The organism is Pseudomonas cichorii, assembly GCF_015471405.1.
In the GTDB taxonomy this organism is placed as follows: domain Bacteria; phylum Pseudomonadota; class Gammaproteobacteria; order Pseudomonadales; family Pseudomonadaceae; genus Aquipseudomonas; species Aquipseudomonas serbiensis.
Genome location: NZ_BLVZ01000010.1, coordinates 1 through 56,459, shown reverse-complemented (window position 1 = coordinate 56,459; position 56,459 = coordinate 1). Strand labels below are relative to the sequence as shown.

Below are 56,459 nucleotides of genomic sequence, written 5' to 3'. Positions count from 1 at the left end.
TCCGATCAGGTGGGGCTGGCCTGGAAAATGGATAACGGCGAGTATCAGCCGCTGGGCGAGGGCGGAACGATCACCGCCACTGAGGACAATGTCTATCGCCTGATCCTGATTCATCAGCCTGATCCGGGCGTGATCAATAAAGGGCTCACTTACCAGATTGGCCTGACCATCGACTACAGCGCCGTCGATACCACGCCCACTTATCACGGCACTTACACGGCCAGCGATGCCCATGGCGGCAGTGATGTCGCGCCGGTCAGCATCAGTTATCAGCAAGGGCATTCTCTGGTCGGTACTGATGGCGATGATGTGTTGCTGGCAGGCGGAGGAAATGACTGTCTGTATGGCGGCGATGGCAACGATCTGCTGATTGGCGGGGCTGGCAATGACACGCTGACCGGCGGTGCAGGTCAGGACACCTTCATGTGGCTGGCCGGCGATACCGGGCATGACCGGGTTGTCGATTTCACGTTTGGTGCCGACAAGCTCGACCTGTCTCAGCTATTGCAGGGCGCAGGCGTGCAGGGTGATTCGCTGGATGACTATCTGCACTTCAAGGTTTCGGGCAGTGGTACAAACCTGGTATCGAGCATTGAGGTCGGTGCCAGCGGCAGCGCGGCAAGCCAGACCATCGATCTGGCGGGCGTTGATCTGGCCGGGCATTACGGTGTGACGACAGGCGCGGGCGGCTGGGTCGCCAGTGGTACGGACACGGCTTCGATCATCAACGGCATGCTGGGCGATCATTCCCTGAAGGTCGATACGGTGTGATGTTCAAGCCTTGTGCAGGGTTTTCTGGCGAAGGATATAGATCGTCACCAGCACTGCACTGGCCAGCATGAAGCCGCGAGCCCAGGGTTGTGCTACCAGATAGCAGGACAGGCTGATGCTGGCCCACATCAGGGCAATGGCGTAGACCTTGCCCTTCAGGGGAATGCCGTTGCCGGCCAGATAATCACGAATCCACGGCCCGAGCCGTTTGTGATTGACCAGCCAGTTGTAGAAGCGTGGTGAGCTGCGTGCGAAGCAGGCGGCGGCCAGCAGCAGAAAAGGCGTGGTGGGCAACACCGGCAGGAATATCCCGATGACACCCAGGCCTACGCTTGCCCAGCCGACAGCCACCAGCAGATAGCGCACTAGCCGGTGACGGCTGGTGCGCGGCAAGTCCTGCGCCATAGGCGCCGACTCAGTGGTGACGGGGCTTGAGGATCGCCGGTTTTTCGTCCGGGGCCTGGCACAGCAGGTACAGGGCGGTGAGGGCTTCGGGGATCTGGACGATCATGTCGTCCATCAGGTTGGCATCCGAGGCAATGTCGGAGAACTCCGGCTGTTCGTCGAACAGGCCCGAACCGACCATGATCGGCAACAGCATTTCGCTGACTTCTTCCTCGGCGCTCTCGAACCAGGCGTTTTCACGCAGGAACACGCCTTCCATGAAGCCGATGCACCAGCCACGCAGGTCGGAGTCGTCCGGTTCGTCGCCCAGGTCCAAGTCGCATGGCAGCTCGAATTCTTCGTCGGAAGCCAGCTGGCGGGCGATATGCGCCTGCAGCAGGCTCAGGGTGGTTTCGATTTCTGCGCGCTGGGCTTCGCTGGAGTAGTGCGGTGGCTCGGAGAACAGAGCGTCGATCCACTCACGCTCCGGAACCTGCTCGGAACAGATGGAAATGGCGGTCAGATAACCATGAGCGGCCACGTAGTCCAGCGCCTCTTCGTGCAGTTCATCTGCATCGAGGAAGACTTGCAGGCGGGTAAGTTGCTCAGCGAAGGACATGGACGGACTACCTTGGAAAGAAAACAATGCTGAATTCTAGGCCCTGCGCGTCCGGGGCGCCAGCGCAGAGGTCGATCACAGTTAATTTTGACCACTCATGTCCCGGTCATCCTTTGCCTTTGATCGCTCGGGTATACTGCCGCGCTTTGCAGTGCAGCAGGACAATCTGGGGTTTTTATGCTCGAACAGGCACAACACGTACTTAAAGACATCTTCGGCTACGACAGTTTTCGTGGTCGTCAGGGTGCCATTATTGAGCGCGTGGCCAGCGGTGGCGATGCATTGGTTCTGATGCCTACCGGTGGTGGCAAGTCCTTGTGTTTTCAGGTCCCTGGCCTGTTGCGCGATGGTTTGTGCGTGGTGGTCTCGCCACTGATTGCCCTGATGGAAGATCAGGTCTCGACGCTGGACGAACTGGGGGTTTCGGCCGCCTCGCTGAACTCGACCCTGAGCCCCGAGCAGCAGCGCGAGTTGGCCAACCGGATTCGCCAGGGCGAGGTCAAGATGCTCTATCTCGCGCCTGAACGTCTTGTTCAGCCGCGCATGCTGGCTTTTCTGCAAAACCTGAAAATCGCCTTGTTCGCCATCGACGAGGCGCACTGCGTTTCGCAATGGGGTCACGACTTCCGGCCTGAATACCTGCAACTGGGGCAACTGGCCGAGCTGTTCCCGGATGTACCGCGCATCGCCCTGACCGCCACCGCCGACAAGCGGACCCGGGAAGAAATCGTCACGCGCCTGCATCTGCAGAACGCTGAGCGCTTCCTGTCCAGCTTCGACCGTCCGAACATTTTCTACCGCATCGTGCCCAAGGAGCAGCCACGCAAGCAGTTGCTGGCGTTTCTGTCCGAGCGGCGCAGCGATGCCGGTATCGTCTACTGCCTGTCGCGCAAGAAAGTCGACGAAGTAGCGGTCTTTCTCAGTGACAACGGCTACCCGGCGTTGCCTTACCATGCCGGTCTGCCTGCCGAGACTCGCGCCCACAACCAGAAGCGCTTCCTTAATGAGGAAGGCTTGATCATGGTTGCCACCATTGCTTTCGGCATGGGCATCGACAAACCCAACGTACGTTTTGTCGCGCACATGGACCTGCCCAAGTCTCTTGAGGCGTATTACCAGGAAACCGGTCGCGCTGGACGTGACGGCCTGCCCGCCGATGCCTGGATGGCTTACGGCCTGCAAGATGTGCTGATGCTCAAGCAGATGTTGCAGAACTCCGAAGGCGATGAGCGTCACAAGCGTCTGGAGCATCACAAGCTCGATGCGATGCTGGCGCTGTGTGAGGAAACCCGCTGCCGTCGTCAGACGCTGCTGGCCTATTTCGACGAAGACATGCCCAATCCGTGCGGTCATTGCGACAACTGTGTCGATGGCGTGCAGACCTGGGATGCCACCGAGCCTGCACGTCAGGCCCTGTCGGCGATCTACCGCACCGGGCAGCGTTATGGCGTGGGCCATCTGGTGGACGTTCTGCTGGGCAAGTCCAACGACAAGGTCGAGAGTTTCGGCCATCAGCATCTTTCGGTGTTCGGCGTCGGCAAGGCGCGCTCCGAAGGCGAGTGGCGCTCATTGTTCCGGCAGCTGGTGGCCCGCGGGCTGGCGGATATCGATCTGGAGGGTTACGGCGGTCTGCGTCTGAGCGACACCTGCCGCCCGCTGCTGCGAGGCGAGGTCACGCTGGAACTGCGTCGTGACCTGAAACCGCAAACCACCTCCAAGGGCAGTTCCGGCAGCCCGGCCAGTCAACTGGTGCGTGGCGAAGAGCGCGAGCAATGGGAAGCCTTGCGTGCCTTGCGTCGCAAGCTGGCCGAAGAACATGGCGTGCCGCCTTATGTCATCTTCCCCGATTCGACCTTGCTGGAAATGCTGCGCAGCAAGCCTGAAACCATGTCGCAGATGGCTCGGGTCAGCGGCGTCGGTGCGCGCAAGCTTGAGCGTTATGGCGAGGCGTTCCTTGAGGTGCTGGGCGGTGCGGCAGAAGCGCCTCGCGTGGTGGCCGATGTGCGTCACGAACTGATCAGCCTGGCTCGCGCCGGCATGACGCCCGCGCAGATCGCCGGGCAATTGCAGTGCTCTGAAAAGAACGTTTACACCATGCTTGCCGAAGCCATCGGCAAGCAGCAGTTGTCACTGGAGCAGGCTCTGGATCTGCCCGAAGACTTGCTGGGTGAAGTTCAGGATGCCTTCCTCGATGGCGAAGGCGAACTGCCCGCCGTTGCGGAAATCGCCGGGATGTTCACCGGGCGAGTCCCCGAAGGTGTCCTTTATTGTGTTCGGGCGGCCTTGCAGTCCGAGTTCGAGATGTAAGCCGGACGCGACGAAACATCAGGGTGTCAGGCTTGCCTGAATACTGTGGGCATGATTAGCTCGCTAATAATTAGTTTCAACCATGAGTTTTCTATGCCATTGACTGATGAACACCGTTTCGGGTTGCAACTTGCGCATCTCACCCGAGGCTGGCGAGCCGAGCTGGACCGCCGTCTGGCCGGTCTGGGCCTTTCCCAGGCCCGCTGGCTGGTCCTGTTGCATCTGGCGCGCTACGAAGAGCCGCCGACCCAGCGTGAACTGGCCCAGAGCATCGGCGTTGAAGGCCCGACCCTGGCGCGTCTGCTCGACAGCCTTGAAGCTCAGGAACTGGTGCAGCGTCAGGCTGTTGTCGAAGACCGGCGCGCCAAGAAAATTGTCCTCAGTGAAGCGGCACGTCCCCTGATCGAGAAGATCGAAACCATCGCCAATGCGTTGCGCGTCGAACTGTTCGAAGGGCTGAGCGAAGAAGATCTGCGAGTGTGCATGAATGTACACGCACGGATTCTGGCCAATCTGGAAAGATCCTGAGGCGAGGCCACGGGTTCTCGCTCATACTGCTGACGGACAGTGAAGTCCATGACTGATTACGCCAAGATTTCCATAAGGGTTCGCATGCTCAAGAGTTCTCAGGCTGCTGTCGAGAGTGACGGTCGCACGCAGCGCAAGGTTGTAACCAGTGTTCACAAGAGTGTGGTGGCAGCCTCTTTCGTGCTGTCATCGCTGTTTTATTCGACACTGGCGTCAGCCCTGGGGCTGGGCGATATCACCCTGCATTCGGCCTTGAACCAGCCATTCGACGCCGAGATCGCGCTGCTGGAAACCGGCGGTCTGGGCCCGGAGGATGTCATCGCCAAGCTGGCCTCGCCCGAGGCTTTCGCCAGGGCGGATATCGAACGTTCGTTCTTCCTCAATGACCTGCGCTTTACCCCGATCATTAACGGTAATCGCGGCGTGATCCGCGTGGTTTCGAGCAAGCCTGTCACTGAGCCCTACTTGAATTTCATGGTGCAACTGACCCGGCCCAACGGCGACCAGTTGCGCACCTATACCCTGTTGCTCGACCCGGCCACCACCCCGGAAGGGCAGGCTGCGATACGTAACAGAAAACAGGAACGTGCAGCCCAGCCAGCGGCCGAGAGGCGCATGCCGGTTGCACCGCCTGCGGCTCAGGAGGGCAAGCGTTACACCGTTGTCGAGGGCGATACGCTCAACGCGCTTGCCCAGCGTCTGCAAGGGCAAGGCAAAACGTCTGCCAGCCAGTTGGCCGAGGGCATTCGCGCACTCAACCCACAGGCTTTTGCCAGTGGCGCCAACTCCTCCCTGAAAGTCGGTCAGGTATTGCTGTTGCCTGATGCGGCGGTATTGCCGAGTGGCTCACCTGCTCCGGCTGCAAAGACCGCCGCGACCGAGACCCAGGCCGCTGAGGCGCAGCGGACTGCCGATCAACTGGCTGCCGCCGCCATTGAGAGCCAGCAGTTGATCAGGGCAGTGGAAGACCTCAAGGTCACGACCCAGGAATTGCAGGAACAGTTGGCGGGCAAGGACAAACAGATTATTGCCTTGCGCACCGAACTGGCTCAGGTCCAGGCCAACCCTGCGGTCAACCCGGCTGTTGCTCCTGCTGCACCTGCCCCTGTGGCAGCGCAACCGGTGCAGAGCGATTCTTTCATCAGCTGGCCCGTTTTGCTGGGCGCGGTACTGATCGTCTTGCTCCTGCTGGCGTTTGCTTATTCAAGACGTCGTCATCAGCCGCGCAAAAACCTGGAGCCTATCGTTGCGTCGGAAGAGCCGCTGATCAAACCTGCCCAGTCGACAATCCTCCCGGTTTTCGAGGTGCCTGCCGTGGCCGAGCCGCAACCGGTCGCCGCCGCTGCTGCCCCGTCCCCGGTCAGGGCGCCCGTTGCGCAACGTCTGGCTGGCGCGGCCCCGGATGCACTTGATGGCGTAAGCATCTATATCGCCTATGGCCGGTTCAGCGAGGCATTGGGGATCTTGCGCGGTGCTCTGGAAAAACAGCCTGAGCGTGAAGATATTCGTATCAGAATGCTTGAACTGCTGGCCGAGCAGGGCGATGTCGCCGGCTTTGCCAAGGAAGAAGAGGCTGCACTGGAATATGGCGTCGATGCCGGGAAAATCCAGGAGATCCGCGCACGTTATCCGCAGATGAACGTTTCCGTGCAGGCACCTGCCGCGGCCGCGGTTGTGGCAGCAGTGGCGACATCCCCGAGCCTTGAAAAAGCGTCGCCGCCCGAACCCGCTGCTCAGCTCGACGAAACGGCCGCCGCTGCGCTCAACCCTGAGCATATCGACGAGTTCCAGTTGAATCTGGACGACCTGTCGATGGATGCCAACTGGGATCTGGTCGATCCTTTCGACTCTCCGCCGACCCGCAGCAAACCGGCGGCTCCAGCAGTACCGGCCGTCCCGGAAGTGGACCCTGCGTTCTCCTCGAACCTTACCCAGTTGCCTGAAGTATTCGAGCTGCCCGACGATCAGTTCCTCAGCGATTTTTCCGAACCTGAAGTCATCGAGCCGGTTGAAGTCATTGAACCGGTCGATAGCGACTCGTTGAGCGACGACTTTCTCGACAGCTTCATGGATGACGATTCGGAATTCGACCTGCTGGATCTGGACGAAGCACCTCTGACCCGCATCAACGAGGCTCAGGTCCTGATCGATGACGGCGAGATCGAAGCAGCACGGGAAATCTTGCTGCAAGTGATCGAAGAGTCCGACGAGCAGCACAAACAGATGGCGCGGGAGTTGTTGGCGGGGATCAGCTGATCGTTATATGAATTCGCTCCTACGGTAGGAGCGAATTCATTCGCGAAAAGCACTCAATGCTTGCTGCTTTGCTCCGACATGGCCAGCAGTTGTTTTTCCTGGTTCCAGTCAAAAGGCTCGTCATTCTGTTCGGCTTCGTAACGGCGCTCTTCGAGTGCCTGATACATGTCGATTTCGTCGTCCGGCATGAAATGCAGGCAGTCACCGGCAAAGAACCAGAGCAGGTCGCGAGGTACCAGGTGGGCGATTTGCGGGTAGCGCTGGATCACCTGGCAGATGATGTCCTGGCCCAGGTACTGGCTTTCGATAGGGTCTTGCGGCAGAAGCGTGATCAGTTCGTCGAAGCGCTCCAGGAACAGCGCATGGCTTTCCTCGGGAACCTGATCGGCCTCGCCCAGCGCGACCAGAATGCTGCGCAGGTGCGTCAGCAGGCTGAGATGGTGGTCGAGAGTGGCGTCGGCCATGGTGTGATCCTCAAAGACAAAAACGAGCGCGAGAGTATAAGGCTCTGCGCGCTCGCTGTGCTAATGCACTGACAGTTATCGAGTCTTGCCCGGTGTCAGGGTCAATTGCTCCTTGTCGAAATCATCCACGTCGATCACCTTGCGACGTGCCGCTTCTGCCGTTTTCAGGTTTTGCGCTTCAGTAGGCATCAGGACCCCGAGACGCAGAGCGGCATCGATGACGTGTTCGCCCGGCGTGGGCTGGACCTGTCCGCTCTTGAGCACCTGTTGCAGTTTCTTGTGCAGTGGCTGGGCTTCGCTCAGCAAGTCGCAGGCCTTCTGCAGTGCGGCGACCGGATCTCCTTCCGCTTGCGGGCGGTAGCAACCGGCCAGGAGTTCTTCCAGCGTCGGGTCACCTTTGGCGCGGCCCAGCACTTGCGCCACTTCGGCCCCCAGTTTGTCCGACGGGCCTTTATGGCGACGGCCAAACGGGAAGACCACCACTCGCAACAAACCACCCAGCAGGCGGTTGGGGAAGTTGCTCAGCAACTCGTCCAGCGCTCGCTCGGATTGCCCCAGACTTTCTTCCATGGCCCAGCGCAGCAGCGGTCGCAGATGCTCGGGGGAGTTGAGGTCGTGATAGCGCTTGAGCGCCGCCGAGCCCAGATACAGATGGCTCAGGACATCTCCCAGCCTTGCCGACAGGCGCTCGCGGCGTTTCAGCTCGCCGCCCAGCAGCATCATGCTCAAGTCGGCCAGCAGGGCGAAGGCTGCTGCCTGACGATTCAATGCCCGGAAATAGCCTTGGCTCAAGCTGTCGCCCGGTGCCCGCTCGAAATGGCCCAGGCCAAGGTTGAGCACCAGGGTGCTGGCCGCGTTGCTCACTGCAAAACCAATGTGCTTGAGCAGCAGGGTGTCGAACTCGGCAACGGCGTTGTCCTTGTCTTCACGTCCGGCCAGAGCCATTTCCTTGAGGACGAACGGGTGGCAGCGAATCGCGCCCTGGCCGAAGATCATCAGGTTGCGGGAAAGAATGTTGGCGCCTTCCACGGTGATGAAAATCGGCGCGCCTTGCCAGTTGCGTCCCAGGTAGTTGTTCGGCCCCATGATGATGCCCTTGCCACCATGGACATCCATGGCGTGGCTGATGCATTCGCGGCCGCGTTCGGTCAGGTGGTACTTGAGGATCGCCGAGAGTACTGAAGGTTTTTCCCCCAGATCCACGGCATTGGCGGTCAGTATCCGTGCGCTGTCCATCAGCCATGCATTGCCGCCGATACGCGCCAGCGCTTCCTGAATACCCTCGAAGGCTGACAACGGAACATTGAACTGTTCACGAACCTGCGCGTACTGGCCTGTTACCAGGCTGGTGTATTTGGCTGCACCCGTGCCGACAGCGGGCAACGAGATCGAGCGGCCCACCGACAGGCAGTTCATCAGCATCATCCAGCCTTTGCCGAGCATTTCCTGGCCGCCGATCAGGTAACTCAGGGGAATGAACACATCCTTGCCGGAGTTGGGGCCGTTCATGAAGGCGGCGCCCAGTGGCAAGTGACGACGACCGATTTCCACGCCGGGCGTGTCGGTCGGAATCAGCGCCAGGCTGATGCCCAGGTCCTCTTCCTCACCCAGCAGGTGTTCCGGGTCATGGGCCTTGAAGGCCAGACCCAGCAGGGTCGCCACCGGGCCGAGCGTGATGTAGCGCTTTTCCCAGTTCAGGCGCAGGCCGATCACTTCTTCACCTTGCCACTGGCCTTTGCAGATGATGCCGGTGTCGGGCATCGCGCCTGCATCGGAACCCGCCAGCGGGCCGGTCAGGGCGAAGCAGGGGATATCGTCGCCACGGGCCAGACGTGGCAGGTAATGATTGCGCTGTTCGTCGGTGCCGTAGTGCAGCAGCAATTCAGCCGGGCCGAGTGAGTTGGGCACCATGACCGTGGAAGCCAGGTCGCCGCTGCGGGTGGCCAGTTTCATTGCGACTTGCGAGTGGGCATAGGCCGAGAAGCCCTTGCCGCCGTATTCCTTGGGGATAATCAGCGCGAAGAAACCGTGTTCCTTTATATGCGCCCAGGCTTCTGGCGGCAGGTCCATGGCCTGGCCGATTTCCCAGTCGCTGACCATTGCACACAGCTCTTCGGCAGGGCCGTCGAGAAAGGCTTGTTCTTCTTCGGTCAGGCTGGCTTTCGGGTAGGCCAGCAGTTTGTCCCAGTCCGGGCGACCGCTGAACAGTTCGCCGTCCCACCAGACGGTCCCGGCGTCGATGGCATCGCGCTCGGTATCGGACATGGGTGGCAATACTTTCTGGAACCAGGCGAACATCGGTGCCGTGAAGAACCTGCGACGCAGGTCCGGCAGAGCCAATGGCAGGAGAACCGCCAGCCAGAGTACCCAGAAAACTGTCAGCAACCAGCCCGGAGCGTGGCTGAAAATGCCCATCGCCAGCAGGTAGACCGCAATAATGCCCAATGCAGGCAGCGGGTCGGTACGTCGATGGGCCAGCCAGGCAATGCCGACCACCAGAACAACAATCCACAACAACAGCATAAACTTTCCTCCGTGGTGACATTGGCCTCTGACAAGGACTGTTTGCCCGACAGATCTGCGCCGACATCGTTAGTGACCCTTCATGGTCAAGGAAGTTGCGGTGTTCTCAGGTTAGACTGGCATGCGAACATTTTTCAGAACAATTGCCGAGGGAATGCAATGCTCAAGATCTGGGGCCGCAAGAATTCCAGCAACGTGCGCAAGGCACTGTGGATTGCCGAAGAAGTGGGTGTGCCCTATGAAACCCGGGATGCCGGTGGTGCGTTCGGGTTGGTGGACGGGGCTGAATATCGGGCCAAGAACCCCAACGGCCGTATCCCCATGATCGAAGACGGCGACTTCGTGCTCTGGGAGTCCAACGTCATCGTGCGCTACCTGGCTGCACTGCATGCGCCAGATACCCCTTTGTATCCTGCCGACCCGAAAGCCCGCGCTCAGGCCGATAAATGGATGGACTGGACCACGTCGACCATTGCAGCACCTTTCAGTCTGGTGTTCTGGGGTGTCGTTCGCACGCCTGCCGAAAAGCAGGACTGGGTCAAGATCAACGAGGGTATCCAGACCCTGCACGGCTTGTTGCGAGTGGCTGACGAAGCGTTGTCCCGCCAGCCTTATCTGTCTGGCGAAGTGTTCGGCATGGGCGATATCCCGTTGGGCTGTTTTGCCTATGGCTGGTTTGAAATGCCGATTGAACGTCCCGAGTTGCCCCATCTCAAAGCCTGGTATGAGCGCCTGAAGACGCGCCCGGCTTATCAGAAGGCGGTCATGACGCCTTTGACCTGAGTATCTGGCCCCGCCGTTAATACTTACTATCAATAGATGTATCTGTACTTGTGTGACGCAGCCAAGCAACATGGCCGGGCTGCGTTAACTTGTAAGTAGCTATTTCAAACTACAATCATTTTCTTTTTTCCCCAGATTGGTGTGTTTTTCGATATGAGTTCTGCTCTGTCCATCCGGCAGCTAACCAAAACCTACGGCAACGGTTTCCAGGCCCTGAGTGGTATTGATCTGGACGTCGCCGAAGGTGATTTCTTCGCCTTGCTCGGCCCCAACGGTGCTGGCAAATCCACAACCATCGGGATCATCTCGACCCTGGTCAACAAGACCAGCGGCACCGTGAATATTTTCGGTCATGATCTGGATCGCGAGCCTGCCGCTCTCAAGCGCTCCATCGGTGTGGTGCCTCAGGAATTCAACTTCAATCAGTTTGAAAAGACTTTCGATATCGTCGTGACCCAGGCCGGTTATTACGGCATCCCGATGAAAGTTGCCAAGGAGCGTGCCGAGCAATACCTGACTCAGTTGGGGTTGTGGGACAAGCGTGATGTGCCTTCGCGCTCGCTCTCCGGTGGCATGAAACGCCGCCTGATGATTGCCCGTGCGCTGATTCACGAGCCGCGTCTGTTGATCCTCGACGAGCCGACGGCTGGTGTGGATATCGAGCTGCGCCGTTCGATGTGGAGCTTTCTGACTGAGCTGAACCAGAAAGGCATCACCATCATCCTCACCACTCACTATCTGGAAGAGGCTGAGCAACTGTGCCGCAACATCGGCATCATCGACCATGGAGTGATTGTCCAGAACATGGGCATGAAGCAATTGCTCAACACCCTGACCGTCGAGACGTTCGTGCTGGACCTGAAAAACGCCTACCAGAGCGCGCCGAAACTGATCGGTTATCCCTGCAAGCTGCTGGACAGCCACACCCTGGAAGTCCAGGTGGACAAGAGCGTTGGCATCACCGCCTTGTTCAGCCAATTGGCTCTGCAGAACATTGAAGTGCTGAGCCTGCGTAACAAATCCAACCGACTTGAGGAGCTGTTTGTGTCCCTGGTGGAAAAAAATCTGGCGAAGGTGGCTCTATGACCGGCCAGAGCGGTGAATTCCGTCCCAACATGGTTGCACTGAACACCATCGTCTATCGCGAAGTCCGGCGCTTCATGCGGATCTGGCCGCAGACGTTGCTGCCGCCAGCGATCACCATGGTTCTGTACTTCGTGATCTTCGGTAACCTGATCGGCCGGCAGATCGGCGATATGGGCGGTTTCACGTACATGCAGTACATCGTGCCGGGTTTGATCATGATGTCGGTGATCACCAACTCTTATGGCAACGTGGTATCGAGCTTCTTTGGTGCCAAGTTCCAGCATTCCATCGAAGAGCTGATGGTCTCGCCGGTTTCGCCGCATACGATTCTGGTGGGTTACACACTCGGCGGTGTATTACGCGGCCTGATGGTCGGGCTGATCGTGACGCTGCTGTCGATGTTCTTTACCGACCTGCAAGTGCATCACCTGGGCGTGACGATTGTTGTGGTGGTACTGACAGCGACCATTTTCTCGCTGCTGGGCTTCATCAACGCGGTTTTTGCACGTAACTTCGACGATATCTCGATTATCCCGACTTTCGTGCTGACGCCTTTGACCTATCTGGGCGGGGTGTTCTACTCCATCAGCCTGCTGCCGCCGTTCTGGCAGACGGTGTCCCTGGCCAACCCGGTCCTGCACATGGTCAATGCCTTCCGTTACGGCATCCTGGGGGTTTCCGATATCCGTATCAGCATCGCGCTGGCCTTCATGGTCGTGGCAACCGTGGTGCTGTATATCAGCTGTGCCCGCCTGCTGGTGAGCGGGCGCGGGATGCGGCAGTAACCTTTTCTCGTATGTGTATTCCCTCTGTGGGAGCGGATTCATCCGCGAAGGCCTTCGCGAATGAATTCGCTCCTACGCAGGCGTGGCACAGTTAAAGAACAAAACCGGTAACACTCCATCCCGCCCATTTTTCTCTGTAGCGCTCATCCTTGACGCCTCACCGCTTTGAGGGATGTTCATGCGCACAGGGATGATCGCGCTTGCTCTGGGTCTGTTGGCCCTGCGTTTTTTGCCCGCGTTGCCGCCGGTCTGGCTATTGCTGTTGATGCCGGTGGTCGCGTTGATGCTGTTGCCGTTTCGCACTTATCCACTGGCACTTTTTCTGTTCGGGCTCACCTGGGCCTGTGTGTCGGCGCAGTCGGCGCTGGATGATCGTCTGTCGCCACGGCTCGACGGGCAGACGTTATGGCTGCAAGGCCAGGTGGTCGGCTTGCCGGGTTCTGCCGAAGGTGTGGTGCGTTTCGAACTGGAGGATGCCCGGTCGCGACGGGCGAAGTTGCCGCAGTTGATTCGTGTGGCCTGGTATGGCGGCCCCGAGGTGCGTAGCGGCGAGCGCTGGAAGCTGGCTGTCAAACTCAAGCGGCCGGCCGGGCTGGTCAACCCCGATGCTTTCGATTACCAGGCCTGGTTGTTGTCCCAGCGCATTGGTGCGACCGGAACGGTGGTGGACGGGGAGTTGCTGGTGCCAGCACGTACCGCCTGGCGTGACGGGATTCGCCAGCGCTTGCTGGCTGTCGAGGCTCATGGGCGTGAAGGCGGGCTGGCGGCTCTGGTGCTGGGCGATGGCTCCGGTCTGTCGACGTCCGACTGGCAAGTGCTGCAGGACACCGGCACTGTGCATCTGCTGGTGATTTCCGGCCAGCACATCGGCCTGTTGGCGGGCGTGGTCTATCTGCTGGTCGCGGGGCTGGCTCGCTGGGGATTATGGCCGCGCTTCCTGCCCTGGTTGCCATCGGCCTGCGGTCTGGCATTCGGTGCGGCGCTGGGGTATGGCTTGCTGGCCGGGTTCGATGTGCCGGTGCGTCGGGCTTGTGTGATGGTCGGCATGGTTCTGCTCTGGCGTTTGCGCTTTCGGCATCTTGGGCTTCTCTGGCCACTGCTTGTGTCGCTCAATCTGGTCTTGATCTTCGAGCCTCTGGTCAGTTTGCAGCCGGGCTTCTGGTTGTCGTTTTCGGCGGTGGCAATTCTGATCCTGATCTTTGGCGGGCGTCTCGGCGCATGGGGCTGGTGGCAGAGCTGGACGCGCGCCCAATGGTTGATCGCCATTGGTCTTCTGCCGATGCTGCTGGCCCTGAACCTGCCGGTCAGTATCAGTGGTCCGCTCGCCAATCTGCTGGCGGTGCCCTGGGTCAGCCTGATCGTGTTGCCTCCTGCCTTGGTGGGGACGCTTTTGCTGCCCGTGCCTGTGATGGGCGAAGGTTTGCTCTGGCTGGCCGGGGCTGCGCTGGAGGGGTTGTTCGTTTTTCTGGGGGCCGTTGCCGATATCCGGCCCGCCTGGCTGCCAGGCAAGGTGCCCGCCTGGGCGTGGGCGATGAGCCTGCTGGGCGCTCTGCTTCTATTGATGCCGAATGGTATGCCCATGCGTTTGCTGGGTTGGCCGCTGTTATTGCTGTGTGTTTTCCCGCCGATCAAGTCGGTGCCTCATGGGCAGGTCGACGTGCTGCAACTGGATGTCGGGCAGGGTTTGGCGATTCTCTTGCGTACCCGCCATCATACGCTGCTGTATGACGCCGGGCCGCGCTTTGGTGAGTTCGATATCGGTCAGCGGGTGGTGCTGCCTGCCATCCGCAAGGCCGGTGTGCGCAACCTGGACCTGATGATACTCAGCCATGCCGACACCGATCATGCGGGAGGCGCGCTTGCTGTCCATCGGGCGCTGCCGGTTCAGCGGGTAATAGGCGGTGAACTGACCAGGCTCGATCCTCAATTGAATGCCCAACGGTGCCGCAACGATGAAACATGGGAATGGGATGGTGTACGTTTTGCGACCTGGCGCTGGGAGCAGGCCGAGGAGGGCAATCAGTCCTCCTGCATGCTGAGTGTCGAGGCCAATGGTGAGCGATTGCTACTGACCGGGGATATCGATGCACAGGCCGAGCAGGCTGCGCTGAACAGCGATTTCGATCTGCGCGCCCATTGGTTGCAGGCGCCGCACCATGGCAGTCGGACCTCTTCCTCAAAACTGTTTCTGCGTGCAGTGGCACCGGTTGGCGTGCTGATCTCCCGTGGGCGCAACAATGCGTTCGGGCATCCTCATCCACTGGTCATGGCGCGTTATCGATGGCAGGGGATTCGCAGCCATGACAGTGCCGTACTGGGAGCCATCGGGCTGCAACTGGGGACTTTCGGCCAACCCCGGGCAGAGCGGGGCGAACAGCGCTTCTGGCGTGACTGAATGCGCGGATGTTTATCTCGGGCTTCGGACAGTCGCCGAGCCTATGTTAGAGTGGCGCCAATTTTTCAGGGAGTGGTCATTGTGTGGGAACTGGTCAAATCTGGCGGCTGGATGATGTTGCCGATCATTTTGAGTTCCATCGCCGCTGCCGGCATCATCATTGAGCGTCTATGGACGTTGCGTGCCAGCCGCATAACGCCTCCGCACCTGCTGGGACAGGTCTGGCAGTGGATCCAGGAAAAGAAACTGGACAACGAAAAGCTCAAGCTGCTGCGCGCCGACTCGCCGTTGGGTGAAATCCTCGCTGCGGGGCTGGCCAACTCCAAGCATGGTCGCGAGATCATGAAAGAGTGCATCGAAGAGGCCGCAGCACGGGTCATTCATGACCTGGAGCGCTATCTCAGTGCCCTGGGTTCCATCGCTGCCATGGCACCCCTGTTGGGTCTGCTGGGTACGGTGCTGGGCATGATCGATATCTTCGGCTCGTTCAACAGTTCGGGAGCCACGGCCAATGCCGGTGCTCTGGCAGGCGGTATTTCCAAGGCGCTGATCTGTACCGCGTCGGGCCTGATCGTCGCGATCCCCGCGATATTCTTCCATCGTTTCCTGCAAGGCCGCGTCGATGAGCTGGTGGTCGGCATGGAGCAACAGGCGATTCGTCTGGTGGAAGTGGTGCAGGGTGACCGTGATGTGGATCTGGTCGATGCGCCGGTCGATCTGAAATCCCTGGCCCGTACCGGGGGCAAGAAGAAGTGAAATTTCGCCGTCGCAAGCCGCGAGAGAACATCGACATCAACCTTGTGTCGTTGATCGACGTGGTGTTTATCCTGCTGCTGTTTTTCATCGTCACCACGACATTCACCCGTGAAACTCAGTTGCGCGTGGATCTGCCGCAGGCGGTGACCGGCACCCCGGATACCGAGGCCAACCTCAAGCATCTGGATATCGCCATCAATGCTGACGGTCTGTTTTCCCTGAACAACCAGTTGCTGCCGAAAAACGATCTGGCGACCCTGATCGAAGCACTGCAACGCGAGTCGGCGGGCGATACCAGCCTGCCGCTGTCGATCAGTGCCGATGGCAAGACTCCCCACCAATCGGTCATTACTGCCATGGACGCTGCAGGCAAGCTGGGTTTCAGCCATCTGCGCATGACCACTGTCGAGGCCAACCAGGCTAACTGATGGCACTTACCGATCGCTTGCTTGATGCCTGGTACAACGGCCATCCGGCGCTTGCACTGCTGCGTCCCCTTGAGAGCCTTTACCGGCGCGTCGTGAATGGCAAGCGTAAGCGTTTTCTGGCGGGTGAGGGTGATATCTACCGGGCGCCAGTACCGGTCGTGGTGGTGGGTAACATTACGGTGGGCGGCACCGGCAAGACGCCGCTGATTCTGTGGATGATCGAACACTGTCGCAGTCGCGGGCTGCGCGTGGGGGTCGTCAGTCGCGGTTATGGCGCAAAGCCGCCAAGCCTGCCGTGGCGAGTCCTGCCAGATCAGAGTGCTGACGAGGCGGGCGACGAGCCGCTGCTGATCGTGCAGCGTTGTGGCGTGCCGTTGATGATCGACCCGGATCGCAGCCGTGCCGTGCGCGCCTTGCTGGCTGCCGAACCGCTTGATCTGATCCTCAGCGACGACGGTTTGCAGCACTATCGGCTGGCCCGTGATCTCGAACTGGTGCTGATCGATGCCGCACGTGGGCTGGGCAACCGCCGCTGTCTGCCGGCCGGCCCGTTGCGCGAGCCGGTCGAGCGGCTGAACAGTGTCGATGCCTTGCTCTATAACGGTGCCCTTGAAGATCGTGACGACGGCTATGCCTTTGTGCTCAAGCCCGCGGCGCTGATCAATCTGCGCAGTGGCGAGCGTCAGCCGGTGGATCATTTCCCGGCTGGCCAGGCGCTGCATGCCGTGGCGGGTATCGGCAATCCGCAACGTTTCTTCAATACCCTCGAAGGATTACACTGGCGGCCTGTGCCTCACGCTTTTGCCGACCATGCGGTCTACAGCGCTCAAACGCTCACCTTCACACCATCGTTGCCAGTGATCATGACCGAGAAGGATGCTGTGAAATGCCGTTCCTTTGCGGCCGATGACTGGTGGTATCTGGCAGTGGATGCGGTGCCTGGCGCTGCCTTCGTCAACTGGTTCGATGAGCAGCTGACACGTCTTTTTCCATGATTGCCTCAGGAGTCCCCATGGACACCAAACTACTCGATATCCTAGCTTGCCCGATCAGCAAGGGGCCGCTGAAGCTCAGTGCCGACAAGACCGAACTGATCAGCAAAGGCGCAGGCCTTGCCTACCCGATTCGCGACGGCATCCCCGTCATGCTGGAAACCGAAGCGCGCACCCTGACTGCCGAAGAGCGTCTGGATAAATGACAGCGGCTTTCACGGTTGTCATTCCGGCACGATTCGGTTCCAGCCGCTTTCCCGGCAAGCCGCTGAAAACCATCGCGGGCAAGCCGATGATCCAGCATGTCTGGGAGCAGGCCTGTAAAAGCGGTGCCGAACGTGTCGTGGTTGCCACCGACGATGCGCGGATTGTCGAAGCCTGTCAGGCATTCGGTGCTCAGGTACTGATGACACGTGACGATCACAACTCGGGCACTGACCGTCTGGCTGAAGTGGCCGAACAGTTGGGGCTGGCGGCTGATGCCATTGTGGTCAATGTCCAGGGTGACGAGCCGATGATCCCGCCTGTGGTGATCGATCAGGTGGCAGCCAATCTCGCTGCGCATCCTGAAGCCGGTATTTCGACCCTGGCCGAGCCCATCGATGATGTCACTGCGCTGTTCAATCCGAATGTGGTCAAGGTGGTGGCGGACGTAAACGGCCTGGCTTTGACTTTCAGCCGGGCGCCATTGCCGTGGGCGCGGGATGCTCTGGCCGCAAGTCGGGACGTGTTGCCTGAGGGCGTGCCTTATCGTCGTCATATCGGCATCTATGCCTACCGTGCCGGTTTCCTGCATGACTTCGTCAGTTGGGGACCTTGCTGGCTGGAGAACACCGAAAGCCTGGAGCAATTGCGAGCGCTCTGGAACGGCGTGCGCATTCATGTGGCCGATGCTCTGGAGGCACCGCCTGCCGGTGTCGATACGCCTGAAGACCTTGAGCGTGTAAGGCGCTTGCTGGAGATTTGATGTCGGTTTGTCTTGTTCAACTGAAGGTAAGCGCATGACCTTGCAGGTGCAGTCCGGGGTTTCACTCAAACCCTTCAATACCTTTGGCGTGGATGTGCAGGCGCAACTGTTCGCTGAGGCCCGTGATGATCAGGAAGTGCGTCAGGCTCTGGCGTATAGCGCCGAACATGCTGTGCCCTTGCTGGTGATTGGTGGTGGCAGCAATCTGTTACTGACCGATGATGTCCAGGCGCTGGTGCTGCGCATGGCCAGCCGCGGGATTCGCGTCATCAGGGAGGATTGCGCTCAGGGTATTGTCGAAGCCGAGGCGGGCGAACCCTGGCATCCATTCGTGCAGTCCTGCCTGGAGCTTGGTTTTGCCGGGCTGGAAAACCTGAGCCTGATCCCCGGAACGGTGGGTGCTGCCCCGATGCAGAACATCGGTGCTTATGGCGTCGAGATCAAGGATGTTTTCCACAGTCTGACGGCGCTCGATCGCCAGACCGGCGAGTTGCGTGAATTTTCCCTGGAAGATTGCCGGTTCGCTTACCGCGACAGCGTATTCAAGCAGCAGCCTGGTCGCTGGTTGATCCTGCGTGTGCGTTTTACCTTGCGTCGTACGCCTTCTCTTCATCTGGAATATGGCCCGGTTCGCCAGCGTCTTGACGAGATGGGGATCAAGGAGCCGAGCCCCTTTGATGTCAGTCGTGTCATCTGTGCGATCCGCAGCGAGAAACTGCCAGACCCGGCCGTGCTGGGTAATGCCGGGAGCTTCTTCAAGAATCCATTGGTGACGGCCGAACAGAGCGAAACCATCAAGCGCAACTATCCGGGCGTAGTGGGTTATCCCCAGGCCGATGGTCGCGTGAAACTGGCAGCCGGATGGTTGATCGAGCAGGCTGGCTGGAAGGGCTTTCGTGAGGGAGATGCAGGCGTGCATGCGCTTCAGTCTTTGGTGCTGGTCAATCATGGTCAGGCCACAGGCCTGCAACTGTTGAGCCTTGCCCGTCGAATCCAGGCTGACATTACCGAGCGTTTTGGTGTGGAGCTGGAGATGGAGCCCAATCTGTATTGAGGCTGTGCCTTCAGGCTGGCTGATGCCGAGCTGAAACGCCAGACACAAAAAAGCCCTACCTGCTCACACAGGTAGGGCTTTTTCATGGGCCGGGGATCAGGCGAGTGGTTTAGGCTCGGTCTCTTCCTGGGCTTGCGGTGCAGCAACTACTTCAGTTTCAGCGGCAGCAGCCTGCTCGGCTTCCTGGCGACGACGCTCTTCTTCTTCGCGCTTGCGGCGACGAACTTCGCGTGGATCGTTCGGGGCGCGACCATTGGTGCTGACCGGCGCAGGTGCTTCGGCCACTACAACTGGCTCTGCTTGCGGTGCCGGCTCAGGCTCGACGGCTTGTGGCGCTGCATAAGGAGCGGGCTCCTCCTGAACGAGTACAGGCTCGGCGACTGGTGCAGGCACTGGCAGCTCGGCGGATTCGGTAGCCGGCACGTCAGCCTGAACCGGAGCTTCGACCGCAACTTCCGGAGTTGGCTCTGGCGTTGGCTTGAACGGTACGATGTTTTCAGCCTTTGGCGCGTTTTCAGCCTGTGGTGCTTCAAACAGTTCTGCCTGAGCTGCACGTACTGGTGCTTCGACTACTGCTGGCTGCACTTCGACTTCAGGTGCGGCTTGCGCTTCTGGAGCGGTTTCGGCAACTGGCGCTTCGATGGCTGGTGCCTCTACAACCGGGGCTTCTACAGCCGGTGCTTCGACTGGCTGGGCTTCGGCAACGGGAGCTTCGACGACAGGCGCCGCTGCTTCGGCAGGTGTTTCGGCCGATGCGTTGGCAATTTCTGCCTGGCGGTTGGCTTGCGCCTCGGCCGGAGCACTGATTACGGCTTCAGCGACAGCTGCGGTAACAGCCTGACCTGCTTCCTGGTCTTCACTGCCTTCGTTCTCTTCGGAGCCTTCGATCACATTGCCGTTGGCGTCACGCTGACGCTCGCGACGGTTGCTGCGACGACGCTGGCCACGGGAGCGACGACGAGGGCGTTCGCCTTCGCTGCCTTCCTGGTTGTCTTCGCTGGTCAGCTCTTCATTGTTCAGCAGTTCTTCTTCGCTGGTCGCGGCGGCGGCCTGCTCTGCACGTGGCTGACGCTCTTCACGAGGAGGGCGTGGCTGGCGTTCTTCGCGTGGAGCGCGCTCAGGGCGTTCTTCACGGGCTGCGGCTGGCGCTGCATCCAGAGGTTCGCGCAGTTCGCGCACAGGACGCTCTTCGCGTGGCTTGCGCTCACGTGGTGCGCGAGCCGGACGCTCTTCGCGTGGCGCAGCATCGTCACGGACTTCGCGAGGTTCGCGTGGAGCACGTTCTTCACGAGGGGCACGTTCTTCGCGTGGAGCGCGTTCGGCACGCTCTTCACGTGGCGCACGTTCTTCACGCGGCGCACGTTCTTCACGCGGCTTGCGCTCTTCGTCGCGACGGTTGTTGCGGCCACGGCTCTGTTGACGACCGTTGCGGCGCTCTTCGTTGCGGGCAGGGCGTTCGCTGGCTGGTTTTTCCACGACCACCGGTGCAACCGGCTCTTCCTTGGTGGCGAACAGGCTCACCAGGGATTTCACCAGACCCTTGAACAGGCTTGGCTCGTGAGCAGCAGGAGCTGCAACCGGAGCAGCGGCCTGGGCTGGAACCGGTGCGTTGGTACGCGGCGGTGCAGTCTTGACTGCGGCCTCCTGGCGAACCAGGGTGCGGGTGGCTGCGGCTTGCGGCGCAACTTCTTCCACTTCGGCAGCGGCAGCAGCGATTTCGTAGCTGGACTGATTGTTGTGGGCTTCCGGGCTGTCATCGCGCAAACGCTGAACTTCGAAGTGCGGCGTTTCCAGATGATCGTTCGGCAGGATGATGATGCGGGCGCGGGTGCGCAGTTCGATCTTGGTGATCGAGTTGCGTTTTTCGTTCAGCAGGAACGCGGCGACCGGGATCGGCACCTGAGCGCGTACTTCGGCAGTACGGTCTTTCAGGGCTTCTTCTTCGATCAGGCGCAGGATGGCCAGCGACAGGGACTCGACGTCACGGATGATGCCGGTGCCGTTGCAACGCGGGCAGACGATGCCGCTGCTTTCACCCAGGGAAGGGCGCAGGCGTTGGCGGGACATTTCCAGCAGACCGAAGCGCGAGATACGACCGACCTGAACGCGGGCGCGGTCGGCTTCCAGGCTTTCGCGGACTTTCTCTTCCACGGCGCGCTGGTTCTTGGCAGGGGTCATGTCGATGAAGTCGATGACGATCAGGCCGCCGATGTCGCGCAGGCGCAACTGACGGGCGATTTCTTCGGCGGCTTCAAGGTTGGTCTGCAGTGCGGTTTCTTCGATGTCGCTGCCTTTGGTGGCGCGCGCCGAGTTGATGTCGATGGATACCAGGGCTTCGGTCGGATCGATGACGATGGAGCCGCCGGAAGGCAGTTCGACGACGCGCTGGAAGGCGGTTTCGATCTGGCTTTCGATCTGGAAGCGGTTGAACAGCGGAACGCTGTCTTCGTACAGCTTGATCTTGCTGGCGTACTGCGGCATCACCTGACGGATGAAGGTCAGGGCTTCTTCCTGGGCTTCGATGCTGTCGATCAGGACTTCACCGATGTCCTGGCGCAGGTAATCGCGGATGGCGCGGATGATGACGTTGCTTTCCTGGTAGATCAGGAATGGCGCGGCACGATCCAGGGATGCTTCCTTGATGGCGGTCCAGAGTTGCAGCAGGTAATCGAGGTCCCACTGCATTTCTTCGCTGCTGCGGCCAAGGCCGGCGGTGCGAACGATCAGGCCCATGTCGGCAGGAGCGATCAGGCCGTTCAGGGCTTCGCGCAGTTCGTTGCGCTCTTCGCCTTCGATGCGGCGCGAAATGCCACCGGCGCGCGGGTTGTTGGGCATCAGGACCAGATAGCGGCCAGCCAGGCTGATGAAGGTGGTCAGGGCTGCGCCCTTGTTGCCACGTTCTTCTTTCTCGACCTGAACGATGACTTCCTGGCCTTCGCTCAGGACGTCCTTGATGTTCACGCGGCCTTCAGGAGACTTCTTGAAGTATTCGCGGGAGATTTCCTTGAGGGGCAGGAAGCCATGGCGCTCAGAGCCGAAATCGACAAAGGCAGCCTCCAGGCTTGGCTCGATGCGGGTGATCCGGCCTTTGTAGATGTTGGCCTTCTTCTGCTCGCGAGCACCGGACTCGATGTCCAGATCGTAGAGGCGCTGGCCGTCTACCAGAGCAACACGCAACTCTTCGGGTTGAGTTGCGTTAATCAGCATTCTTTTCATGTAGTACCGTCGGTTTCCGGGCTGCCGGAAACGGCGTTCGGCACACACGACTTCTCACGGTCGGTGTCAGGGCACGTCAAGAGTGTATGGACACTCCATTGTCTAGCGATGTTCTCGATCAGAAGGATCGAGGCGTCGCGACGACGTTTCCTGTTTGCTGTGGTGACAAAAGGCACCCTTTACAGCAAAAGCTTTGTCAGGAGGAGGAATCGACCATCGGTAGCGGACGAGATGAAGCGTCTAGAACAAGCCTTGTGCTACACAGTCCGATGGTTGTGCATCTCCACCCTACACGTATCCCTGATAATTCGGGTGCTGCCGCGCGCAGAATCCGCAGCGGGTTGGCATTTACCGCGAGCTTCCATGGGAAGTTCGCGCATCATTGCTTGAGGCGTTGTTCCCGAAACATTCGCTCGTAGCGTCTGGAAGCGACTGCACTTTGTGAACTGGCCGTGAATTGTGCGCGCTGAAGGCGAGTGGTTACTCTGCGATCCGGCGTGTTTCAGGCCTCATGTCACCTGCGCTCGTTACGTTTCCAGCGTGCTCCGTTGTCACCGAACACCTCGTAGGACGGCCTCCCGTCCTCGTGAATTGCGCTGGTCAGGGCCGGTTGTCAACCGTTTGTCCGCTGTCCGGCCGCTTTTGGCGGCGTTCGCGACTATAGCAGCAATCATTAAGTGCTTCAAATCCATAAAAAATTGTTATGATTTGTCGCATGACGAATATTGCCCCCCCAACCCCCGGCGTTCAGCTGGTAGAGGTTGCCCCGGAACTTGCCGGTCAACGCATCGATAACTTTCTGATCACTTATCTCAAGGGTGTGCCCAAGACCTTGATTTACCGCATCTTGCGCAAAGGCGAAGTGCGTGTGAACAAGGGGCGGATCAAGCCCGAGTACAAGTTGCAGGCGGGCGACATCGTGCGCGTTCCGCCTGTGCGTGTGCCTGAGCGCGATGAGCCTGTGCCGGTCGCACAGGGTTTGTTGCAGCGCCTTGAGGCGGCCATTGTCTACGAGGACAAGGCCTTGATCGTGCTCAACAAGCCGGCAGGAATCGCCGTGCATGGCGGCAGCGGTCTGAGTTTCGGTGTCATCGAAGCCTTTCGCCAGTTGCGACCTGATGCCAAGGAGCTGGAGCTTGTACACCGGCTGGACCGGGATACCTCCGGTCTGTTGATGATCGCCAAGAAGCGCAGCATGTTGCGCCACCTGCATGCTGCCTTGCGCGGCGACGGTGTGGACAAGCGCTATATGGCGCTGGTTCGCGGGCACTGGGCGACGGCTCAGAAGCAGGTCAATGCGCCGCTGCTCAAGAGCAACCTGCGCTCCGGCGAGCGTATGGTCGAGGTCAATGACGAAGGCAAGGAGGCCCTGACGATTTTCAAGGTCCTGCGTCGCTTCGGTGATTTCGCGACCATGGTCGAGGCCAAGCCTGTAACGGGTCGTACCCACCAGATTCGTGTCCACACATTGCATGCCGGGCACTCGATTGCCGGCGATACCAAGTACGGCGATGAGGATTTCAGTCGCGAGATTCGAGAGTTGGGTGGCAAGCGCCTGTTCCTGCATGCCTATATGCTGACCGTGCCATTGCCTGACGGGGGCGAGTTGAAGTTGCAGGCCCCGGTCGATGAGATGTGGGCCAAGACTGTGGAGCGTTTGAGTGCGTCGTGACTATGATCTGTTGATTTTCGATTGGGACGGTACGTTGGCCGACTCGGTCGGTCGTATCGTCGAGGCCATGCGTACGGCGGCATTGAAAGGCGGGATGGAAGCCCGCGACGATCTGGCGATCAAGGGCATTATCGGCCTCGGGTTGCCAGAGGCGATTCGCACGCTGTACCCGCACATTACGCCCAGTGATCTGCTTGAATTCCGTCAGCGCTATGCCGACAGCTATATGGAAATGGACAAGGTGCCATCGCCTCTGTTTGCAGGTGTGCGCGAAGCCATTCAGGCGTTTCGCGATGAGGGTTATCGCATCGCTGTCGCCACGGGCAAGGCGCGTCGTGGTCTTGACCGTGTTCTGAAGTCCAATGACTGGCAGGACTATTTCGATATCACCCGGGCTGCCGACGAAACCGCCAGCAAGCCGGACCCGTTGATGTTGCATGAAATCATGGCCCATTGTGGTGTTGCGCCCGAGCGTTCGCTGATGGTGGGTGATTCATCCTTCGATCTGCTGATGGCGCGTAACGCTGGCATGGATTCGGTTGCGGTCGGCTACGGTGCGCAATCCCTGGATTCGTTGCGTGAGTATCAGCCGCGTCTGTCCATTGAGAGTTTTCCTGAATTGCGCACCTGGTTGGGTGAGCGTGGCGTTTAGTCTTCGCGGTTGGAGTGAGTGAAATATGTCTGACGAATGGAAAGCGCCTGCCTCGCAAAAAACGGATGACACCGTTGCTGGCAAGGAAGATGCAAAAAGCTGGAAGCTGTTGGAGAAAACCCTGCTGGCCGGTGTTCAGGAGCAGCGTCGTGCGCGCCGCTGGGGCATCTTTTTCAAGTTTCTGACCTTCGCCTATCTGTTCACCATGTTGCTGCTGTTCACGCCGCTCATGGATATGGAAAAGAGCGCTTCACGCGGGGCAAGCCACACCGCGTTGATCGAAGTGCAGGGCATGATTGCGGACAAGGAGTCGGCCAGTGCCGACAATATTGTCGGCAGCCTGCGCACCGCTTTCGAGGATGCCAAGACCAAGGGTGTGATCCTGCGTATCAATAGTCCTGGCGGCAGTCCTGTCCAGTCGGGCTATGTCTACGATGAAATCCGTCGCCTGCGTGCCGAGAAGCCGAATATCAAGGTGTACGCGGTCATCACCGATCTTGGTGCTTCGGGTGCCTATTACATTGCCAGCGCTGCTGACCAGATTTACGCCGACAAGGCCAGTCTGGTGGGCTCCATTGGTGTGACGGCTGCCGGTTTCGGTTTTGTCGGGATCATGGAGAAGCTGGGTGTGGATCGCCGGACCTATACCTCGGGCGAGCACAAGGCTTTCCTTGACCCGTTCCAGCCGCAGAAGGCTGACGAGACGCAGTTCTGGCAAAGCGTGCTGGACACGACGCATCGCCAGTTCATTGCCAGCGTCAAGCAGGGGCGCGGTGATCGCTTGAAGGATAAAGAGCATCCCGAGCTGTTCTCGGGGCTGGTCTGGACCGGTGAGCAGGCTGTTTCGCTGGGTCTGGTCGATGGTCTGGGCAGTGCGAGCTATGTGGCTCGTGAAGTGATCGGCGAGAAAGAGATCGTCGATTACACCATTCAGGAGTCGCCTTTTGACCGGTTCTCCAAAAAGCTGGGCGCCAGTATCGCGGAGCGGATTGCGATGTGGGCCGGTTTTAGCGGGCCAGTGTTGCGCTGATCTTTGATTGAGCAAACAACCCGACCATTGGTCGGGTTGTTTGTTTCTGGCTCAGGGAATAGTGATCCCTTCATTTATAAGCATGTCCACCAGACGAATCAGTGGCAGGCCGATCAGGCTTGTGGCGTCGCTGCCTTCGGTGCTGCGGAACAGGCTTACGCCAAGTCCTTCGGCCTTGAAGCTGCCGGCGCAGTCAAAAGGCTGCTCTGCATGCAGATAGCGCTCGATGCTGGCTTTGTCCAGGTTGCGCATGTGGACGCTGAATGGCACGTAGTCGACCTGGCAGTGGCCGGTCTTGCTGTTTAGCAGCGCCAGGCCGGTAAGGAAGGTGACGGTTGTGCCGCTGGCCGCTGACAGTTGTTCCAGGGCGCGCTCGAAGGTGTGGGGTTTGCCGAGAATCTGTCCGCCAAGCACGGCAACCTGATCGGAGCCGATGATCAGGTGGTCCGGATATTCGTGGGCAAGTGCCTGGGCTTTTTCCCGTGCAAGGCGCTGCACAAGGTCGATTGCGCTCTCGTCGGCATGGCGGCTTTCGTCGATATCGGGCGATTTGCAGGCAAATGGCAGGCGCAAACGGGCAAGCAGTTCGCGACGATAAGGTGAGCTGGAGGCGAGAAGCAGAGATGGCATACGGTTCTCCGTGGGCTGAGCGCCGATTCTAATGAGAGGTCGTAGTTGCGAACAGGCCTGAATTTCCTTTGACATGCCAAGGGGGCATCCCTAGAATGCTGCGCCTATGTTGAATGACCCGATTCCACCTCACGTTGACCCGCGCAAATTGGCTGATCGTGGCACTACCCTTCAAGGTGAAGTGCTGCTGGCCGATTTGGAGAGACTCTGCGACCCGCTTTCCGACAATGTCGGTACGGTGCAGGCTAAATTCGTTTTCGAGCGTGACGAGCGCCGGTCTGTGGTTATCCACAGTTCCATCGACGTCTCGGTCAAGATGGTTTGCCAGCGTTGTCTTGAGCTGGTCACCCTGCCGATCCACAGCGAGTGCAGTTACGCGGTGGTGAAGGAGGGTGCGAATACCCAGTCGTTACCGAAAGGTTATGACGTGCTGGAACTGGGCGAAGATCCATTGGATCTGCTGGCATTGATCGAGGAGGAGCTTTTGCTCGCCTTGCCGATTGTGCCTGCTCATCATCCGGAAGAATGCCAGCAACCGGCGGGTCTCGATGAGCCCGAACCGAGCGTGGACGAGGTAACGCGGTCCAACCCGTTCAGTGTATTGGCGCAGTTAAAGCGTGACCCAAACGTTTAGGAGTTAATCATTATGGCTGTTCAGCAGAACAAAAAATCCCGCTCTGCCCGTGACATGCGTCGTTCGCACGACGCTCTTGAGGCAAGCACTCTGTCCGTAGAAAAGACCACTGGTGAAGTTCACCTGCGTCACCACGTATCGCCAGAAGGCGTATACCGTGGCCGTAAAGTGATCGACAAGGGCGCTGACGAGTAATTTCTTGTCCGCTCCGATCATTGCGATCGACGCAATGGGCGGGGACTTCGGTCCCCGCAACATTGTTCAGGCAAGCCTCGCGTGCCTGACTGCTACGCCCTCGCTTCACCTGGCCCTTGTCGGCCAAGCTCCCTTACTTGAAGAACTGATTACCCGCCATCCTGGTGTGGATCGCTCGCGCCTGCATATTGTCCATGCAAGCGAAGTGGTCACCATGGACGAGCGTCCGTCCCAGGCGTTGCGCGGCAAGCCTGATTCTTCGATGCGTGTTGCCTTGGGGCTTGTGGCTGATGGTCAGGCTCAGGCCTGTGTCAGTGCGGGCAATACCGGTGCGTTGATGGCGTTGTCGCGCTTTGTGCTCAAGACCCTGCCGGGTATCGACAGGCCGGCGATGATTGCCGCCATTCCTACCCGCAACGGCTATTGCCAGTTGCTGGACCTGGGGGCCAACGTCGATTGCTCTGCCGAGGCTCTTTACCAGTTTGCGGTCATGGGGGCGGTCACGGCCGAGGCGCTTGGGGTTGTGAGCCCGAGGGTTGCCTTGCTCAATGTCGGCACCGAGGATATCAAGGGTAATCAGCAGGTGAAGCAGGCGGCCGCGTTGTTGCAGGCGGCCAAAGGGCTCAACTACATCGGTTTCGTCGAGGGCGATGGTTTGTACCGCGGCGAGGCGGATGTAGTGGTCTGTGACGGCTTTGTCGGCAATGTGCTGCTCAAGTCCAGCGAAGGGCTGGCGACCATGATTGCTGCACGAATGGATGAGCTGTTCAGGCGCAACCTGATGGCGAAGGCGGTCGGGGTTCTGGCAATGCCTCTGTTGAAGCGTCTGCAGGCTGAACTTGCGCCTGCAAGGCATAACGGTGCGAGTCTGTTGGGCTTGCAGGGGATTGTGGTCAAAAGTCATGGTTCGGCCAGTGCCCAAGGGTTCGAGAGTGCGATTCAGCGGGCGCTGATCGAGGTTCGGGAAAACCTGCCGCAACGCCTGCGCGGGCGGCTGGAAGTGTTACTGCAAAGCAGTGACTCCTGAAAATGTGACGCAATCGACTGGCCAGTCATCCAAACGTGCAGTCATGCAAATTTGAATTCCTGCGTTCGGCATTGCCGGACGCCTATTTTCGACGACAACAATTCAGGGGCCTGTTACATGTCTGCATCCCTCGCATTCGTCTTTCCGGGGCAAGGATCGCAATCGCTCGGCATGCTCGCCGAGCAGGGCGCACAGCATCCGTTGATCCTCGATACTTTTGAGCAGGCATCCGATGCTCTGGGCTATGACCTCTGGGCGTTGACCCAGCAAGGTCCGGTCGAGTCGCTTAACCAGACCGACAAGACCCAGCCTGCAATCCTGACGGCCTCCGTTGCCCTTTGGCATGTATGGCTGGCCGAGGGCGGTGCCGTTCCTGCGTTCGTCGCCGGTCATAGCCTGGGCGAATACAGTGCGCTGGTCGCTGCCCAGAGCCTCAGCCTTGCCGATGCGGTCAAGCTGGTCGAGCGCCGTGGCCAGTTGATGCAGGAAGCTGTTCCGGCCGGTCAGGGCGGTATGGCTGCAATCCTGGGTCTGGACGATGCCGATGTCATCGCGGCCTGCGCCGAAGCCGCTCAGGGTGAAGTGGTCAGCGCCGTGAACTTCAACTCGCCGGGCCAGGTGGTTATCGCGGGTGCCGCCGAGGCGGTGAAGCGTGCGATGGAGTTGTGCAAGGCCCGTGGCGCAAAACGTGCATTGCCATTGCCGGTCAGTGTGCCGTCCCATTGTGAGCTGATGCGTCCGGCAGCCGAGCGTTTTGCCGAGTCCATCGAAGCCATCGAGTGGCAGGCACCTGTCATCCCTCTGGTGCAGAATGTCAGTGCCGCTGCCGTGAATGATCTGGTCACGCTCAAGCGTGATCTGCTGGAGCAGTTGTACAAGCCGGTACGCTGGGTGGAATCCATCCAGAGCCTGGCAAGCCATGGTGCGACCCAGTTGGTGGAATGTGGGCCGGGCAAGGTGTTGGCTGGTCTGAACAAGCGTTGCGCCGAAGGCGTGATTACCTACAACCTGGATACCCCGGACGCCTTTGCCGCCGCACGCGCGGCACTGGCCTGATTAGGAGAAGCTTGCATGAGCCTGCAAGGTAAAGTTGCACTGGTGACTGGCGCCAGTCGTGGTATTGGTCAAGCCATTGCCCTGGAATTGGGGCGCAATGGCGCAGTCGTCGTGGGTACTGCGACCTCTGAGTCGGGTGCCGAGCGCATTTCTGCGACATTCAAGGAAAACGGCATCGAAGGCTTCGGCCTGGCGCTGGACGTTTGCAATGCCGAGTCCGTGGATTCGGTGCTGGCAACGATTCAGGAGCGTGTCGGTGCGCCGCTGATTCTGGTCAATAATGCCGGTATCACCCGCGATAACCTGATGATGCGCATGAAAGATGACGAGTGGCATGATGTCGTCAATACCAACCTGAACAGTCTGTTCCGCCTGTCCAAGGGCGTTCTGCGTGGCATGACCAAGGCTCGTTGGGGTCGTATCATCAGCATTGGCTCTGTTGTCGGTGCCATGGGCAACGCAGGTCAAGTAAACTATGCATCCGCCAAGGCGGGGCTTGAAGGTTTCAGTCGTGCGCTGGCTCGTGAAGTCGGTTCGCGTGCCGTTACCGTCAACTCGGTGGCACCAGGTTTCATCGATACAGACATGACGCGCGAGCTGCCTGAAGCTCAGCGTCAATCCCTGATCACCCAGATCCCGTTGGGACGTCTGGGTCAGGCTGAAGAGATTGCGCATGTTGTCGCTTTTCTTGCGTCCGAAGGCGCAGGTTACGTTACCGGAGCTACAATCCCGGTTAACGGCGGGATGTACATGAGCTAAAAGTGGATGTTCGTTTCAAAAAGTGTCATACGAGCTGTCTAAAATCCGTTGTAAAACTGCAATCTACAAATAGGCAAAGGGCGGGTGAGGTTCGGTGGAGGAGCGTTAAGCTTGAAATCAGCAAAACCTCTTCTATACACTTACCCTCTGGCCAGATGCCTGAACATTTCCACTAGGAGTTAAAACTAGGTATGAGCACCATCGAAGAGCGCGTCAAGAAAATCGTTGCCGAGCAACTTGGCGTCAAGGAAGAAGAAGTCGTTAACAACGCTTCCTTTGTTGAAGACCTGGGTGCTGACTCCCTGGACACCGTTGAGCTGGTAATGGCTCTGGAAGAGGAATTCGAGACCGAAATCCCTGACGAAGAAGCGGAAAAGATCACCACCGTTCAAGCTGCTATCGATTACGTCAACAGCCACCAGGGCTAAGACTTTGTAATCGTTGTTGCTGTGATGTGAAAACCGCACTGCTCTTACCGGCGTGCGGTTTTTTCTTTGAAAAAGCGATGTCTTGTCAATAATAGAGAAGGAGAGTCCTGTGTCGCGTAGACGCGTCGTGGTCACCGGGATGGGCATGCTTTCGCCATTGGGTAACGATGTACCCAGCAGTTGGCAAGGTATTCTGGCGGGCCGCAGTGGCATTGGCCTTATCGAGCACACGGACCTTTCGGCCTTCACCACCCGCTTCGGTGGTTCGGTCAAAGGCTTCAATGTCGAAGAATACCTGGCGCCGAAGGAAGCGCGTCGGCTCGATCTCTTTATTCAATACGGCCTGGCCGCCAGCTTTCAGGCTGTGCGCAATGCGGGTCTTGAGGTCACGGATGCCAACCGCGAACGCATTGGCGTTGCCATGGGGTCGGGTATCGGTGGTCTGACCAACATCGAAAACAGCAGTCGTCTGCTGCATGAGCAGGGGCCGGGGCGGATTTCTCCGTTTTTTGTACCGGGCTCGATCATCAATATGATTTCCGGATTCCTGTCCATCCATTTGGGGGCACAGGGTCCTAACTACGCCATTGCCACAGCCTGTACCACGGCTACGCACTGTATCGGCATGGCGGCGCGCAATATCGCTTACGACGAAGCTGACGTCATGATCGCCGGCGGCGCCGAAATGGCTGCCTGCGGTCTGGGCATGGGCGGTTTCGGTGCGGCGCGTGCATTGTCTACCCGCAACGACGACCCGGCGCGTGCCAGCCGTCCGTGGGACAAGGGGCGCGACGGTTTCGTCCTCTCCGATGGTGCGGGCGCACTGGTGCTCGAAGAGCTTGAGCACGCCAAGGCGCGTGGCGCGACCATCTATGCCGAGCTGGTCGGCTTCGGCATGAGTGGTGATGCCTATCACATGACTTCGCCACCCGATGACGGTGCCGGTGCTGCACGTTGTATCGTCAATGCGCTGCGCGATGCGAAGCTCAATACCGATCAGGTCCAGTACATCAATGCTCACGGTACTTCGACACCTGCTGGCGACCTGGCTGAAGCCTCGGCGATCAAGTCGGTGTTCGGTGATCACGCCTACAAGCTGGCAGTCAGCTCCACCAAGTCCATGACCGGTCACCTGTTGGGTGCTGCAGGCGCGGTCGAGGCGATTTTCAGTGTGCTGGCGATTGCCGATCAGGTCGCTCCTCCAACCATCAACCTGGATGAGCCGGACGAAGGCTGTGATCTGGACTTCGTGCCTCATGAGGCGCGTCGCATGCCGATCGATGTTGCAGTCTCCAACTCCTTCGGATTTGGCGGTACCAACGGCTCGCTGGTGTTCCGTCGGTTCAGCGAGTGATGCTCGCCTGGGTTGATGGCTGTCCCGAAGACTCTCTGCCCCTCAAGGACAGAGGTCTTGCCTATGGCGATGGTGTATTTGAAACCATCGCCGTCAGGAATGGCCAGCCGTTGCTCTTCGAGCGTCATTTGCAGCGTCTTGAAACATCCTGTAGTCGTTTGGCCATTCCAGCCGATCAGGCGCTGCTTCGTACTGAAATGACCCGCTTCGCTGCGCAACTGGGCGACGGGGTCATGAAGCTGATTCTGACCCGTGGCGATAGCCAGCGCGGTTATGCTCCAGCCGCTGATACCCGTTCGCGCCGCATTCTTCAGGGTGCTCCGGCGCCTGCTTATCCGCCAGCCCATGCCGAGCAGGGTGTACGTCTTTTTCCTTGCAAGACCCGACTGGCCGAGCAGCCGTTGCTGGCTGGCATCAAGCATCTGAATCGTCTGGAGCAAGTGCTGGCCCGTTCCGAGTGGCAAGACAGCGAGCATGCTGAAGGCCTGATGTGCGATACCTCCGGTCGCGTGATCGAGGGGGTCTACAGCAATCTGTTTCTGGTTCGCGAGGGTGGCTTGCTGACCGCTGACCTGAGTCGCTGTGGCGTGGCGGGCGTGATGCGTGCCGAGTTGCTGGATCAGGCACGAAATCAGGGTATTGCTGTCGATATCCGTGACCTGCACTTGTCCGACCTTGAACAGGCGGATGAGCTGTTTCTGTGCAATAGCGTTTATGGGGTGTGGCCGGTGCGTGGCTTTTCAAGGCTGAACTGGCCGGTTGGTCCGCTCACCCGTAAACTGCAAGACATTGCTCGAGCACTTCTGGATAACTGATTCGTGATCCGAAAAATACTGGTATTGCTGGAAATCGCTGTAGTCCTGGCAGGTCTGGCGCTGGGCTTTGCCTGGTGGCAGCAACGGGAAGCGTTGAGGCAACCTCTGAATGTCACCCAGGAACAACTGCTGGACGTACCTGTCGGCTCTTCACCGTCCCTGGTGTTGAATCGCCTGCAGGCCGACGGCGTGATCAAGGATGCCTTCTGGCTGCGTCTTTACTGGCGTTTCAATCTGGCCGAGCAGCCGCTGCACAGTGGCGAATATCGCATGACGCCGGGCATGGACGTACAGGCGCTGTTTGGTGTCTGGAAGCGCAAGGAAGTCGTGCAGTACAGCCTGACGCTGGTGGAAGGCTGGAACTTCCGGCAGGTACGCGCTGCATTGGCCAAACAGCCCAAACTTGAACAGACCCTGAGCGGATTGAGCGACAGCCAGTTGATGGCCAGGCTTGGACATTCCGATGTCTTCCCTGAAGGGCGTTTCTTTCCCGACACCTACCGCTATGTGCGCGGCATGACCGATGCCGAATTGCTCAAGCAGGCCTACAACCGTCTGGAAGACGTGCTGGAGGAGGAGTGGAGCAAGCGGGCGGCGGATTTGCCGTACAAGGACCCGTACCAGGCCTTGATCATGGCCTCGCTGGTTGAAAAGGAAACCGGCGTGCCTCGCGAGCGCGGTGAAATTGCCGGGGTGTTTGTCCGTCGCCTGGCGCTGGGCATGCTGCTGCAAACCGATCCGACAGTGATCTACGGCATGGGTGAGCGCTACAACGGCAAGCTGACCCGGGCCAACCTGAAAGAGGCGACGCCTTACAACACGTACGTCATTTCCGGCTTGCCGCCGACACCGATTGCTCTGGCCGGGCGAGAAGCCATTAATGCTGCCCTCAATCCCGTATCAGGCACCAGCCTGTACTTTGTAGCCAAAGGGGATGGCAGCCATGTGTTCTCCGACGACCTGGATGCCCACAACGCAGCGGTACGCGAATATCAGCTCAAGCGTCGTGCGGATTACCGATCCAGCCCGGCACCCATTCCGGTAGCACCTGCCGGGTCCGGTTCGACTTCCCCGGAGTCTCAACCTGCGGCTACGCCCGATGCACCGCCAACAGATTCGGCCTCGCAATGAAAATAACTAAGGATTGCCTGTGACTGGCTTGTTCATCACCCTTGAAGGCCCGGAAGGCGCCGGCAAAAGCACCAACCGTGATTATCTGGCAGCGCAATTGCGCGCCCAGGGTGTCGAGGTACTGCTGACCCGTGAACCCGGCGGCACGCCACTGGCCGAGCGTATTCGTGAGCTGCTGCTGGCACCCAGCGACGAAGCCATGTCTGCCGATACCGAGCTGTTGCTGGTATTCGCCGCCCGCGCCCAGCATCTGGCCGAAGTCATTCGCCCTGCACTGGCGCGTGGTGAGGTGGTCCTGTGTGACCGTTTCACGGATGCCACCTATGCCTATCAAGGCGGCGGACGCGGTTTGTCCCATGAGCGCATCGCGGCGCTGGAAACTTTTGTCCAGGGTGCCTTGCGTCCAGACCTGACGCTGGTGTTCGATTTGCCGGTTGAAGTGGGCCTGGCGCGTGCTGCCGCCCGCGGCCGACTGGACCGTTTCGAGCAGGAAGGCCGGGCGTTTTTTGATGCTGTGCGCAGTACCTATCTGGCGCGGGCACAAGCCGAGCCTGCCCGTTACCGTTTGGTGGATGCGGCGCAGACACTGGTTCAGGTTCAGTCGTCTCTGGATGCGTTGCTGCCCGAGTTGCTGGAGCGGCAACGTGGCTGAAGCCTACCCGTGGCAGACGTCTCTGTGGCAACAGATGGCCGGTCGTCCCCAGCACGCCCATGCCTACCTGTTGCATGGTCCTGTGGGGATCGGCAAGCGAGCGCTGGCCGAGCGTCTGATGCACACCTTGTTGTGCCAGCGCCCTGAAGGGCTCGATGCTTGCGGGCAGTGCAAGTCCTGTCTGTTGCTGGCGGCGGGTAGCCATCCTGATAATTACGTGCTGGAGCCTGAAGATGCAGACAAGCCCATCAAGGTCGATCAGGTTCGCGATCTGGTGAGTTTCGTCGTGCAGACCGCGCAGATGGGCGGGCGCAAGGTGGTGCTGATCGAGCCTGTCGAGGCGATGAACATCAACGCTGCCAACGCGCTGCTTAAAAGCCTTGAAGAACCTTCGGGCAATACTGTTCTGCTGTTGGTCAGCCACCAGCCCAGCCGGTTGCTGCCAACGATCAAAAGCCGTTGCGTGCAGCAGGCTTGCCCATTGCCCAGCGAGCAGGCCAGCCTGGAATGGCTGGCAACAGCCTTGCCGGACAGCACGGATGATGAGCGTCTGGAACTGCTGACCCTTGCTGCCGGTTCGCCTCTGGCTGCGGTTGCGCTTCAGGCTCAGGGCATCCGCGAGCAGCGGGCTCAGGTGGTGGATGGCGTTAAAAAGCTGCTCAAGCAGCAGCAATCGCCGACCCAGCTGGCGGAAGGCTGGAAGGACATTCCGCTGTTGCTGCTCTTCGACTGGTTCTGCGACTGGTCGCACCTGATCCTGCGCTACCAGTTGACCGAAGATGAAGACGGGCTTGGCTTGAGCGATATGCGCAAGGTCGTGCAGTATCTGGCGCAAAAGACGCCTCGTGCCAAGGTGCTGGAGATTCAGGACTGGGTACTGGCGCAGCGGCAGAAAGTCATGTCCAAGGCCAATCTCAATCGAGTGTTGTTGCTTGAAGCTTTGCTGGTGCAGTGGGCAGGCCTGCCTGGACAGGCGTAGACTCGCAGTCTTGGTAACCTTTGAGGAGTTGCAATGAGTTTGCCACCTAGTACGGGTCCACGGAACGGCATTCTGTCCCTGACCATCAAGGACAAGTCCGTGCTGTATGCGGCTTATATGCCTTTCATCAAGAATGGCGGCTTGTTCATTCCCACCAGCAAAAGCTACAAGCTGGGCGATGAGGTGTTCATGCTGCTCAATCTGATGGATGAGCCGGAGAAGGTTCCGGTGACCGGCAAGGTGACCTGGATCACTCCCAAGGGCGCGCAGGGCAACCGGGCTGCCGGTGTCGGCGTGCAATTCAACGACGGTGACAATACCGCTCGTAACCTGATCGAAACCTATCTGGTTGGTGCTCTCAAGTCCGACCGTCCCACTCATACGATGTAGTTGTCTCTTTACCCATGCTTGTAGATTCGCATTGTCACCTCGACCGCCTTGACCTCACCCAGCACGATGGCTCTCTGGACGCTGCCCTTGAAGCCGCGCGTGGCAGAGGTGTCGGGCATTTTCTGTGCATCGGTGTCAGTGCCGACAATGCCGGTGCCGTAAAGGCTCTGGCCGAGCGTTATGACGACGTGGACTGCTCGGTGGGTATTCACCCGCTGGATCTCAAGCCTGGCGAAGCGCCTGCCCTGGACTGGCTGCTGTCCGAGCTGAATCACCCGCGGGTGGTGGCGATTGGCGAAACGGGCCTTGATTATCACTATGAGCCCGAGGCCGCCGAGCTTCAGCAGGCCTCCTTTCGTCTGCACTTGCAGGCGGCCAGTGCCACGGGCAAACCTGTCATCGTCCATACCCGTGGGGCGCGTGCCGATACGCTGAACCTGTTGCGTGAAGCCGCCTTGCCCCAGGCTGGCGTGTTGCATTGCTTCACCGAAGACTGGGAAATGGCCAGGGCGGCCCTGGACCTGGGGTTCTATATTTCGCTGTCCGGCATCGTGACCTTCCGCAATGCCGATGCGCTGCGGGATGTGGCGCGACAGGTGCCGGCCGATCGCCTGCTGGTCGAGACCGATTCTCCCTATCTGGCGCCGATTCCTTATCGCGGCAAGCCAAATCTGCCGCAATACGTGCGTGAAGTGGCTGAGTTCCTGGCGATGTTGCGGGGCGAGCCCTACGAGCGTTTTGCCGAGCAGACCACCGAAAACTTTGCCCGGCTGTTTCCGTTGGCGCGTGTGCCGAAGCGCTGAAGCTCCTTAATTTCAGGCAAAAAAAACCCGGATTCTGGGGGGTGAAACCGGGTTAAGACCATTAGGAGTAAAACAAAGGTACGCTGTCCATCGGCACCTTTACCGGCCTGTCACTTGGGGGTGTATGACACGCCAGCGTTTTGAGTATTGATCAGGATTGTGGTGCGTCCAGTATAGGGTGTTCATTTTTTAAACAGTTTTGGAATACTAAACCGCTTATTGATTGCTCAATGAGCGGCTCTGCTGAGTGGATTTTTACCTCTTTACTGAAAGTCCCTGATTTGAAATGAAATACGCCGATAGGGCGATAATTCCGATGTTCTTGATTCCGGGCGCTGTCCGACGAGTCATTTCCTGTCCTGATTGCCTTCATTGCACTGCAAGGGTGGCTGAGTTTTCGAGGTTGTGAGTGGAGTTTTCCAATGGTTTCCTGCTGAGTCTTTCGCTGTGTCTGGACATCGGGCTGGCCAATATCGCGATGATCACGCTTTCAATGCAGCGAGGGTTTTCCAGGGGGCTGTGGCTGGGGTTGGGGACTTGCGTAGGGGATCTGGTGTACGCCGTTCTGGCCATGCTGGGCATGGCTGTCCTTCTGCAATATGAAGCGGTGCGCTATGTGCTCTGGCTGGGAGGTTCGGCGGTACTGGCTTACCTGTGCTTCAAAATGATGAAAAGTGCAGTTGGTGTCAGTGCCGGTATCGAAAGCGGGGGCGCACAGCTGGGTACTACGGCACCATCGTTGTTCTTTCGCGGCATTTTCCTGGCCATGTCTTCGCCCAGTGCGATTCTGTGGTTCGCGGCAGTTGGCGGGGCGCTGATTGCCCGGCAAGGCTCGGACCTGTCGAGTGCTTCGTCCTTTCTGGCAGGGTTTCTCGCGGCGGGCGTAGTCTGGTCGATTACCCTGTGCGCGCTGGCTCATCAGGGTGGGCGGCTCATGGGCGAGAAGATGCTGAAGTGGTCTTATATTGCCTCGGCGTTGATCTTTGCCTATTTCACTCTTTACGTTGTGATTACCGGCTACATGGAGTTCGTGGGGCGGCCTGCGCTTGAGTAGCCAGAAGGGTAATTGCGGCGTCAATTCATCCATATGCGGTGAGATGGTCGGATGATCCGTGCAATCTGGCGCCATTTGGGCATAATACGCGGCTTCGATTTTGATCCCTACAGATCTTCTTATGCAGAAAGAACCTCGTAAGATCCGTGAATTTCGCCGCCGTGAGCAGGAAATTCTCGACACCGCGCTAAAGCTGTTCCTTGAACAGGGTGAAGACAGTGTCACCGTCGAGATGATCGCGGATGCCGTAGGCATAGGCAAAGGCACGATCTACAAGCACTTCAAGTCCAAGGCCGAGATCTATCTGCGGCTGATGCTCGACTACGAGCGCGACTTGAACGAGCTGCTGCACTCTGCCGACGTCGACAAGGACAAGGAGGCGCTGTCGCGTGCCTACTTCGAGTTCCGCATGCGCGACCCGCAGCGTTATCGCCTCTTCGATCGTCTGGAAGAAAAAGTCGTCAAGGGCAATCAGGTTCCCGAACTGGTTGAAGAGCTGCACAAGATCCGCGCCTCGAACTTCGAGCATCTGACCTTGCTGATAAAAGGGCGGATTACCGAAGGCAAGCTTGAAGATGTGCCTCCGTATTACCACTACTGTGCTGCCTGGGCGCTGGTGCATGGCGCTGTGGCGCTGTATCACTCGCCGTTCTGGAGCAATGTGCTGGAAGATCAGGAAGGCTTTTTCCACTTCCTCATGGATATCGGCGTGCGCATGGGCAACAAGCGCAAGCGCGACAGCGATCCACTGCCGGATGCAAAACCGGACCTGTAGGGCTATTTCAAAGGTCTGATGGCTGGCTCCCACATTTGTAGGATTCATCGGCCTCTCGCGAATGAATTCGCTCCCACATTGATCCTCTCGCGTCTTGTTTGGCGCGGAAGCTGCATCCGACGACCATTCGCCGGTTTTCCGTCACCGGCATCTGGGAGGGTATGATGCGTAGCCTGGTTTTATTGCTGACGCTGTTGGCGTTGAGTGGTTGCATGAAAGTCAGTGATATGGGGGAGGGGGTTCGTGAGCAGTTCAGCGATGCGGGCCTGCTCGATCACAGTGAAACCCGTCGTCTGGGTAACTGGCGCGTTCAGCCGGACTCCTTCATCTATATCGCCCAGGGCGCTTTCGTGCCGCCTGGCCGTGCTTATCCGCGTCCCAATGTGGTCGCTGAAGAAACATTCAAAGGCTTTGTCGAATACTTCCCCATGGTCCGCCGTGCCCAGGCACCGATAGGTCTGGATGAGGCGATGACCGAAGCGCGCAGTGCCGGTGCGCACTACTTGCTCTACACGCGCTTTGCCAAGGCTGATGACCGTATCGGGACCTACGATGAATGGGCCGATCAGGAAGCCGTGGATCGCCTGGGTATCGACCGTGGCGTCATCCAGTTGATGCTGATCGAAACCAGTACTCGTTATCTGATAGACAGCGCCCGGATTCGCAGCCGTGGCGGATTGCTGACACTTTACGATACCAAGCCTGAAGATTTGCTTGGTCCGCCCCTTGAGGACTACGCTCGTATGTTGTTGGGTGTAGAGCGCTAGAGGCAAGACATGAGTGATTCAGGCAAGGCCAGCGATCTGCTTTCGCAGATCCCCGCAACCAGAGGGCTACCGCCTGTTCATTTGTGGAACCCTGATTTCTGTGGCGATATCGACATGCGTATCGCCCGGGACGGCACCTGGTACTACCTGGGCACGCCGATTGGCCGCAAGCCCATGGTCCGTCTGTTCTCCACCATCCTGCGTCGTGATGGCGATGATTATTTCCTCATCACTCCCGTGGAGAAGGTGGGCATCAAGGTCGATGATGCACCTTTCGTGGCGGTCGGCCTGCACGTGAGTGGTGAGGGTGAAGAGCAGATTCTGCGTTTTGTCACTCATGTCGAGGATGAAGTCGAGGCCGGGCCAGATCATCCGATTCGGGTCTTGATCGATCCTGTCACCCAAGAGCCCTCGCCTTATGTGCATGTGCGCAACAATCTTGAAGCGCTGATCCACCGTAATGTGTTTTATGAACTGGTCGAACTGGCGGTTTCGCGTCAGGTGGACGGCCAGAGCTGGCTGGGTGTATGGAGCCATGGCTCATTCTTCACTATTGGCCTGGAGCCCTGAGTCTGTCCCTTGCCTGCAGGGTTAATTGCCTGCTGGCATCGCGACAGTTAAAGTGCCGCTCCCTGTTTTGCCTGAGGTTTTTGCATGAGTCAGTCCTTTGATATCGCCGTGATCGGCGCCACCGGTACTGTCGGCGAAACCATCGTCCAGATTCTGGAAGAACGTGATTTTCCTGTCGCCAATCTGTATCTGCTGGCCAGTTCCGAATCGGCAGGGCATTCCGTGCCGTTCAGGGGCAAGAATGTTCGCGTGCGTGAAGTCGATGAGTTCGATTTCAGCAAGGTCCGGCTGGCGTTTTTCGCTGCCGGTCCAGCCGTCAGCCTGAGTTTCGCATCCCGTGCCATTGCCGCTGGTTGTTCGGTGGTGGATCTGTCCGGCGCTCTGCCTGCCAGCCAGGCGCCCCGACTGGTGCCTGAGGTCAATGGCTACTTGCTCGCCGCGAATGCCGGCCCCCATCTGGTCAGCAGCCCAAGCGCGTCGGCCACAGCGTTGGCGCTGGCGCTGGCACCGTTGCGCAGTGCTCTGGATATCGTGCGGGTCAATGTCACTGCCTGTCTTGCCGTATCCACGCTGGGTCGTGAAGGGGTTGCCGAACTGGCGCGCCAGACCACCGAATTGCTCAATGTCCGCCCTCTGGAAACACGCTTTTTCGATCGCCAGATGGCTTTCAACCTGTTGGCGCAAGTCGGCACGCCGGATGAGTCAGGCCATGTTCCGCTTGAAAGGCGGCTGGTCGATGAGCTTCGTGAGTTGCTGGTACTGCCTGCACTAAAGATTTCGGCCAGTTGTATTCAGGTGCCGGTGTTCTTTGGTGACAGCTTCAGTATCTCGGTACAGGCCGCAGGCCCGGTTGATATCGCACTGGTTAATGAATTACTTGAATCTGCACCGGGTATCGAGCTGGTCGACGCAGGCGATTACCCGACGCCGGTAGGCGATGCGGTAGGCCAGGACGTGGTTTATGTAGGGCGTGTTCGGGCGGGAATAGACGACCCGGAGCAACTTGATTTGTGGATTACTTCGGATAATGTTCGCAAAGGAGCCGCTTTGAATGCTGTGCAGGTTGGCGAATTGTTGATAAAAGGCTATGTGTAAAAGATACTTGGCAACAATTCGAAGAATATTTCTAGCGGCGCTATGCCTTACACCCAATGCAGGACTACCTCCCCGGATACCGGGGAATCTTTAAACAAGGGATGGGCTATGGTTCAGGTTCGTAAACTGGTATTAGCAATTGCTGCGGCTTCGGCGCTGTCATCTGGGATGGCGCAGGCGTTGGGGCTCGGGGAATTGTCGGTAAAGTCGACCCTGAACCAGCCTTTGGTAGCCGAAATTGAATTGACTCAGGCACAGGGTCTGGATGCCGCGCAAGTAGTTCCCAGTCTGGCAACTACTGCCGACTTTGCGCAGGCGGGTGTGACGCGACAGGCATTTCTCAATGACCTGACTTTTACCCCGGTTATCAATGCCAGCGGTAAAAGCGTGTTGCGCATTACTTCCAGCAAGCCGGTGCGCGATCCCTATGTGAAGTTCCTGGTTCAGGTGCTATGGCCTAATGGCCGGTTGCTGCGTGAATACAGCCTGTTGCTGGATCCACCGAAGTTCTCGCCAGAGGCCGCCGCAGCTGCCGCAGCCGCAGCACCTGTCGCTCCGGCAGCTCCTGCGCAGTTGCCATCGGTTGCGCCGCCTGTGGCTGCTCCGGCACCCGCCACGCCTCCTGCCCCAGCCCCGGCGCCCGAGGCAGCGTTGCCGCCTCCAGCCGTGGACAAGCCTGCGCAATACGTCACCACCAACAACGATACGCTGTGGGAAATTGCCGCCAAGGTTCGTACGGGCGGTACGGTTCAGCAGACCATGCTGGCAATTCAGGCGCTTAACCCTGACGCTTTCATCGGCGGCAATATCAACCGCCTGAAAAAAGGCCAGGTGCTGCGTCTGCCGACCCCTCAGCAGACCACTGCGCTGCCTCAGCCTCAGGCGCTTGCGGAAGTATCCCAGCAATATCGTGCCTGGCGCGAAGGGCGTCGTCTGCCGGCGGGCACCCGTCAGGTGGATGCAACCCGTCGTGCGCGAGCCGGTGCGGCTCCGTCGCAGGTTGAAACCCGTGACAACCTCAGTCTGGTTTCTGCAAACGGCAAGCCTGCTGCCCAGGGCGCGGCAGGCAATGGTGATCTGAGCAACAAGCTGGCCGTGGCTCAGGAGGCGCTGGATACTTCGCGTCGTGACAATGCCGAGCTGAAAAGCCGCATGAACGATCTGCAAAGTCAGCTCGACAAATTGCAGCGCCTCATCGAACTCAAGAACGATCAACTGGCCAAGGTTCAGGCGGGTGCTGCTGCGCCAGTCAATCCTGCGGTGCCGGCTGCACTGGTCGACGCCAATGGTGCGCCGCTCAAGCCAGCGGGTGAAGTGGCCCCTGAAGATGCCTTGCCAGCCGGTGCCGCTCAGGTAGCGACACCGCCTGCGGAGCAACCGTTGGCCGTCGAACCTGTCCCTGCCCAGGAAGAAGATCCGCTCAACAACATCCTCAACAATCCTGTATTGCTGGGGCTGATTGGTGGCGGTGTTCTTCTGGTTCTGGCGCTGTTGCTGTTGTTCCTGGCGCGTCGTCGCAATGCCAAGGCCGAGGCTGAAAAGCACAAGCGAATGGCGCGAGCCTTGGCTGAAGAGTCCGATTTCGTTTCCGATATGGACATGGATGTGCCGCAAGCCAGCTTCGATGGGCTCGATGTGCCGCCACCGAACGTCAAGATGGGCGCAGCTCCGGCTGCTGCCGCTGCGGCGTCCCGTGAGCGTCCGGCTGATCCGTTGGTACAGGCCGAGATCCATATTGCCTACGGTCGGATGAATCAGGCTATCGAATTGCTTGAAGAGTCGGTCAAGGAAGATCCGGCGCGTGATGACATTCGCCGCAAGCTGATGGAAATCTACTCCGAGCAAGGTAACAACAAAGCCTATGCGGCCCATGAGCGGAAGTTGGTGGCTGCGGGAAAGCGTAATGCTGAGGTCGAGCAGCTAAAGGATCGAGACTCGACCGAGAAGGCGCCAGAGCTGGCAAAGGCTCCGGTAGCTGTTGAACCTGTTCCGGCGCCTGCTGCACTTGAGCCGGCTCCTGCGCCAGCGCCTGCACCGACAGTGGCCCCTGAGGTTGCTGTTGCGGCAGCGGCGGCTGCTGTGACGGCCGCGGCCGTTGCGGCGGAACTGGATGCCAAGTACGTGGAAGAGCTTCTGGCTGAGGATCCTGAAGATCCGACGCCTGAGCTTGCTCCTGAACCCGAGCCTGAGCTTGCTCCAGAACCGGAGATTGACCTTGAGCCGGAGCCGGAGCTGGTTGCCGAGCAGCCTGCGCCTGTGGTGCCTGAGCCTGTAGCAGAAGAGGACGATCCGTTCGATCATGATTTCGATCTGAGCCTGGACGAGTTCGAGGAAGCGCCAGTGGCTGAGGTTTCCACGATCAACGATCTGGACGATCTGCTGCTGGATGAGCCGATTGTTCCGGCTGTGAGTGCTGACGATGAGCTGAGTTTCGAGTCCATCATGCAGCAGCAGAAAGATGCCCAGGCCGCGGCAGGGGTTGATGATCTGGCCGATTTCGATCTGGATCTCTCGGAAGAGGAGCCAGCGCTCAAGGCAGAGGATGATGTCTTGCTGAGCCTGGGCGAGGATCCGCTTGATCTGGGTGAGCCGGCACCTTCATCTCTGGAGGATCTGGAACTGCCTGAGGACTTCGATCTGTCACTGGCTGACGAGATCGAAACCGATCAGGCGAGCCAGGCCTTCGCTTCCGAGATCGAAGACGTCAACGCGGAACTGGATCGTCTCTCGCAGAACCTTGAGCATCCACCGCTCGATGAGCCTCGTTTCACGGCTGAAGATGCTGCGCTTGAAGACGAGCCCGAGTTCGACTTCCTGTCGGGTGTCGACGAAGCAGCGACCAAGCTGGATCTGGCGCGGGCCTACATCGATATGGGCGATGCCGACGGCGCTCGGGATATTCTCGATGAAGTGGTCAGCGAAGGGGATGACGGGCAGAAGAGTGAAGCGCGCGAGATGTTGGCGCGTCTGGCCTGATTCATGTTCTGCTGCACTGGAACGGCCGCTTTTGCGGCCGTTTTCATTTGCGTGTCTGCTCACTGGCGTCTTTTTTCGACGCCCGTATAATGGCCGCCTTTTCGCAGACTCACAGGCTGTAGCACCTTGGCGAACATAGACAACCCGGCCGCCGAGATGGCTGCCGAGGGCTTTTCCCGAATCGCGCTGGGCGTGGAATACAAGGGCTCGCGTTATTGCGGCTGGCAGCGTCAGGCGTCTGGCGTTCTGACGGTGCAGGAAACCCTTGAGGATGCCTTGTCCAAAGTCGCGGCCTCACCCGTTTCGCTGATGTGCGCAGGGCGTACAGATGCGGGTGTGCATGCCTGCGGGCAGGTTGTGCATTTCGATACCCGGGCCGAACGGACGATGAAAGCCTGGGTCATGGGCGCCAATATCAATCTGCCTCACGATATCAGCGTCACGTGGGCCAGGGTCATGCCGGCTCATTTCCATGCGCGCTTCAAGGCGATTGCACGTCGTTATCGCTACGTGATCTACAACGACCAGATTCGCCCTGCGCACCTTGGCCAGGAAATCACCTGGAATCACCGGCCGCTGGACGTCGAGCGCATGGCCGAGGCTGCCCGGTATCTGGTCGGCACCCATGACTTCAGCGCCTTCCGTGCCGGGCAGTGTCAGGCCAAGTCGCCCGTCAAGCAGTTGCACCATTTGCGTGTCACCCGGCATGGCAAGATGATTGTCATCGATGTGCGGGCCAATGCCTTCCTGCACCATATGGTGCGCAATATCGCGGGTGTGCTGATGACCATCGGGGCAGGGGAGAGGCCTGTGGAGTGGGCGCGTGATGTACTGGAAAGCCGCGTCCGCCGTACCGGTGGCGTCACGGCGCATCCTTACGGACTGTATCTGGTGCAAGTCGAGTACAGGGATGAGTTTGCGCTGCCGGATCGCTACATCGGTCCGCACTTTCTTACAGGCTTCAGCGAACTTGACGGCTGACGACCCGAAAAGCATTTGCTAACATCCGGGACTTTCCGAAAGGTCTGAGGTTTTCACCACATGTCAGCCGTTCGCAGCAAGATCTGCGGGATTACCCGCATAGAGGATGCTCTGGCTGCCGTCGAGGCGGGCGCGGATGCCATCGGTCTGGTGTTCTACTCCAGAAGTCCGCGGGCCGTGAATGTGCAGCAGGCGCGGGCGATCATCGCCGCATTGCCGCCCTTCATCACCACCGTCGGGTTATTCGTCAATGCCAGTCGTTGCGAGCTCAATGAAACCCTGGATGCCGTGCCGCTGGATCTCCTGCAGTTTCATGGCGATGAAACACCCGAAGAGTGCGATGGCTACCACCGTCCCTACATCAAGGCGCTCAGGGTCAAGGCGGGTGATGACATTGCTGCCATCTGCCGTACCTACGTCAACGCTCGCGGAGTCCTGCTCGATACCTATGTTGATGGCGTGCCCGGTGGTACAGGCGAAACCTTCGACTGGGCATTGATTCCCGATGACCTGGACAAGCCGGTCATCCTGGCTGGCGGGCTGACTTCTGCCAACGTGGCGCAAGCCATTACCCAGGTCAGGCCATATGCCGTCGATGTCAGTGGTGGCGTCGAAAAGAGCAAGGGCATCAAGGATCGCGACAAGATTCTTGCCTTCATGAGTGCGGTCCACGGCGCTTGATGTGACGGTTGGCGCTTTGCCGCCGTCCATAAGCCTGTCCCCGCCATAAGTATGCGGGTCGGATTGAACGAGCGACTGCATTTGCGTGTGTCGCCGATTAACAGTGGGGTCGAGGGTCATGCAGGTCTTGCCGACCGCTGCCCGTCATCACCGCCACCTATACGAATTTAAGCTAAGGGCATGCGCCTGGTGTCGAACGCCAGGCGTGGGAGCCAAACCGGTACTGGAGAAATAAAGCATGAGCAACTGGTTGGTAGACAAACTGATCCCTTCGATCATGCGTTCCGAGGTCAAGAAAAGCTCGGTCCCCGAAGGGCTTTGGCATAAATGTCCTTCCTGCGAAGCGGTGCTTTATCGCCCTGAGCTTGAAAAGACCCTGGACGTCTGCCCCAAGTGCAACCACCACATGCGTATCGACGCTCGTGCCCGCCTGAACATCTTCCTGGATGCCGAAGGTCGCGCCGAGCTGGGTGCGGATCTGGAGCCGGTGGATCGCCTGAAATTCCGTGACAGCAAGAAGTACAAGGATCGTCTGGTCGGTGCGCAGAAGCAGACCGGCGAGAAAGATGCCCTGATCTCCATGAGCGGTACCCTGCTGGGCATGCCTGTCGTGGTGTCGGCGTTCGAGTTTTCCTTCATGGGCGGTTCGATGGGTGCAATCGTTGGCGAGCGTTTCGTACGTGCTGCCAACTATGCGCTGGAAAATCGCTGCCCGATGGTCTGCTTTGCTGCTTCCGGCGGTGCCCGCATGCAGGAAGCCCTGATATCCCTGATGCAGATGGCCAAGACTTCGGCTGTTCTGGCGCGTCTGCGTGAAGAAGGCCTGCCGTTCATTTCCGTGCTGACCGACCCGGTCTACGGTGGTGTATCCGCCAGTCTGGCGATGCTGGGCGATGTCATCGTTGCCGAGCCAAAGGCCCTGATCGGTTTCGCAGGCCCTCGCGTCATCGAGCAGACCGTTCGCGAAAAACTGCCTGAAGGCTTCCAGCGCAGCGAGTTCCTGCTGAACCATGGCGCCATCGACTTGATCATCCCGCGCAGTGAACTGCGTCCGCGTCTGGGCAAGCTGCTGGCTCAGATGATGAACCTGCCGACTCCCAAGTTCGTCGCGCCTGTTCTTGAGCCTATAGTCGTTCCACCGGCACCGGCCACTGTATGACCCCTGAAACCCTGGGCGACTGGCTCGCCTATCTGGAGCAACTGCATCCCTCGGCCATCGACATGGGGCTGGATCGTTCGCGACAGGTGGCGCAGCAACTGGGGCTTACCCGGCCTGCGCCTCGGGTTGTCACGGTAACCGGCACCAACGGCAAGGGCTCGACATGCGCATTCGTTGCAGCCTTGCTTCAGGCCCAGGGCCTCAAGGTGGGTGTCTACAGTTCTCCGCATCTGCTGCGCTATAACGAGCGTGTGCAGGTGCAGGGTGTCGAAGCTTCCGATGCCGAACTCTGTGATGCCTTTGCCGCTGTCGAGGCGGCGCGTGGCGATATCACCCTGACGTATTTCGAGATGGGTACGCTCGCTGCTTTCTGGCTGTTCGAGCAGGCCCGTCTGGATGCTGTCGTGCTGGAAGTCGGTCTGGGCGGTCGCCTGGATGCCGTGAATCTGGTGGATGCCGATCTCGCGCTGGTGACCAGTATCGGTATCGATCATGCCGACTGGCTGGGCAATACTCGTGAGTCGGTTGCCTTCGAGAAGGCGGGTATTTTCCGTCAGGGCCGTCCGGCACTTTGTGGCGATCTTGATCCTCCTGCGCCATTGCTTGAGCAGGCGGATCGGCTAGGCTGTCCCTTGTCATTGCGTGGCCGTGACTTCGACCTGACCGTTACAGGTCAGGGCTGGAACTGGCGTGGCCGTGACAAGGCGGGTCAGGTGGTCGAGCTTTCCGGTCTGCCTTTGCTGGATCTGCCGATGGAGAATGCTGCACTGGCACTCCAGGCTTATCTGTTACTGGATATGCCATGGCAACCCGAGATCATTGGCTCTGCATTGTCGGCTGCGCGGATTACCGGTCGTCTTGATCGCCGTGTGTTCCAGTGGCAGGGCAAGACCTTGAACCTGTTGCTCGATGTTGGTCACAACCCGCATGCTGCGCGGTTTCTGGCGCAGCGCATGGCTCAGCGGCCTGTGCTCGGCAAACGCCTTGCGGTGTTTGGCCTGCTGTCGGACAAGGATCTGGAGGGTGTGGCTGAGGAGCTGGTTTCCAGTATCCAGAGCTGGGCGGTGGCGCCACTGCCTACGCCTCGCAGCCGATCTGCCGGACAATTGCAGTCGGTGCTGCAGAACCTTGGCGCTGAAGTAGCGTCTTACGACAGTGTTGCGCTGGCGCTTGAAGCCCAATGCGCAAACGCGACGGCCGATGACGAGATTTTGCTGTTCGGATCTTTTTACTGTGTGGCCGAGGCTCTGGAGTGGTTGGCCCGGTACACCGATGAGGAAGCTGCAAATGGCTTTGCTGGATAAAGTATTCAAGCAGCGAATGGTAGGTGCCCTGGTTCTGATTGCTGTGGCGGTCATCTTTCTGCCGATGCTGTTCACACGTCAGGACGAGGTGCGTCAGGTACAGGTCGAAGCACCTTCTGCGCCTCAGGCTCCGGTTGTTCCGCAGGTCAAGGTGGAGCCGGTACCGGTGCCCGAGCCGCAAATCCTGCCGCAGGAACCTGTGCCGGGTGAAGAGGGCGCCAGCGTGGCCAGCCAGTTGCCGCCATCGATGCCGATCGCACCTGCTCCTCCTGTGGCTGCTGCACCGGTGCCGGCGCCCAAACCTGCCAAACCGGCTCCAGCCCCGACTCCAGCTCCGGCGCCTGCCACTCCTGCTGCTACTGCACCAGCCACTGCCAAGGCGGCTGCGGGCGGTGTCGATGCCAACGGGCTTTCGGTGAGCTGGTCTGTACAGTTGGCCAGCATGTCCAATCGTGCCAACGCCGATAATCTGCAAAAGACCCTGCGTGCCCAAGGCTACAACGCTTACATTCGTACCGCCGATGGTGTGAACCGGGTGTTTGTCGGACCGTTGATCGAACGTGCCGAAGCCGATCGTCTGCGCGATCAGCTGGACAAACAGCAGAAACTCAAGGGAATTGTGGTGCGCTTTCAGCCAGAGCGTGGCTAAAAGTCGCATCGCATCGCGAATCGCAGCTTACCGGCAGGCGGGCGCTCTGCTAAAATGCGCCGCCTCATCAGTCTGTAGGCTGCACCGTGCCATTTACTCCGGTTGACTGGGCGATTATCGGAATTGTCGCCATCTCCGCTCTGATCAGCATCAAGCGCGGCTTCGTCAAGGAAGCCTTGTCTCTGCTGACCTGGATCATCGCGGGCGTTGTTGCCTGGATGTTCGGAGCGGGGCTGTCCCAGTATCTGGTCAATTACATAGAGACACCTTCAGCCCGCGTGATTGCGAGCTGCATCATCCTGTTCGTCGCCACATTGCTGGTCGGCGCCATGGTCAATTTTCTTATCGGCGAACTGGTTCGCGTCACCGGGCTTTCGGGGACGGATCGTTTTCTCGGTATGGTCTTCGGCGCTGCGCGCGGAGGCCTGCTTGTCGTTGTAGCGGTCGGGCTATTGAGCCTGGGCCCGGTACAACAGGATCAATGGTGGCAGCAGTCAAGGCTGCTGCCGCAATTTCTCATGGTTGCTGACTGGTCGAAAAACCTGATTCTCGGGATGTCCAGCAAGTGGCTCGCCAGCGGCATCAGCGTTCCTGCTGAGCTGCCGTTCAAGGAGCAGATCCTGCCGGCTGCAATGCCGCAGGAAGTGCTTGGTAAATCAAGTTCCACTAAGTAGGGGTTGTGTCGCATGTGTGGCATCGTCGGTATCGTCGGTAAGTCGAACGTCAATCAGGCGCTGTATGACGCGCTCACCGTCCTCCAGCACCGCGGCCAGGACGCTGCCGGTATCGTGACCAGTCATGAAGGCCGGTTATTTCTGCGCAAGGACAATGGTCTGGTGCGTGATGTGTTCCATCAGCGCCATATGCAGCGTCTGGTCGGGCACATGGGGATTGGTCATGTGCGCTATCCAACTGCGGGCAGCTCGACTTCGGCCGAAGCCCAGCCGTTTTATGTCAACTCGCCTTATGGCATCACGTTGGCGCACAACGGCAACCTGACCAACGTCGAGCAACTGGCCAAGGAGATTTACGAATCTGACCTGCGCCACGTCAACACCAGCTCCGACTCGGAAGTGTTGCTCAACGTCTTCGCCCATGAACTGGCCGTGCGTGGCAAGTTGCAGCCCACCGAAGAAGACATCTTCGCGGCCGTGACCGACGTGCATAACCGTTGCCGTGGTGGCTACGCCGTTGTGGCGATGATCACCGGCTACGGCATTGTCGGTTTCCGCGACCCGGACGCCATTCGTCCCATCGTGTTCGGTCAGCGTCATACCGACGAAGGCGTCGAGTACATGATCGCCTCCGAAAGCGTGTCCCTGGACGTGCTGGGCTTTACCCTGATTCGCGACCTGGCTCCGGGCGAAGCGGTTTACATCACTGAAGACGGCAAGCTGTTCACCCGTCAGTGTGCGGCCAACCCGAAATATGCACCGTGCATCTTCGAGCACGTCTATCTGGCGCGCCCGGACTCGATCATCGACGGCATCTCGGTCTACAAGGCGCGTCTGCGCATGGGCGAGAAACTGGCGGACAAGATCCTGCGCGAGCGTCCCGATCACGATATCGATGTGGTTATCCCGATTCCGGACACCAGCCGCACGGCTGCGCTGGAGCTGGCCAATCACCTGGGCGTCAAGTTCCGCGAAGGTTTCGTCAAGAACCGTTACATTGGCCGTACCTTCATCATGCCGGGTCAGGCTGCACGCAAGAAATCCGTGCGCCAGAAGCTCAACGCCATCGAGCTGGAGTTCCGCGGCAAGAACGTGATGCTGGTGGATGACTCCATCGTGCGCGGTACCACCTGCAAGCAGATCATTCAGATGGCTCGCGAAGCGGGTGCCAAGAATGTCTACTTCTGTTCGGCTGCTCCGGCAGTGCGTTACCCCAACGTCTACGGCATCGATATGCCGAGTGCTCATGAACTGATTGCCCACAACCGCACCACTCAGGACGTTGCCGACCTCATCGGTGCCGACTGGCTGATCTATCAGGATCTGACTGACCTGATTGAAGCGGTCAGTGGTAGCAAGAAGATCAAGATCGACAACTTCGACTGCTCGGTCTTCGACGGCAAGTACGTGACCGGCGATATCGACGAGCATTATCTGAACAAGATCGAGCATGCGCGCAACGACGCTTCCAAGGTAAAAAGCCAGGCAGTGAGCGCTATCATCGATCTGTACAACAACTAATCGAGCAAGGAGTGACGGCATGACTCAGGAATGGGATGCCGGTCGGCTGGACAGCGACCTTGAAGGCGTGGGTTTCGATACCCTCGCCGTACGCGCCGGGCAACATCGCACGCCGGAAAGCGAGCATGGCGATCCGATGTTCTTTACCTCCAGCTATGTGTTCCGTACGGCTGCCGATGCAGCCGCGCGTTTTGCGGGTGAGGTTCCAGGCAACGTCTATTCGCGTTATACCAACCCGACCGTGCGTTCCTTCGAGGAGCGCATCGCGGCGCTGGAAGGCGCGCAGCAGGCAGTTGCCACGGCAACGGGCATGGCGGCGATCCTTTCGGTGGTCATGAGCCTGTGCAGTGCGGGCGACCATGTGCTGGTGTCGCGCAGTGTGTTCGGCTCGACCATCAGCCTGTTCGAGAAGTACTTCAAGCGCTTCGGTATCGAAGTCGATTACGTGCCTCTGGCAGACCTGTCCGGCTGGGATGCGGCAATCAAGGGCAACACGAAAATGTTGTTCGTCGAGTCGCCGTCCAACCCGCTGGCCGAACTGGTGGATATCGCCGCACTGGCGGAAATCGCTCACGCCAAGGGCGCGACGCTGGTCGTCGACAACTGCTTCTGCACGCCAGCACTGCAACAGCCGTTGCGTCTGGGTGCGGATATCGTCGTGCATTCGGCAACCAAGTTCATCGACGGCCAGGGCCGTTGCATGGGTGGTGTGGTGGCCGGGCGCAGCGAACAGATGAAGGAAGTGGTCGGTTTCCTGCGTACTGCCGGGCCAACGCTGAGTCCGTTCAATGCCTGGATCTTCCTCAAGGGTCTCGAAACCCTGAGCCTGCGCATGCGTGCTCATTGCGCCAATGCCCAGGCAGTCGCCGAGTGGCTTGAGCAGCAGGAAGGTGTCGAGAAGGTTCACTACGCCGGGCTCAAGAGCCATCCGCAACATGAGTTGGCCCAGCGCCAGCAAAAGGGTTTCGGTGCCGTGGTGAGCTTTGAGGTCAAGGGTGGCAAGGAAGGAGCATGGCGTTTCATCGATGCCACGCGCCTGATTTCCATTACTGCCAACCTGGGCGACAGCAAGACCACGATCACTCACCCGAGTACCACGTCCCATGGTCGCCTGACGCCTCAAGAGCGTGAAGCTGCCGGGATTCGTGACAGCCTGATCCGGGTTGCGGTCGGCCTGGAAGACGTTGCAGACCTTCAGGCTGATCTGGCACGCGGTCTGGCGGCGTTGTGAGCGATTGGGCGATGAAAATCGCCAGCACCAACAATGGTCGGGTGGCTCTGGTTACCGGAGCCGCACGCGGGATCGGCCTTGGCATTGCTGCCTGGTTGATCGCCGAAGGCTGGCAGGTTGTGCTGGCGGACCTCGATCGTTCACGGGGTGCCAAAGTGGCCGGGGTGTTGGGTGACAACGCCCTGTTCATTGCCATGGACGTTGCCAGCGAGGATCAGGTAGCCGCAGGTGTGGCCGAAGTGCTCAGGCGCTTTGGTCGCCTTGATGCGCTGGTGTGCAATGCGGCCGTTGCCGACCCCCATAACACCACTCTCGAAAGCCTCGATCTGGCTCACTGGAATCGAGTGCTGGGTGTGAACCTCAGCGGTCCGATGCTGCTGGCCAAGCATTGTGCGCCGTATCTGCGCGCTCATTGCGGCAGCATCGTCAATCTTAGTTCGACCCGTGCCAGACAGTCCGAGCCCGATACCGAGGCCTACGCGGCGAGCAAGGGCGGCCTGCTGGCCCTGACTCATGCGCTGGCCATCAGTCTCGGTCCGGAGATTCGCGTCAACGCCGTGAGTCCTGGCTGGATCGATGCGCGGGATCCTTCCCAGCGTCGTGCCGAGCCGTTGTCGGAAATCGACCACGCCCAGCATCCGGCTGGCAGGGTAGGGACCGTGGATGATGTCGCGGCCATGGTGGCCTGGCTGCTTTCCCGGAATGCCGGATTCGTCACAGGCCAGGAGTTCGTGGTCGATGGTGGCATGACCAGAAAGATGATTTATGTGGAGTGAGTTTTGAGCTACAGGCTTTAAGCTGCAAGCAAAGGTGCGAGAGATCGCGCCTTTTTTGTTTCTGGCTGGTGGCCCGCAATTGATCTCTGAAAGGTGTTTTTTAAAAAAACTTCAAGCAGGGTATTGACTTAGGTTCGGTAGGTGCGTAAATTTCGCGGCCTCAGCGAAGCAAAGGGTGATTAGCTCAGCCGGGAGAGCATCTGCCTTACAAGCAGAGGGTCGGCGGTTCGATCCCGTCATCACCCACCATCGTTGAGTCTGGAAGCTGTTTCACGAGGGCTTTCAGAGTTGAAGCAACACATGCGCAGCGGTAGTTCAGTCGGTTAGAATACCGGCCTGTCACGCCGGGGGTCGCGGGTTCGAGTCCCGTCCGCTGCGCCATATTATCCAGATCGGGTTCGCCGGATCAGGGATTGAAGAACCCAATGGTTGTTCAATCAGGCAGTGATTCAAACTATCGAAAGTTTGTTTCAGGTCGATTAAAAGAGTTTCACAAGCGATACGCAGCGGTAGTTCAGTCGGTTAGAATACCGGCCTGTCACGCCGGGGGTCGCGGGTTCGAGTCCCGTCCGCTGCGCCATACAAAGCTTCAAGGCCTTGAACTCCTTGAAGCAAAATAAAAAGCGACCTTAACCGGTCGCTTTTTTTTGCCTGCGATTTATGCAAAAAAAAGCTGCGCTCATTACAAGCGCAGCTTTGTCATTCAACTCTTGTTCACCACTTCATTTCGCCTTTGGCTACTTTGGCACTGAGTTCCAGTGAAGACTCCTCACCCAGTTTCGGGTAATGAGTTTTCATTGCCTGGATCAGCGCTGCGGAATCCTTGGCCTTGGCGGTTTCTGCATCGAAGGTCTTGATGTAGTTCGCGGTAAAGGCAGGTGCCTGTTCCGACTTGAGTTCACCTGTCAGGAAGTGGCCGGGAACGACGGTTGCGGGTTTCAGTTTCTCGATGGTGGCCAGGGTTGCCAGCCAGTCCTGATGCGATTTGGCACTTTGAGTGTCGGCTATCCACACATGAATGTTATTGGCCAGCACCACGCCGCCGATGACCGCCTTGATTGACGGAACCCACACAAACGTCCGGTCAGGCTGCGGGCCGTCAAGGCCGACGATCTGCAGGTCCTGGCCTTCAAGCTTCAGGCTACTGCCCTGAATGACTTCGGGAACGATGATCTTGCTCGGTGCGCCAGCGCCCAGCTTCGGTCCCCAGTAGGCCAGTTTGCCGTCCTTGGTTTCCTTGATGTGAGCGACCGTTTCAGCACTGGCCACTACCTTGGCCTTTGGGTAGGCCTCGGTAATGGCTTGCAGGCCGAAGTAATAATCCGGGTCGCCATGGCTGATGTAGATGGTGGTGAGGTTCTTGCCGCTTTTACGGATCTTTTCCACGACCTGCTCGGCCTGTGTTGTGGAAAATTGTGCGTCGACCAGGATTGCATCTTTCTCGGCAGTGACCAGCACCGACGACACCGGGAAGATGGCCTCGGCTCCAGGGTTGTAGACATCCAGCTTCAATGGCTGTGCTGCCAGGCTGGTGCCGGCGAAGCCGAGCAGGGCGATGCTGGCAACAAAGCGTCGTGCAAATAGCGGTAGCATGAAAATCTCCATCCGGGCTGTATTAAGAGAAGTCCAGATTAGTTGAGATTTATAGACTGAAAAACGCTAGATTAGGCCCATATTTGTTGCTGAAACCGGTCGAATAATGGACAAATTGCAGGCCATGCAAGCTTTCGTCACGGTCGTTGATTGCGGCAGCCAGACTGCGGCTGCCGACAAGCTCGGATTGTCGCGGCCTGTCATTTCAAGATTCCTGGCCGAGCTTGAAGAGTGGACCGGTGCCCGGCTGATGCACCGCACCACCCGACGACTGAACCTTACTGCCGCTGGCGCCGAGGTTTTGCCGTTGTGTCGACGGATGCTCGATTTGGCGGAAGACATGCGTGCCGTCGTGGCAGCGCCCGAGGATGAGCCCAAAGGCTTGCTGCGCATCACCACCAGCACGTCCTTTGGGCAGGCTCAGCTCACCCAGGCCGTCACCGAGTTCGTTGGCCGCTACTCGCAGGTGCGTGTCGACATGGTGTTGCTTGATCGCACGGTGAATCTGGTCGATGAGCGCCTCGACCTGGCGATTCGCATCACCAACGACCTGGACCCGAATCTGATTGCCCGCCGCCTGACGACCTGCCGCTCTGTGGTCTGTGCATCGCCTGCTTATCTGCAGGCGCATTCCGGACCTAAAAGTATTGAAGACCTGGCTCTGCATAACTGCCTGACCCATTCCTACCACAGCAGCAGCCTGTGGCATTTCACCCGCAAGGGTTTGCCGTGCAGCGTTGCGGTACAGGGCAACCTCAGTACCAATGACTCGATCACCACCATGCAGGCTGCGCTTTGCGGAGCGGGTATTGCGCTGCTCCCCACCTATCTGGCGGCGCCGCTCATGCAGGACGGCAGGCTGATACCCCTGCTGACCCACTACCAGCCAATGGAGCTGAGCATTTACGCGGTCTATACCTCCCGAAAACACATGTCATCGGCATTGCGGGCACTGCTGGACTTCCTCGCCGAACGCTTTGCGCCTGAACCGGTGTGGGATCGGGGTTAAAAGGCACCTGATCAAGCGTTTGTGGCTGATTGCAAAGCCCCGACACGAAAAAATCGTCATTTGTATCAGCATCTTTTCACTGTCTGCGTTGATCCTGCGCTGGCCTTGTTGCAGACTTACCGACGTTTCCCCGGTCTGCAGTTCTGCTGACAGTTATCTTCCCCAGGATCCTCGATGTTTAAGTTACTGAGCTTTCGTACCGCGTGCTGGACGTCCGTCCTGCTGGTTATTGCTGGCTGTTCGTCTCCCAAGCAGGCTGTCTACGATCATGAGCATTTCGATGATGCAGGGACTTTTTCCAGAAGTTACCCGGCCAGCGATGATTCGTCCTGTGAGGCCGGACGGCGTGCGTTGCTCAGCCAGGGCTATATCATTACCAGCAATGACCCGAAAATGATCAGCGGTCGCAAGAGCTTCCAGCAGACGGGCGAGACTCATATCGAGATCAGTTTCAACCTTGTCTGCGCGGCCGATGTCGGTGGTGGCGGTTCGACCATGTTCGCCAACGCTTTGCAGGACCGTTATGCGCTGAAGAAAACCAACAACTCGGCCAGTCTGGGGGTAGGCGTGCTGGGTTCGGTATCGATGCCGATCGGCTCGACCGACGATTCGATGGTCAAGGTGGCCAGCGAGACGGTTGCTTCGGCCAAGTTCTATGAGCGCTTTTTCGGGCTGGTGGAAAATTTCCTGCCTCCAGAAGTGAAGCAGGCTGCGCATATCGTCGAGAAACCCAAGGCTGATCTGGGCGTGCCGGAAGCGGCTCCCGCTTCCGCTCCTGCACCGGCTCCAGTTCCGGCACCGGTTCCCTTGGCGCCTCAACCGGTCGAGGCTGAGCCGAAAGCCGAAACGGTACCGCCAGAGTCCCCGGCCACACCTGTCAGCAGCGAACCAGTTGCAGCACCTGCGGAGCCAGCGGCATTCAGCGCTGAAGATCAGTAACCCCCGTAGGAGCGAATCGGGCGGCGCTCCGCTCATTCGCGAAAGGCTTCGCGAATGAATTCGCTCCTACGATCGCTTACCCCAGAAACAGCTTGTACGCCGGATTCTGGCTCTCATCCCAATACGGATAACCAATCTCCTCCAGCGCTGCGCCCACCAGATGCCGTTCCTCTTCCGGCACCAC

Annotated in this window: 53 protein-coding genes, 3 tRNA genes and 2 pseudogenes (1 of these 58 running past the window's edge); 50 read left to right on the top strand and 8 right to left on the bottom strand. The window is 59.1% G+C overall.

What is annotated here, in order from left to right; genetic code table 11:
* Positions 1-771 carry the final stretch of a retention module-containing protein gene (locus JL015_RS16860; RefSeq protein WP_201019266.1) on the top strand. It extends 1,815 nt beyond the left edge of the window, so 771 of the gene's 2,586 nt are visible here — the last part of the coding sequence; its start codon lies off the left edge, out of view; the stop codon is at positions 769-771.
* Positions 772-774: 3 nt separating this feature from the next.
* Here JL015_RS16860 and JL015_RS16855 read toward each other — a convergent pair whose 3' ends face one another.
* Both JL015_RS16855 and JL015_RS16850 read right to left on the bottom strand, forming a co-directional pair.
* Positions 775-1,176, bottom strand: a complete 402-nt coding sequence (locus JL015_RS16855) for a YbaN family protein (protein ID WP_201019265.1) — start codon at positions 1,174-1,176, stop codon at positions 775-777.
* Between the two features lie 10 nt (positions 1,177-1,186).
* The gene (locus JL015_RS16850; RefSeq protein WP_200999758.1) at positions 1,187-1,774 is read right to left on the bottom strand and encodes a UPF0149 family protein; all 588 of its coding nucleotides are present in this window, start codon (positions 1,772-1,774) and stop codon (positions 1,187-1,189) included.
* A 177-nt stretch (positions 1,775-1,951) separates the two neighbouring features.
* Between JL015_RS16850 and recQ the strand changes: the two genes are divergently transcribed.
* The 3 genes from recQ (at position 1,952) to JL015_RS16835 (ending at position 6,865) form a co-directional block, all read left to right on the top strand.
* A complete protein-coding gene (gene recQ / locus JL015_RS16845; protein ID WP_201019264.1) occupies positions 1,952-4,081 on the top strand; it encodes a DNA helicase RecQ in 2,130 nt (709 codons plus the stop codon).
* 93 nt (positions 4,082-4,174) lie between these two features.
* Positions 4,175-4,609: a MarR family transcriptional regulator gene (locus JL015_RS16840; RefSeq protein WP_200999756.1), complete on the top strand. Its 435-nt coding sequence runs from the start codon at positions 4,175-4,177 to the stop codon at positions 4,607-4,609.
* 84 nt (positions 4,610-4,693) lie between these two features.
* Positions 4,694-6,865 (top strand): FimV/HubP family polar landmark protein, encoded by a 2,172-nt coding sequence (locus JL015_RS16835; protein WP_201019394.1) that lies wholly within the window; start codon positions 4,694-4,696, stop codon positions 6,863-6,865.
* A 53-nt stretch (positions 6,866-6,918) separates the two neighbouring features.
* Here JL015_RS16835 and JL015_RS16830 read toward each other — a convergent pair whose 3' ends face one another.
* The gene (locus tag JL015_RS16830) at positions 6,919-7,329 is read right to left on the bottom strand and encodes a PA2817 family protein (RefSeq protein WP_025261029.1); all 411 of its coding nucleotides are present in this window, start codon (positions 7,327-7,329) and stop codon (positions 6,919-6,921) included.
* A gap of 75 nt (positions 7,330-7,404) precedes the next feature.
* The gene (locus JL015_RS16825) at positions 7,405-9,852 is read right to left on the bottom strand and encodes an acyl-CoA dehydrogenase (RefSeq protein ID WP_201019263.1); all 2,448 of its coding nucleotides are present in this window, start codon (positions 9,850-9,852) and stop codon (positions 7,405-7,407) included.
* A gap of 159 nt (positions 9,853-10,011) precedes the next feature.
* Here JL015_RS16825 and JL015_RS16820 point away from each other — a divergent pair, with 159 nt between their 5' ends.
* The 10 genes from JL015_RS16820 to murB all read left to right on the top strand — a co-directional run bounded on the left by JL015_RS16820 (position 10,012) and on the right by murB (position 19,098).
* Entirely contained in the window at positions 10,012-10,635 is a 624-nt protein-coding gene (locus JL015_RS16820; protein ID WP_201019262.1) for a glutathione S-transferase family protein, read from the top strand.
* A gap of 153 nt (positions 10,636-10,788) precedes the next feature.
* Entirely contained in the window at positions 10,789-11,721 is a 933-nt protein-coding gene (locus JL015_RS16815; protein WP_201019261.1) for an ABC transporter ATP-binding protein, read from the top strand.
* On the top strand, positions 11,718-12,506 hold the full coding sequence (locus JL015_RS16810) for an ABC transporter permease (RefSeq protein WP_201019260.1): 789 nt from the start codon (positions 11,718-11,720) through the stop codon (positions 12,504-12,506). Before JL015_RS16815 ends, JL015_RS16810 begins: the two co-directional genes overlap by 4 nt.
* Positions 12,507-12,684: 178 nt before the next feature.
* Entirely contained in the window at positions 12,685-14,901 is a 2,217-nt protein-coding gene (locus tag JL015_RS16805) for a DNA internalization-related competence protein ComEC/Rec2 (RefSeq protein ID WP_201019259.1), read from the top strand.
* Positions 14,902-14,982: 81 nt separating this feature from the next.
* The gene (locus JL015_RS16800) at positions 14,983-15,657 is read left to right on the top strand and encodes a MotA/TolQ/ExbB proton channel family protein (RefSeq protein ID WP_201019258.1); all 675 of its coding nucleotides are present in this window, start codon (positions 14,983-14,985) and stop codon (positions 15,655-15,657) included.
* Positions 15,654-16,085, top strand: coding sequence for an ExbD/TolR family protein (locus JL015_RS16795; RefSeq protein ID WP_025261022.1), 432 nt, complete (start codon positions 15,654-15,656; stop codon positions 16,083-16,085). The genes JL015_RS16800 and JL015_RS16795 overlap by 4 nt, the downstream gene beginning before the upstream one ends.
* Positions 16,085-17,080 (top strand): tetraacyldisaccharide 4'-kinase, encoded by a 996-nt coding sequence (lpxK, locus tag JL015_RS16790; protein WP_201019257.1) that lies wholly within the window; start codon positions 16,085-16,087, stop codon positions 17,078-17,080. Before JL015_RS16795 ends, lpxK begins: the two co-directional genes overlap by 1 nt.
* Before the next feature lie 17 nt (positions 17,081-17,097).
* Complete coding sequence (locus JL015_RS16785) at positions 17,098-17,283, top strand: Trm112 family protein (RefSeq protein WP_095067411.1); 186 nt, start codon at positions 17,098-17,100, stop codon at positions 17,281-17,283.
* Positions 17,280-18,044, top strand: coding sequence for a 3-deoxy-manno-octulosonate cytidylyltransferase (gene kdsB, locus JL015_RS16780; RefSeq protein ID WP_201019256.1), 765 nt, complete (start codon positions 17,280-17,282; stop codon positions 18,042-18,044). Before JL015_RS16785 ends, kdsB begins: the two co-directional genes overlap by 4 nt.
* A gap of 34 nt (positions 18,045-18,078) precedes the next feature.
* Positions 18,079-19,098 carry a UDP-N-acetylmuramate dehydrogenase gene (murB, locus tag JL015_RS16775; RefSeq protein WP_201019255.1) on the top strand — a complete coding sequence of 340 codons (1,020 nt, stop codon included), beginning with the start codon at positions 18,079-18,081 and terminating at the stop codon, positions 19,096-19,098.
* A 96-nt stretch (positions 19,099-19,194) separates the two neighbouring features.
* Here murB and rne read toward each other — a convergent pair whose 3' ends face one another.
* A complete protein-coding gene (rne, locus tag JL015_RS16770; protein ID WP_445177108.1) occupies positions 19,195-22,314 on the bottom strand; it encodes a ribonuclease E in 3,120 nt (1,039 codons plus the stop codon).
* Positions 22,315-23,029: 715 nt separating this feature from the next.
* Here rne and rluC point away from each other — a divergent pair.
* The 3 genes from rluC to sppA are packed head-to-tail and all read left to right on the top strand — an operon-like array spanning position 23,030 to position 25,668.
* The gene (gene rluC, locus JL015_RS16765; protein ID WP_200999746.1) at positions 23,030-23,986 is read left to right on the top strand and encodes a 23S rRNA pseudouridine(955/2504/2580) synthase RluC; all 957 of its coding nucleotides are present in this window, start codon (positions 23,030-23,032) and stop codon (positions 23,984-23,986) included.
* Positions 23,976-24,638 carry an HAD-IA family hydrolase gene (locus JL015_RS16760; RefSeq protein WP_201019253.1) on the top strand — a complete coding sequence of 221 codons (663 nt, stop codon included), beginning with the start codon at positions 23,976-23,978 and terminating at the stop codon, positions 24,636-24,638. The genes rluC and JL015_RS16760 overlap by 11 nt, the downstream gene beginning before the upstream one ends.
* Before the next feature lie 25 nt (positions 24,639-24,663).
* Entirely contained in the window at positions 24,664-25,668 is a 1,005-nt protein-coding gene (gene sppA, locus JL015_RS16755; protein WP_201019252.1) for a signal peptide peptidase SppA, read from the top strand.
* A 51-nt stretch (positions 25,669-25,719) separates the two neighbouring features.
* Here sppA and JL015_RS16750 read toward each other — a convergent pair whose 3' ends face one another.
* Complete coding sequence (locus JL015_RS16750) at positions 25,720-26,298, bottom strand: Maf family protein (protein WP_201019251.1); 579 nt, start codon at positions 26,296-26,298, stop codon at positions 25,720-25,722.
* 106 nt (positions 26,299-26,404) lie between these two features.
* Between JL015_RS16750 and JL015_RS16745 the strand changes: the two genes are divergently transcribed.
* The 31 genes from JL015_RS16745 to JL015_RS16595 all read left to right on the top strand — a co-directional run bounded on the left by JL015_RS16745 (position 26,405) and on the right by JL015_RS16595 (position 53,314).
* A complete protein-coding gene (locus JL015_RS16745; protein ID WP_095067405.1) occupies positions 26,405-26,932 on the top strand; it encodes a YceD family protein in 528 nt (175 codons plus the stop codon).
* A gap of 12 nt (positions 26,933-26,944) precedes the next feature.
* Entirely contained in the window at positions 26,945-27,127 is a 183-nt protein-coding gene (gene rpmF / locus JL015_RS16740; protein ID WP_003179396.1) for a 50S ribosomal protein L32, read from the top strand.
* Positions 27,128-27,131: 4 nt separating this feature from the next.
* Entirely contained in the window at positions 27,132-28,154 is a 1,023-nt protein-coding gene (gene plsX / locus JL015_RS16735; protein WP_201019250.1) for a phosphate acyltransferase PlsX, read from the top strand.
* 117 nt (positions 28,155-28,271) lie between these two features.
* Complete coding sequence (gene fabD / locus JL015_RS16730) at positions 28,272-29,210, top strand: ACP S-malonyltransferase (protein ID WP_200999740.1); 939 nt, start codon at positions 28,272-28,274, stop codon at positions 29,208-29,210.
* Between the two features lie 15 nt (positions 29,211-29,225).
* Positions 29,226-29,969, top strand: coding sequence for a 3-oxoacyl-ACP reductase FabG (fabG, locus tag JL015_RS16725; RefSeq protein WP_200999739.1), 744 nt, complete (start codon positions 29,226-29,228; stop codon positions 29,967-29,969).
* Positions 29,970-30,160: 191 nt separating this feature from the next.
* Positions 30,161-30,397 (top strand): acyl carrier protein, encoded by a 237-nt coding sequence (gene acpP / locus JL015_RS16720; protein WP_200999738.1) that lies wholly within the window; start codon positions 30,161-30,163, stop codon positions 30,395-30,397.
* Between the two features lie 109 nt (positions 30,398-30,506).
* Positions 30,507-31,751, top strand: coding sequence for a beta-ketoacyl-ACP synthase II (fabF, locus tag JL015_RS16715; protein WP_201019249.1), 1,245 nt, complete (start codon positions 30,507-30,509; stop codon positions 31,749-31,751).
* Positions 31,751-32,566: an aminodeoxychorismate lyase gene (gene pabC / locus JL015_RS16710; RefSeq protein ID WP_201019248.1), complete on the top strand. Its 816-nt coding sequence runs from the start codon at positions 31,751-31,753 to the stop codon at positions 32,564-32,566. The genes fabF and pabC overlap by 1 nt, the downstream gene beginning before the upstream one ends.
* Before the next feature lie 3 nt (positions 32,567-32,569).
* Positions 32,570-33,697, top strand: a complete 1,128-nt coding sequence (gene mltG, locus JL015_RS16705; RefSeq protein WP_201019247.1) for an endolytic transglycosylase MltG — start codon at positions 32,570-32,572, stop codon at positions 33,695-33,697.
* 19 nt (positions 33,698-33,716) lie between these two features.
* Positions 33,717-34,349, top strand: a complete 633-nt coding sequence (gene tmk / locus JL015_RS16700; RefSeq protein WP_201019246.1) for a dTMP kinase — start codon at positions 33,717-33,719, stop codon at positions 34,347-34,349.
* Entirely contained in the window at positions 34,342-35,328 is a 987-nt protein-coding gene (locus tag JL015_RS16695; protein ID WP_201019245.1) for a DNA polymerase III subunit delta', read from the top strand. The genes tmk and JL015_RS16695 overlap by 8 nt, the downstream gene beginning before the upstream one ends.
* Positions 35,329-35,361: 33 nt before the next feature.
* Entirely contained in the window at positions 35,362-35,718 is a 357-nt protein-coding gene (locus tag JL015_RS16690; RefSeq protein ID WP_122317574.1) for a PilZ domain-containing protein, read from the top strand.
* Positions 35,719-35,732: 14 nt separating this feature from the next.
* Positions 35,733-36,521 carry a TatD family hydrolase gene (locus JL015_RS16685; RefSeq protein WP_200999732.1) on the top strand — a complete coding sequence of 263 codons (789 nt, stop codon included), beginning with the start codon at positions 35,733-35,735 and terminating at the stop codon, positions 36,519-36,521.
* 409 nt (positions 36,522-36,930) lie between these two features.
* Positions 36,931-37,575, top strand: coding sequence for a LysE family translocator (locus JL015_RS16680; protein ID WP_201019244.1), 645 nt, complete (start codon positions 36,931-36,933; stop codon positions 37,573-37,575).
* Between the two features lie 121 nt (positions 37,576-37,696).
* Positions 37,697-38,350, top strand: a complete 654-nt coding sequence (locus tag JL015_RS16675) for a TetR/AcrR family transcriptional regulator (protein WP_200999730.1) — start codon at positions 37,697-37,699, stop codon at positions 38,348-38,350.
* 164 nt (positions 38,351-38,514) lie between these two features.
* A complete protein-coding gene (locus JL015_RS16670) occupies positions 38,515-39,117 on the top strand; it encodes a DUF4823 domain-containing protein (RefSeq protein ID WP_201019243.1) in 603 nt (200 codons plus the stop codon).
* A 9-nt stretch (positions 39,118-39,126) separates the two neighbouring features.
* The gene (locus tag JL015_RS16665; RefSeq protein ID WP_201019242.1) at positions 39,127-39,687 is read left to right on the top strand and encodes a DUF1285 domain-containing protein; all 561 of its coding nucleotides are present in this window, start codon (positions 39,127-39,129) and stop codon (positions 39,685-39,687) included.
* A gap of 84 nt (positions 39,688-39,771) precedes the next feature.
* Positions 39,772-40,782, top strand: coding sequence for an aspartate-semialdehyde dehydrogenase (locus JL015_RS16660; RefSeq protein ID WP_201019241.1), 1,011 nt, complete (start codon positions 39,772-39,774; stop codon positions 40,780-40,782).
* A gap of 108 nt (positions 40,783-40,890) precedes the next feature.
* On the top strand, positions 40,891-43,758 hold the full coding sequence (locus JL015_RS16655; protein WP_201019240.1) for a FimV family protein: 2,868 nt from the start codon (positions 40,891-40,893) through the stop codon (positions 43,756-43,758).
* A gap of 156 nt (positions 43,759-43,914) precedes the next feature.
* Complete coding sequence (gene truA, locus JL015_RS16650; protein WP_201019393.1) at positions 43,915-44,739, top strand: tRNA pseudouridine(38-40) synthase TruA; 825 nt, start codon at positions 43,915-43,917, stop codon at positions 44,737-44,739.
* Positions 44,740-44,799: 60 nt separating this feature from the next.
* Entirely contained in the window at positions 44,800-45,420 is a 621-nt protein-coding gene (locus tag JL015_RS16645) for a phosphoribosylanthranilate isomerase (RefSeq protein ID WP_200999725.1), read from the top strand.
* A 238-nt stretch (positions 45,421-45,658) separates the two neighbouring features.
* On the top strand, positions 45,659-46,579 hold the full coding sequence (gene accD / locus JL015_RS16640) for an acetyl-CoA carboxylase, carboxyltransferase subunit beta (protein ID WP_200999724.1): 921 nt from the start codon (positions 45,659-45,661) through the stop codon (positions 46,577-46,579).
* Entirely contained in the window at positions 46,576-47,883 is a 1,308-nt protein-coding gene (folC, locus tag JL015_RS16635) for a bifunctional tetrahydrofolate synthase/dihydrofolate synthase (protein WP_201019239.1), read from the top strand. The genes accD and folC overlap by 4 nt, the downstream gene beginning before the upstream one ends.
* Positions 47,867-48,532 (top strand): SPOR domain-containing protein, encoded by a 666-nt coding sequence (locus tag JL015_RS16630; protein WP_201019238.1) that lies wholly within the window; start codon positions 47,867-47,869, stop codon positions 48,530-48,532. The genes folC and JL015_RS16630 overlap by 17 nt, the downstream gene beginning before the upstream one ends.
* 86 nt (positions 48,533-48,618) lie before the next feature.
* Positions 48,619-49,206: a CvpA family protein gene (locus JL015_RS16625; protein ID WP_200999721.1), complete on the top strand. Its 588-nt coding sequence runs from the start codon at positions 48,619-48,621 to the stop codon at positions 49,204-49,206.
* Positions 49,207-49,218: 12 nt separating this feature from the next.
* Entirely contained in the window at positions 49,219-50,727 is a 1,509-nt protein-coding gene (purF, locus tag JL015_RS16620; RefSeq protein WP_200999720.1) for an amidophosphoribosyltransferase, read from the top strand.
* A gap of 19 nt (positions 50,728-50,746) precedes the next feature.
* Positions 50,747-51,958: an O-succinylhomoserine sulfhydrylase gene (locus JL015_RS16615; protein ID WP_201019237.1), complete on the top strand. Its 1,212-nt coding sequence runs from the start codon at positions 50,747-50,749 to the stop codon at positions 51,956-51,958.
* A gap of 11 nt (positions 51,959-51,969) precedes the next feature.
* Entirely contained in the window at positions 51,970-52,734 is a 765-nt protein-coding gene (locus JL015_RS16610) for an SDR family oxidoreductase (RefSeq protein WP_201019392.1), read from the top strand.
* A 173-nt stretch (positions 52,735-52,907) separates the two neighbouring features.
* Positions 52,908-52,983, top strand: a tRNA-Val gene (locus tag JL015_RS16605).
* A 55-nt stretch (positions 52,984-53,038) separates the two neighbouring features.
* Positions 53,039-53,115: transfer RNA gene (locus tag JL015_RS16600), tRNA-Asp, on the top strand.
* A 122-nt stretch (positions 53,116-53,237) separates the two neighbouring features.
* Positions 53,238-53,314 (top strand) — tRNA-Asp (locus JL015_RS16595).
* 134 nt (positions 53,315-53,448) lie between these two features.
* Here the strand turns inward: JL015_RS16595 and JL015_RS16590 are convergent.
* Positions 53,449-54,327 carry an MBL fold metallo-hydrolase gene (locus JL015_RS16590; protein WP_201019236.1) on the bottom strand — a complete coding sequence of 293 codons (879 nt, stop codon included), beginning with the start codon at positions 54,325-54,327 and terminating at the stop codon, positions 53,449-53,451.
* Positions 54,328-54,433: 106 nt separating this feature from the next.
* Here JL015_RS16590 and JL015_RS16585 point away from each other — a divergent pair, with 106 nt between their 5' ends.
* Both JL015_RS16585 and JL015_RS16580 read left to right on the top strand, forming a co-directional pair.
* Positions 54,434-55,336: a LysR family transcriptional regulator gene (locus JL015_RS16585; protein ID WP_201019235.1), complete on the top strand. Its 903-nt coding sequence runs from the start codon at positions 54,434-54,436 to the stop codon at positions 55,334-55,336.
* A 174-nt stretch (positions 55,337-55,510) separates the two neighbouring features.
* A pseudogene (locus tag JL015_RS16580) lies at positions 55,511-56,266 on the top strand (DUF2242 domain-containing protein); the annotation flags it as partial.
* 85 nt (positions 56,267-56,351) lie between these two features.
* Here the strand turns inward: JL015_RS16580 and JL015_RS16575 are convergent.
* A pseudogene (locus JL015_RS16575) lies at positions 56,352-56,459 on the bottom strand (threonine dehydratase); the annotation flags it as partial.

What these genes read in the sequence shown, in the direction of transcription:
- JL015_RS16855 (WP_201019265.1), bottom strand. Translation starts at nt 1,176, where the DNA reads ATGGCGCAGGACTTGCCGCGCACCAGCCGTCACCGGCTAGTGCGCTAT.
- JL015_RS16850 (WP_200999758.1), bottom strand. Translation starts at nt 1,774, where the DNA reads ATGTCCTTCGCTGAGCAACTTACCCGCCTGCAAGTCTTCCTCGATGCA.
- recQ (WP_201019264.1), top strand. Translation starts at nt 1,952, where the DNA reads ATGCTCGAACAGGCACAACACGTACTTAAAGACATCTTCGGCTACGAC.
- JL015_RS16840 (WP_200999756.1), top strand. Translation starts at nt 4,175, where the DNA reads ATGCCATTGACTGATGAACACCGTTTCGGGTTGCAACTTGCGCATCTC.
- JL015_RS16835 (WP_201019394.1), top strand. Translation starts at nt 4,694, where the DNA reads ATGCTCAAGAGTTCTCAGGCTGCTGTCGAGAGTGACGGTCGCACGCAG.
- JL015_RS16830 (WP_025261029.1), bottom strand. Translation starts at nt 7,329, where the DNA reads ATGGCCGACGCCACTCTCGACCACCATCTCAGCCTGCTGACGCACCTG.
- JL015_RS16825 (WP_201019263.1), bottom strand. Translation starts at nt 9,852, where the DNA reads ATGCTGTTGTTGTGGATTGTTGTTCTGGTGGTCGGCATTGCCTGGCTG.
- JL015_RS16820 (WP_201019262.1), top strand. Translation starts at nt 10,012, where the DNA reads ATGCTCAAGATCTGGGGCCGCAAGAATTCCAGCAACGTGCGCAAGGCA.
- JL015_RS16815 (WP_201019261.1), top strand. Translation starts at nt 10,789, where the DNA reads ATGAGTTCTGCTCTGTCCATCCGGCAGCTAACCAAAACCTACGGCAAC.
- JL015_RS16810 (WP_201019260.1), top strand. Translation starts at nt 11,718, where the DNA reads ATGACCGGCCAGAGCGGTGAATTCCGTCCCAACATGGTTGCACTGAAC.
- JL015_RS16805 (WP_201019259.1), top strand. Translation starts at nt 12,685, where the DNA reads ATGCGCACAGGGATGATCGCGCTTGCTCTGGGTCTGTTGGCCCTGCGT.
- lpxK (WP_201019257.1), top strand. Translation starts at nt 16,085, where the DNA reads ATGGCACTTACCGATCGCTTGCTTGATGCCTGGTACAACGGCCATCCG.
- JL015_RS16785 (WP_095067411.1), top strand. Translation starts at nt 17,098, where the DNA reads ATGGACACCAAACTACTCGATATCCTAGCTTGCCCGATCAGCAAGGGG.
- kdsB (WP_201019256.1), top strand. Translation starts at nt 17,280, where the DNA reads ATGACAGCGGCTTTCACGGTTGTCATTCCGGCACGATTCGGTTCCAGC.
- murB (WP_201019255.1), top strand. Translation starts at nt 18,079, where the DNA reads ATGACCTTGCAGGTGCAGTCCGGGGTTTCACTCAAACCCTTCAATACC.
- rne (WP_445177108.1), bottom strand. Translation starts at nt 22,314, where the DNA reads ATGAAAAGAATGCTGATTAACGCAACTCAACCCGAAGAGTTGCGTGTT.
- rluC (WP_200999746.1), top strand. Translation starts at nt 23,030, where the DNA reads ATGACGAATATTGCCCCCCCAACCCCCGGCGTTCAGCTGGTAGAGGTT.
- sppA (WP_201019252.1), top strand. Translation starts at nt 24,664, where the DNA reads ATGTCTGACGAATGGAAAGCGCCTGCCTCGCAAAAAACGGATGACACC.
- JL015_RS16750 (WP_201019251.1), bottom strand. Translation starts at nt 26,298, where the DNA reads ATGCCATCTCTGCTTCTCGCCTCCAGCTCACCTTATCGTCGCGAACTG.
- JL015_RS16745 (WP_095067405.1), top strand. Translation starts at nt 26,405, where the DNA reads ATGTTGAATGACCCGATTCCACCTCACGTTGACCCGCGCAAATTGGCT.
- rpmF (WP_003179396.1), top strand. Translation starts at nt 26,945, where the DNA reads ATGGCTGTTCAGCAGAACAAAAAATCCCGCTCTGCCCGTGACATGCGT.
- fabD (WP_200999740.1), top strand. Translation starts at nt 28,272, where the DNA reads ATGTCTGCATCCCTCGCATTCGTCTTTCCGGGGCAAGGATCGCAATCG.
- fabG (WP_200999739.1), top strand. Translation starts at nt 29,226, where the DNA reads ATGAGCCTGCAAGGTAAAGTTGCACTGGTGACTGGCGCCAGTCGTGGT.
- acpP (WP_200999738.1), top strand. Translation starts at nt 30,161, where the DNA reads ATGAGCACCATCGAAGAGCGCGTCAAGAAAATCGTTGCCGAGCAACTT.
- pabC (WP_201019248.1), top strand. Translation starts at nt 31,751, where the DNA reads ATGCTCGCCTGGGTTGATGGCTGTCCCGAAGACTCTCTGCCCCTCAAG.
- JL015_RS16690 (WP_122317574.1), top strand. Translation starts at nt 35,362, where the DNA reads ATGAGTTTGCCACCTAGTACGGGTCCACGGAACGGCATTCTGTCCCTG.
- JL015_RS16685 (WP_200999732.1), top strand. Translation starts at nt 35,733, where the DNA reads ATGCTTGTAGATTCGCATTGTCACCTCGACCGCCTTGACCTCACCCAG.
- JL015_RS16675 (WP_200999730.1), top strand. Translation starts at nt 37,697, where the DNA reads ATGCAGAAAGAACCTCGTAAGATCCGTGAATTTCGCCGCCGTGAGCAG.
- JL015_RS16670 (WP_201019243.1), top strand. Translation starts at nt 38,515, where the DNA reads ATGCGTAGCCTGGTTTTATTGCTGACGCTGTTGGCGTTGAGTGGTTGC.
- JL015_RS16665 (WP_201019242.1), top strand. Translation starts at nt 39,127, where the DNA reads ATGAGTGATTCAGGCAAGGCCAGCGATCTGCTTTCGCAGATCCCCGCA.
- JL015_RS16660 (WP_201019241.1), top strand. Translation starts at nt 39,772, where the DNA reads ATGAGTCAGTCCTTTGATATCGCCGTGATCGGCGCCACCGGTACTGTC.
- JL015_RS16655 (WP_201019240.1), top strand. Translation starts at nt 40,891, where the DNA reads ATGGTTCAGGTTCGTAAACTGGTATTAGCAATTGCTGCGGCTTCGGCG.
- truA (WP_201019393.1), top strand. Translation starts at nt 43,915, where the DNA reads ATGGCTGCCGAGGGCTTTTCCCGAATCGCGCTGGGCGTGGAATACAAG.
- JL015_RS16645 (WP_200999725.1), top strand. Translation starts at nt 44,800, where the DNA reads ATGTCAGCCGTTCGCAGCAAGATCTGCGGGATTACCCGCATAGAGGAT.
- accD (WP_200999724.1), top strand. Translation starts at nt 45,659, where the DNA reads ATGAGCAACTGGTTGGTAGACAAACTGATCCCTTCGATCATGCGTTCC.
- folC (WP_201019239.1), top strand. Translation starts at nt 46,576, where the DNA reads ATGACCCCTGAAACCCTGGGCGACTGGCTCGCCTATCTGGAGCAACTG.
- JL015_RS16630 (WP_201019238.1), top strand. Translation starts at nt 47,867, where the DNA reads ATGGCTTTGCTGGATAAAGTATTCAAGCAGCGAATGGTAGGTGCCCTG.
- purF (WP_200999720.1), top strand. Translation starts at nt 49,219, where the DNA reads ATGTGTGGCATCGTCGGTATCGTCGGTAAGTCGAACGTCAATCAGGCG.
- JL015_RS16615 (WP_201019237.1), top strand. Translation starts at nt 50,747, where the DNA reads ATGACTCAGGAATGGGATGCCGGTCGGCTGGACAGCGACCTTGAAGGC.
- JL015_RS16610 (WP_201019392.1), top strand. Translation starts at nt 51,970, where the DNA reads ATGAAAATCGCCAGCACCAACAATGGTCGGGTGGCTCTGGTTACCGGA.
- JL015_RS16590 (WP_201019236.1), bottom strand. Translation starts at nt 54,327, where the DNA reads ATGCTACCGCTATTTGCACGACGCTTTGTTGCCAGCATCGCCCTGCTC.
- JL015_RS16585 (WP_201019235.1), top strand. Translation starts at nt 54,434, where the DNA reads ATGGACAAATTGCAGGCCATGCAAGCTTTCGTCACGGTCGTTGATTGC.